Genomic DNA, 54233 nt, shown 5'->3' with positions numbered 1-54233 from the left:
CATGATCTCGGCGCCGGCGACCGCCTGTTGCCGGAAGAGCTCCGGGAAGCGCACGTCGTAGCAGATGGTGAAACCAAGCTTGCCGACGTCGAGATCGGCAATGCGTGCCGTGCCGCCGGGCTGATAGGCAGCACTTTCCCGCCAGCTTTCGCCGTTGTCGAGGTCAACATCGAACATGTGGATCTTGTCATAGTCGCAGATCTTGTGACCATCTGGTCCGAACAAGAGGCCGCGATTGGCGATCTTGCCGTCGGCAAGCGCGATCGGCGTCGAGCCGACATGGAGGTAGATCCCGAGTTCACCGGCGAGCTTCGCCGCTGCACCGGCAATGATGTCGTTCGCCTCATCTTTCAGGATCGCGCGCAGAGCCGCCCGGTCCCGCTGGAGCGCGCCGGTCATTTCCGGCGTCTGGACATAGATCGCCCCTTGAGCCGCCGCCTCGCGCACCAGCCGGACCATCGTCTCCGCGTTGTCTAGCGGATCGACGCCGGAGCACATCTGAATGGCTGCAGCCTTGAAGGTCATCGTCGTTCTACTCCTGGTGCACGCGGCCAACACAGCCTCGCGTTGGCGATGTGCGAAACGTCAGATCCGCCTCAGGCCGCCAGCAGCGCATCGAGTTTGCCGGCGCGTTCCAGCGCGTGCAGATCGTCACAGCCGCCGACATGAATGTCATTGATGAAGATCTGCGGGAAGGTCGAGCCGCCATGCGCCTTTTCGATCATCACCTGCCGCACCTTCGGATCATAGGTTGCGTCATGTTCGAGAAAGGGCACGCCCTTGGTTTCCAATAGTTTCTTGGCCGCCGAACAATAACCGCAGAACTGACGCGTATAAATGACCACTGAAGCCATGATCCTCAATCGCTCCTTCACCGGCCACCGTGCCGGATAACTGATTGTCATATAAGACCGGATATGGCTCTTGCAAAGGTCAAAACCGTGACCGGCCCGGCTCCCGCCCGCTTCAGCGCACGGGTCGCTGCAGAGACGGTTGCACCGGTCGTATATACATCGTCGACGAGAACCACGCTGTTCCCACGGAGACCCGCCTTGCCGTCTTCCGAGACCGCGAAGGCACCGCGCACATTGTCCTCACGTGCCTGCCGGGCAAGGCCCACCTGCCGGCTTGTGCGTCGGATACGCTTGAGCACATCGGGTTGATAAGGCCTGCCGGAGAGCCGCGCGATGGCCCGTGCCAGTTCCGCCGATTGGTTGAACCGACGCCTCCAGAGCCGAAAGGCGTGCAATGGCACCGGGATGATCGCATCGGCCGAGGCAACCGCACCGTCACTCGCCCGGATCATCCATTCCGCCATCATCGGCGCAAGATCGGTGCGATCGCGATATTTCAGCCCGTGCACCAGATCACGGGCAATGCCCTCATGGATTGCCACCGACCGCAGACGGTCGAAGGCCGGCGGATTGGCAATGGCTTCGGGCGAAACCGAGCCCGGCCCATGGTCGACCGAAAAGGGCGTCCCGAGAATATCGCAAAAAGGGCGCTCGATCAGCGGCAACGTCGACCAGCAAGGAGCGCAAACCGCGCGATGGCTGCCTACCATCCGGCCGCAACCGCAGCAGACCGGCGGATAGACGAGATCGACCGCCCCGGAGACGAGCCCCCGCAGCACCCACCCCCACCCTTCCTCCGGAAACAGCGGTCTCTCCCATGCCATGCTGTTGACTTTGAACCTCCGAAGGTCTTTTTGCTGGCCAGCTTGCGGAGACAGTATCGTGGAAAAAATCTTTGACCAGAGCCTCGTCGAGGCACATCGGGCAAGGGCGCTCAGAAACGCCGATCCGAAGGCCGGTTTCCTTCTCGATATCGTCGCCCAGGAACTCGCCGAACGCGTCAGCGTGGTCGAACGTCACTTCGATCGCGCGCTGGAGTTGCACGGCTACACCGGGCAAACGGCCCACCATCTCATGGCAACGGGCAAGGTCGGTGCCGTCGAGCGCGTGGAAACGGATGCGCGATTTGGTTCTGCGCAAGCACCGGTAACGATCGCCTCGCTTGAAGAGGTTCCGGGCGAACCGGAAAGCTTTAACCTGGTGGTTTCGCCACTCTCCCTACACCTGACCAACGACACGCCGGGCGCCTTCATCCAGGTTCGTCGGGCGCTGAAGCCCGACGGGCTTTTTCTCGCCGCCATCCCGGGCAGCGGTACGCTGCAGGAACTGCGCGAAGCGCTCCTAGCCGCCGAGGCGGAATTGACGGGCGGAGCCAGTCCGCGGGTCATCCCCTTCGCCGATGTCCGCGATGTGGGCGCGCTGCTGCAACGCGCCGGCTTCGCGCTGCCGGTCACGGACACCGAAACCTATACGGTGCGTTACGATTCACTGTTTGCGCTGATGCGCGACTTGCGCGCCATGGGCATGGCCAGCCCGCTCACTGCCCGAAGCCGCCTGCCCGTTTCGCGTCGCTTCTTCCTGCGGGCCGCGGAAATCTATGCCGAACGCTTCTCCGATCCGGACGGCCGCGTCCGCGCGACATTCTCGGTGATCTATCTGTCCGGATGGGCGCCGCATGAAAGCCAGCAGAAGCCGTTGAAACCGGGCTCCGCGAAGCAGCGGCTGTCGACAGCGCTCGGCACCAAGGAACAACCGCTTTAACAAGGGCGGTCGTGTTTGCCCCGAACTCAGGCCCCCTGAAAAGCCGTCGCGACGGAGTTGTAGACGGCTGAGAGGACGTTGCCGATCTGTTCGGCCCCGAGGATCACGCTCAGGGAGACGATGGCGGCGATGAGCGCGTACTCGATTGCGATACCAGCGCTTCTATCGCGAAACAGGCGTTTCAGCTTTTCCATGCTCCCCAGTCCGGTTCGTGTTCAGTCCGAAACGTGCGGCAGCAGCCGAAAACCGGAGGCGTTCGGGTCAGCACCCGCTCTTGCGACCGTCCGCATCGATGATGCAGACCGCACCGGGCATCTCCTGCAGCACGCTACGCCGTACCGTATAGCGCTTGGTGGTCCCGCTCGAGGGGATGGAGCCGGTGGAAATATTGTCGTAGTCGACGGGCGTATTGGCCATGATGCGCCTGTCGTTCTTCGAAGACAGCATCGGCGTCAGGATCAGCGTCAGCGCGATCACTGCCGTTCCAAACAGCAGGGACAGATTGAGCACACCCGTCCGGCGGGACTGATTAGTCACCAGATCCTTTTCCTGAACCGTGCTCCAGAAATCGTCGTCCACCATCCCAGCCTCACAAACGCACAAAGCACGGCGAACGCAAGCGCCCTTCCCAAGCTTGGTTCCACCGCACTGCCTGAAATCAGTACGCCGTTCACCAACAATGCGTACCGAAAATGAATTGAGCTATCTTTGCGCGAGGGAGATAAACGATCGATTAATAATCAATCAGATTTCGGGTAGGTTCAGAGCAAATCCATAAGAAATGGTATCAACGGCTCGTCAGCCGGCGGCATCGGGTAGTCGCGCAGGGCCTTTGGCCTGACCCATTTGATCGCTTGGCCCTCGCGTCCGGTCGCCACCCCTTCGTAGCGCCGGCAGACATAGAGCGGCATCAGCAGATGGAAGTCCTCATAGGTGTGGCTGGCGAAGGTCAGTGGCGCGAGGCACGCGACCTTGGTGCGGATGCCGAGTTCCTCGTCCAACTCACGGATCAGGGTTTCCTCGGGCGTCTCGCCGGCTTCGACCTTGCCGCCCGGAAACTCCCAAAGACCCGCAAGCGACTTTCCTTCCGGCCGTTGCGCCAGCAGAATGCGGCCGTCGCTGTCGACCAGGGCGCAGGCGGCGACGAGGACGATCTTCTTTCCGCTGACGTTCATGGCCTCAAGCCCCCGGCGTTCTGTAGATGTAGCTGTAGACCTCGGAGAAACCGGCACCGCGATAAAGCGCCAGCGCCGCGCTGTTTTCCGCCTCGACCTGCAGCCAGGCCTTTTTTGCTCCCCGCAGCCGCGCCCAGCGCAGGCAGACATCGAGCATCGCCTTGCCGACACCCTTCCCGCGAACCCGCTCGTCCACGGCAAACTGCATGATGCCGGCGAGGTCGTTGTCCTGCACGACGAGTGCCACGGCGGTCGGCCCGGTCTCGGCATCTTCAAACAGGAAGAGGCCGCTTTCCGGCTTGATCGCATTGATGATCTCGGTAAGCGCCGCCTTCCTCTTCGGATCGCCCTTGGCGATGCCGATACAGGCATCGACGAAGCGACCGACGTCCTTGATCGGCAGGTGATCGATGCCGTCGCCGAATTCACGCTCGGCAAGATCGGCCGTCATCACCAGGCTGCGGCTGAATGCCGTCCAGCCTTCGGCATCCATATGGGCAACGAGTTGCGGCGGCGTCAGCGGCGTCTGGCGCACGGTCAGGGGCCGGCCATAGTCCGCAAAGCGCCTGGCCGCCTTTTCAAGGCGCACTGGAATATCGCGATAGTCGGATGGATCGAGCGGGTTGACGGAGTTGAGACGCTTGGAATCATGGCCCGCGTTGAGCCGGATCAGCCAGCTGCCGTCATAGTGCACCGATGCTGCCGGCCAGGCCCGGAAGCCCACGGCCTCGAGACGGCGCACGCTCGGAAGATCCACCATTACCACTTCCCCACCTTCGGCCGCGACGTTGCCCGCCGGCCGAGCATCACTCGATGTCATTTTGCTACCTCTCGCCAGTCCGGGATACCAGACTGCTTACGATCGCTCGACCGGAGCCTCAGCTGCGGTAATCGCCGTTGATCTCGACATATTCCTTCGTAAGGTCGCAGGTATAGACCGTGGCGCGACCGGAGCCGAGGCCGATATCGACGCGGATGGTGATGTCCTCGGCCTTCATGACGGCAGTGGCAGCCGCTTCCGAATAGGTCGGATCGCGCTCGCCTTCGACGGCCACCCGCACATCGCCGAACCAGATCGCCAACCGATCGCGTTCCGCCATCTCGCCTGATTTGCCGACGGCCATGACCACGCGGCCCCAATTGGCGTCTTCGCCAGCAACCGCCGTCTTCACCAGCGGCGAATTGGCGATCGAGAGCGCGATGCGCTTGGCGGCTGCGTCGTTTTCAGCACCTTCCACGGTGACTTCGACCATCTTGCGCGCGCCTTCACCATCGCGCACCACCTGGAGCGCCAGATCGCGCAGCAGGTCGTTGAGCGCGACGCGGAAGGCGTCGAGGCGCGCATCGGCCGCGTCGGAGATTGCCGGCTGCCCGTCGGCTGCCGCCGCACCCGTTGCAAAAAGCATCAGCGTGTCGGAGGTCGACGTGTCGCTGTCGACCGTGACCGAATTGAAGGTCGGGCCGACGCCCGCGGAAAGCAGAGCCTGCAGTGCGGCCGGCGCGATGTCTGCATCGGTGACCACGAAGGAGAGCATCGTTGCCATGTCGGGCGCGATCATGCCGGCGCCCTTGGCAATACCGTTGATCGTGACCTTGACGCCACCGATTTCGGCCATGCGGGTCGCAACCTTCGGATAGGTATCCGTCGTCATGATCGCCTTGGCGGCTTCGAACCAGAAATCTTCCTTGCCGGCAACGGCCAGATCGTCGAGCACGCCCGCAAACTTGGTCGCATCCAGCGGTTCGCCGATGACGCCGGTCGAAGCGAGGAACACTTCGCTCTCCGCACAGCCGACTGCCTTCGCCGCAGACTTTGCAGTCAATTCCGTGGCTTCGCGTCCCTTCTTGCCGGTGAAGGCATTGGCGTTGCCGGAGTTGACGACGACAGCGCGCGCGATGCCGCCGGCAAGGTTCTGGCGGCAGAAATCAACAGGAGCAGACGGGCACTTGGAGCGGGTGAAAACACCGGCTGCAGCGGCCGGCTTGTCGAACACCATCATCAGCACGTCGGTACGGTTCTTGTACTTGATGCCGGCGGCAGCGGTCGCCATGCGGACACCGCGGACGGAAGGCATTTCGGCGAAGGTTTTCGGAGCAAGCGGAGAAACGGAGCCGGACATGGGAAACCTGCTGTGACGTGTTGGGGCCAAAGCATTTCCAGGAAAAGTGCGTAGCGGTTTTCCGTCAGGAAATGCGTAAGAACAAAGACCTGGAGCGGTTTACAACCGAAGCTGCTCCAGATCTATCTTGCGACAAATGCCCGAACGGTTTTCACCGCCGGGCATCGACAAAAAGCGGTGATGGCAGGTCCCGCGAGCGGCAGGGCCTGCCAATCGAAATTACTTGGCTTCCTGCGCCTTGTTGGCCTCGTCATAGGCCTTCTTCAAAGCGGGATCGGAAATCTCGACGCCTGCGTCCTTTTTGGCGGCAGCAAGCAGCTCAACGTATTTGTCACGCATGACAAGCTGACGAACCTGCGGCTCGACCTGCTCCAGCGGCGGCGGGGCCTGCGGGCGCTTGTCTTCGACCAGGATCACGTGGAAGCCGAACTGGGTCTTGACCGGAGTCTTGGTGTAGGCACCCTTGTCGAGTGCGAAGACAGCTGTATCGAATTCCGGCACCATGCGGCCCTTGGTGAAGTAGCCGAGGTCGCCGCCGTCGTCCTTGTTCGGATCGGTCGACTTCGCCTTGGCGAGATCGACGAAGCTCTTGCCGGCGTCGAGTTCCTTGATGATTTCCTTGGCCTCATCCTCGGTCTTGACCAGGATGTGGCGTGCCTTCACCTCTTCCTGCACCGGGATCGCGGCGATCTCCTTGTCGTAGCGCGCCTTCACCTCTTCCTTGGTGATGGCGTCGACGACATGCTTCTTGAAGTAGGCATTGTGCAGTTCGCGCTCGGTCAGGTAGGCGACGCGCTGCTTGAAGGCCGCATCATCCTGCAGGCCTTCCTTTTCGGCAGTGTTCGAAAGGAGCTTGACGTCGATGATCGCCGAGAGGGCGGCGGCGCGCTTCTGCTCCTCCGGCATCTGCTGCAGCTGCGGGTCGAGACCGCCCAGCGCCAGCGTGAGCTCGGACTGGCGCACTTCCTCGCCGCCAACCTTGGCGATCACCGGATCGGCGTCTTCCGCGCGCGCGCCACCATGAACGGCCATCGCCGCAACCAGTGCCGCGGCGGCCAGGGTTTTCAACTTGGACATGCTCACTAACCTTTCACATTAGCCTTCGGCGCAATTACCTGCGACTTGTAGCGGCTGCACACCACCAGAATGTGGCGGTTCTGTAGCCGTCCGGCAGTGCAAGTGCGTTGACATAATTCGACCCCCCTCTTATCTGTCACGCAACCTCGCGTCCAGAACAGTTTCCGGGCGTTTCACGGCATTGCGCGGTTTTCGCGGCGCGGCCATGAGACCTAAGGCAACAAAAAAGAAAGGACCATTCGTATGGTCAGTCTCGGCGGCCTAGCCCGCAAGTTGTTTGGTTCCGCCAATGAACGTCGCGTGCGCGGCTACAAGGCTCGGGTGGACGCCATCAACGCACTTGAAGCCGAAACGAAGGCTTTGTCGGATGAGGCACTCGCCGCCAAGACCGTGGAATTCCGCCAGCAATTCGCCGACGGCAAGACGCTCGATGACCTGCTGGTACCGGCTTTTGCTGTTGCTCGCGAAGCCGCCCGCCGCGTGCTCGGCCTGCGTCCCTTCGACGTTCAGCTCATCGGCGGCATGATCCTGCACGAGCGCGCGATCGCCGAAATGAAAACCGGTGAAGGCAAAACCCTCGTCGCGACGCTTCCGGTCTATCTGAATGCACTCGCCAGCAAAGGCGTACATGTCGTTACCGTCAACGACTACCTCGCCCAGCGCGACGCCGGCACCATGGGCCGCGTCTACAGCTTCCTCGGCATGACGACGGGCGTCATCGTCCACGGTCTCACCGACGAGCAGCGCCGCGACGCCTACGCCTGCGACATCACCTACGCGACCAACAACGAACTCGGCTTCGACTACCTGCGCGACAACATGAAGTACGAGCGCGGCCAGATGGTCCAGCGCGGCCACTTCTTCGCGATCGTCGACGAAGTGGACTCGATCCTCGTCGACGAAGCGCGCACGCCGCTGATCATCTCCGGCCCGCTCGACGACCGCTCGGATCTCTACAACACGATCAACGAGTTCATTCCGCTGCTTTCGGCCGAGGATTACGAAATCGACGAGAAGCAGCGCTCGGCCAACTTTTCGGAAGACGGCACGGAGAAGCTCGAAAACCTTCTGCGCGAGGCGGGTCTTCTCAAGGGTGAATCGCTCTACGACATCGAAAACGTCGCGATCGTCCACCACGTCAACAACGCGCTCAAGGCCCACAAGCTGTTCCAGCGCGACAAGGACTATATCGTTCGCAACGGCGAGATCGTCATCATCGACGAGTTCACCGGCCGCATGATGCCGGGACGGCGCTATTCCGAAGGCCAGCACCAGGCGCTCGAAGCCAAGGAAAAGGTGCAGATCCAGCCTGAGAACCAGACGCTCGCCTCGATCACCTTCCAGAACTACTTCCGCATGTATTCCAAGCTTGGCGGCATGACCGGTACGGCCTCCACCGAAGCGGAAGAGTTCGGCAACATCTACGGCCTCGAAGTGATCGAAGTGCCGACCAACCTGCCGATCAAGCGTATCGACGAGGACGACGAGGTCTATCGTACGCAAGGCGAAAAGCTGAAGGCGATCATCGACGAGATCAAGTCGGCGCACGAGCGTGGCCAGCCGATGCTGGTCGGAACGACCTCGATCGAAAAGTCCGAACAGCTTGCCGACCTCCTGAAGAAGTCCGGCTTTGCGAACTTCCAGGTGCTGAACGCGCGCTACCACGAGCAGGAAGCCTTCATCGTCGCCCAGGCCGGCGTGCCGGGCGCGGTCACGATCGCCACCAACATGGCCGGCCGCGGTACCGACATCCAGCTCGGCGGCAACATCGACATGCGCATCCAGCAGGAACTCTCGGAAATCGAGCCCGGCCCGGAGCGCGACCAGCGCATCGAGGCGATCCGCGCCGAAGTGCAGAAGCTGAAAGAGCAGGCGCTCGCTGCCGGAGGCCTCTACGTTCTCGCGACCGAACGTCACGAAAGCCGCCGCATCGACAACCAGCTTCGCGGCCGTTCCGGCCGTCAGGGCGACCCGGGCCGCTCCAAGTTCTACCTGTCGCTTCAGGACGACCTGATGCGCATCTTCGGCTCTGACCGCATGGACAGCATGCTGCAGAAGCTGGGTCTCAAGGAAGGCGAAGCGATCGTCCATCCCTGGATCAACAAGGCGCTCGAGCGCGCACAGAAGAAGGTCGAAGCGCGCAACTTTGACATCCGTAAGAACCTCCTGAAATACGACGACGTGCTCAACGACCAGCGCAAGGTGATCTTCGAGCAGCGTATCGAGCTGATGGATGCCGAAAGCGTCACCGAAACCGTGACCGACATGCGCACCGAGGTCATCGAGGACATGGTCGGCAAGCGCATTCCAGCGAAGGCCTATGCCGAGCAGTGGGACGTCGAGGGCCTCAGGGCCGACGTGCAGCAATACCTCAATCTCGATCTGCCGGTCGTCGAATGGGCGGCCGAAGAAGGCATCGACGAGGCCGATATCCTCGAACGCGTCACCACCGCCGCCGAGAAGGAAGCCGCAGATCGCGCGGAACGTTTCGGTCCGGAGATCATGCAGTATGTCGAGCGCTCCGTCGTGCTGCAGACGCTCGACCATCTCTGGCGCGAGCATATCGTCAACCTCGATCACCTGCGCTCGGTCATCGGCTTCCGCGGCTACGCACAGCGTGACCCGCTGCAGGAATACAAGTCCGAGGCTTTCGAACTGTTCCAGGCCCTGCTCGGCAACCTGCGCCAGGCGGTAACCGCACAACTCATGCGCGTCGAACTGGTGCGCGAAGCAGCCGAAGCGCCGCAGCCGGCACCGCCGGTCATGCACGGCCACCATATCGACCCGTTGACGGGCGAAGACGACTTTGGTGGCGACGGTGGAACGCTTCTGGCCACGGCCCCCGTGCAGCGCGATGCGAGCGATCCGTCGAGCTGGGGCAAGGTCTCGCGCAACGAACTCTGCCCCTGCGGCTCCGGCAAGAAGTACAAGCACTGCCACGGCATCTACGAGGCATAAGAGACGCAGGATAAAAGTGCGGGTTTCTCCGCTCCCGGGTTCCTTACAGGAAATGCCGCCTTCGGGCGGCATTTTCGTTTCCGGTAGCGCGCTTCCTGGAGCGCGCGGGATGCTCTAGCGATCGAACGACTTGGCGTAGGTGATCAGGTTTTCGAGCGCGCGAATGCCCGTGTTGTTGATGTGGCGGCGGCCGAGCGTGGTGTCGATGCGGAAGGCGATGTCTTCCGCATTCGCCGCCTTCAGATCAGCGAGCCGTTCAATGCCGGTCTCCTCGAGACAGCCGACCATGCGCCAGCCGATGGATTTCGCCCGCATCATCCGTTCTCGCTCACTGTCGCTTTTCGGCATTGCCTCGTCCCGCCAATACAACCGCGCTGAACCGTTTGTTAACGCTGTTCTGGCAGTACTGAAGCCCTGTATTGCGTAATCTCAGGGTGTTCTCGTGTTCATGGCGGTATGTCAAACGGCCGGACGAATGCTGCCGTCGGCGCTGAGACACCGCCTGTCCGCGCTGATCGGCGCAGTTGCCGCTATTCTGACCGGCACCGACATGAAGAACACGGCCCGCCGGATGGCGCTCGTCGCCTTCGCGGTTCGCATTTTCAGCGCCGCCATCGCCTTTCTGTCGCAGATCATCCTCGCCCGGATGATGGGCGAGTTCGAATACGGCATCTTCGTCTTCGTCTGGGTGCTGGTGATCCTCTTCGGCAGCCTCTCCTGCGTCGGTTTCCATTCCGTCGTGATCCGTTTCCTGCCGGAGTATCAGGCGACTGCGGCGCTCGACGAGATTCGTGGCGTAACGACGACAGTGCGCGTTTTCGCCCTCACCTCCGCCACCACGGTCGCCGTCGTCGGTCTGCTCGGCCTCTGGCTCTTTTCGGCGCACATCGACGCCTATTACCTCGTGCCGCTCTATCTCGGCCTCTTCACCCTGCCGATGATCGCCCTTGGCGACGTGATGGACGGAACCTCGCGGGCCCATGGCTGGGCGCTCTCCGCCCTGAGCCCCACTTTCATCATCCGCCCCCTGCTGGTGCTGGCATTCATGGTGCTGGCAGTCACGGCAGGCGCGCCCCACACGGCGCAAACGGCCATGGTCGCGGCCATGGCGGCCGCCTATGTCACAACCGTCTCGCAGTTCCTCGTGCTGACCTATCGTCTCCGCTCGCGCTATGTGGAAGGGCCGCGGCGGATCGAGCTTGGCCGCTGGCTCCGGGTTTCGATCCCCATCTTCCTGGTCGATGGCTTCGGCTTCCTGCTGACCAATTCCGACGTCGTGATCGTCGGCCTCTATCTCGATCCCGAGGACGTCGCGATCTACTTCGCAGCCGCCAAGACCATGGCGCTGGTGCACTTCGTCATGTTCGCCGTCAAGGCGGCAACGGGCCCACGCGTTTCGAACGCCATGGCCCGTGACCGCAGGCAGCTCGCGGGCATCGCGATCGAAAGCGCGCGTTGGGCCTTCTGGCCGTCGCTCCTGGTTGGCGCGCTGGTGCTGCTGGCGGGCCCCTTCCTGCTTTCGCTCTTCGGGCCGGCCTTCGTCACCGGCATGCCCTTGATGATGATCCTCTTTGGCGGCATTCTCGCCAAGGCCTTCGTCGGCCCGGCGGAAACGCTTCTGACGATGGCGGGCCAGCAGACGCTCTGCGTGATCCTCTACGCCGGCGCGCTGGTGGCCAACATCGCACTCAACCTGAGCCTCATCCCTCTCCTCGGACTGACCGGCGCTGCTCTTGCAACCGCAGGTGCAATGTTCTTCGAGGCGATGTTGCTGCATATCGCCGTCCGGCGTACCTTCGGCTTCGCGCTCTTCGCCTTCGCGAGCGTGCGGGCCGGCAATGATAACAACGGGGCTGTCCATCCATGATCGGCAATACCAATCTTCCGAGCGATGCAAACAGTCGGGCCGCCCGGGTCCTTGGCGGGCTGGCACAGCCTGGCGATGCGGGCCCGACCGCGGAGCATTTGATCGAGGTCGGCCGCCCTGGACGCCATCTCGCCATCTACCCGGCCAAGGCCGGCTACGAGTTGCAGCGCGAGCTCGACTTCCTGTCGAACCGGGCACTGGAGCCGAACGTCTTCTTCACCGGCCGCTTCCTTGCACCGGCGATGCCCCGCCTCGAAGAACGGGTGATCCGGCTCGCCATCATGCGCGACAACGACGAGCGTCGCAGCCGCTTGCGGTTCCTGATGCCGTTCTCGATCGAAAAGCCCGGCTTCTCAATCGGTGCGCCGATCATCCGCGCCTGGTCGAACCCCTTCGGTCCGCTCGGCGTCCCGCTTCTTGACGCTGAAGACGCGGCAGAAACCATCGACAACCTGTTCGAAGCCTTTACCGCGCCCTCGACCGGCCTGCCCTCAGTGCTCGTCCTTCCCGACATGCGCCTCAACGGCAAGGTGGCCCGCCTCACCCGCGCCGTCGCCATCGGCCGCAACCTGCCACTGACGGTGACCGACACCTTCAGCCGCCCCATGCTCGAAAGCCTGCTCGACGGTCCGACCTATCTGCGCAACGCCATCAGCCCAGCGCATTTCCGCGAGCTGCGGCGGCAGTGGAACAACCTCGCAAAAGAAGGCGCGCTCACCTATTCGGTCGCCCGCCAACCCGCCGAAGTCCGCTTGCGCATGGAGGAATTCCTGGCGCTCGAAGCATCGGGATGGAAGGGAAAGGGCCGCAGCGCCATGGTGCTCGATCGCTTCCGTGCGGCCTTTGCCCGCGAGGCGATCACCAATCTTGCCGACGGCGACAGTGTGCGCATCCACACGCTCGACCTCGACGGAAGGGCGATCGCATCCATGGTGGTGTTCCTGATGTCGGGCGAGGCCTACACCTGGAAGACCGCGTACGACGAGCGCTATGCCAAGTTCTCCCCGGGCAAGCTGCTGCTGGCGGAACTGACGGAATGGCACCTCGACGATGCCAACATCGCCCGCTCCGATTCCTGCGCCGTGCCGGATCACCCGGTCATGAGCCGGTTCTGGCAGGAGCGCGAGGAAATGGGCACGCTGGTGATCGGCCTGCAGCAAACCCGCGACCGCGAAGTGCGCCAGGTCGCAGCCCAGCTCCACCTCTACCGCAACACCCGCAACATGGCGCGGATCCTGCGTGACAAGATCAAGGCGCTGGCCGGGCGCTAGAGAGGTCCGCTTGGGCACCGCGGGACGTTCGCGACATCACTTGCCGCGCGCCTCCGCTATTGCCTGTTCGCGCAGGAACCGTCTGATAACCTTGCCCGAAGTCGTCAGCGGCAGGCTATCGACGAAGGCGATCTCGCGCGGATATTCGTGCATCGACAGCCGCGTCTTCACCCACTCGCGAACGGACGTGGCGACACGCTCGTCACCAACCACGCCGGGCCGCAGGACGACATAGGCCTTGACGATCTCGGTGCGGACGGGATCCGGCTTGCCGACGGCAGCGGCGAGTTGCACATCCGGATGACCGGCAAGGCAATCCTCGATCTCGCCGGGGCCGATGCGGTAACCCGACGAGGTGATGACGTCATCGTCCCGGCCGAAGAAGGTGAAATAGCCCTCCTCGTCCATCACGCCCTGGTCGCCCGTCGTCATCCAGTCACCGATGAACTTCTTCTCCGTCGCCGCCTCGTTGCCCCAATAGCCGAGGAACATCACCGGATCCGGGCGCTTGACCGCCACCTGGCCGACGCTTCCGGCCGGCAGTTCATGACCTTCGGCGTCGATGATCGCCACCCGGTGGCCCGGTGCCGCCTTGCCCATCGATCCAGGCTTGACGACGCCGAGATCGGCGGCCGAGGAGATGACGATGTTGCACTCGGTCTGGCCGTAGAACTCACTCACTTCGAGGCCGAGCGCCGCCTTTGCCCATTCATAGGTCTCGCGACCGAGAGATTCCCCGGCAGAACCGATGGTCCGGAGGTTGAGGCGATAGCGCTCGCGCGGCTTCTCAACCGCCTTCATCAGCCGGAGCGCCGTTGGCGGAATGAAGGCGTTGCGAACGTCCATCTCCTCCAGGATGCGAAAGGCGGTATGCGGATCGAACTTCTGCGCCGGCGATGACACGACAGGCACACCGTTAAGCAGCGACGGCAAGAGCGCGTTGAGCAGCCCTCCCGCCCAGGCCCAGTCCGCCGGCGTCCACATGCGGTCGCCGGGTTGCGGCAGGAAATGATGATGAAACTCGAAGCCCGGCAGATGGCCGAGCAGCACCCGGTGCCCGTGCAGCGCCCCCTTCGGCGGCCCCGTGGTGCCCGAGGTGTAGATCATCAGCGCCGGATCGTCCGGGCCCGTATCCACCGGCACAAAGCCTTCGGGGTCGCCGGATGCGAGTGATGAAAAGGCGATCGTCCCCGGCTGCGGCTGATCTTCCGCCAGCACGACGAGGCGCAGTTCCGGCAGCCGGTCCCGAATCGCGGCGATGCGCTCGAAGCCGAAACCGTTGGTAACAACCGCCGCGACGCCGGCGTCACGCAGCCGGTACTCGAGCGCTTCGACGCCGAAGAGCAATGCAAGCGGCAAGGCGATCGCGCCGTGCTTGTAGATCGCCGCATGGGCAATCGCCGTTTCGAAGCCCTGCGGCAGGAGAATTGCGACACGTTCGCCCGGCGCAATGCCCTCGCCCACGAGCCCTTGCGCGAAGGCAGAGGATTGTCGGGCAAATTCGCCATAGGTCAGCGCCCGATGCGCGCCATCGGAATCGAAGTGCTGGAGACAGACGCGCTCCGGCTCACGCGCCGCCCAGGCGTCGCTGACGGCAACGCCAATGTTGAACCTCTCCGGGATCTGCCATTGGAAGGCGCGGTAGAGTTCGTCGTAAGTCTCGATTCTCGGTAACATGACACTGCCATGACAGATTTCTGCTGCAGCGCACCTAACACCTTCGCAAGCGACAGTTCAATGACCGGCGCGGCAAGCACTGGCCAAGGCGCGTCCAAGCCGGAAACATCGGTCGGGGATGATGTCTGTGAATTCGGGTGGTGTGGTGGTGCCCCATGCCGGGGTCGAACCAGCACTCCTTTCGGAACTCGATTTTGAGTCGAGCGCGTCTACCAATTCCGCCAATGGGGCTCAGGGAAGTGCGATATCAGCGGCTCGGATTTACACGAAGGTTTTCACTGCGGTCAACCATCATTTTCAGCATGCCCCGATGACAATCACGAAAGCGTGCGGACCTGTCGCGGCTACCGCGATTTACAGGGCGCGCGATCCTGCCTAAGAAGGCGCCATCCAGTTTGCACTGCGGCATGTGTCGGTTCCGAGCTGCCGCCCGCGAGGTATAGATGATCGACGCCGCCACCCAATCCCGCCAGCACCTGCTGATCGCCATTGTCGTGACACTTGGCATGGCGGCAACTGTCGGCGGGGCGCTCGGCTTCGAGCATATCGGTGGCTACATCCCCTGCGCGCTCTGCCTTTTGCAGCGCGATCCCTACTACTGGGGCATTCCGGTCGGCATTCTCGCCATCATCACCAGTGCGCTGAAGCTGCCGGTGTGGCTGACACGCACGCTGCTCGCCATCGTCGGAATTCTGATGCTCGTCGGCGCCGGCATGGGCGTCTATCACTCGGGCGCCGAATGGCACTTCTGGGAAGGCCCCTCCACCTGCGCGACGACGGCACAGGGCGTGTCGTCGAATGTCGGCGATCTGCTCGGCGATCTCGATTCGAAGCACGCTCCGTCCTGCACGGAGGCCGCATTGCGGGTGCTCGGCCTTTCCTTCGCCGGGTGGAACGTGATCGCCAGCCTCATCCTCGCAGCGATCGCCCTGCGCGGCGCTGCAAAGGCGCGCTGATCTCCCTGGGCGGACTCAGGAATGCGGACACTTTCGCGCCGTAACCACCCGACACGGGTTGGCGAAGGCACGCACCTGTCCTGATCCCGCTCTGGGGCTTGATCCGGCAAGAAGGCACGAACAGCGTCAGGGCTGCAGTTCGACGTCCCAGTAGAGATAGTCCATCCAGCTTTCATGCAGATGGTTCGGCGGAAAGAGCCGGCCGTTGTTGTGCAGGTCCTGTACCGTCGGCTGGAAGGGCCTCTGGTGCGGGAACATGCCGGCCTGCTTCGGCAGCTTGCTGCCCTTGCGCAGATTGCAGGGGGAGCAGGCTGCGACGACGTTGTCCCAGGTCGTCTGGCCGCCGTGAGCGCGGGGCACCACGTGATCGAAGGTGAGATCGTCGGGCGAACCGCAATACTGGCATTCGAATTTATCGCGCAGGAACACGTTGAACCGGGTGAAGGCCGGGTGGCGCGAGGGCTGCACGTAGCTCTTGAGGCAAACGACGCTCGGCAGTCGCATCGAGAAACTCGGAGACGACACCGAATGTTCGTACTCGGCAAGGATGTTTACACGGTCAAGGAAGACGGCCTTGATCGCGTCCTGCCAGGACCAAAGCGACAAGGGGTAGTAACTAAGCGGCCGATAGTCAGCGTTCAAGACGAGCGCTGGTAAGGCCTGAGGTGAGACTGCAATCGTCAAGCGTATTCTCCTGATCGATTCGGCATCTGCACCTTCTATATTAGGCCCGTTGCAACAGGATTGTGAAGCCGGAAACAAAAATGCATGCGCTGGATTCGCTTTTTCCTTCAAGGTGTCACAGGAACAGCATCTCGGCGCATTTCCTGTGCATAATAGGCCCAGAAGAGCCGCGCAGCGACACTGCGCCAGGGCGACCAGGAGGCGGCAAGCGAATCAATTTCGCGTGCGGTCGGGCGCAATTCGAGGCCCAGCCCGTGGCCGATCGCGTTCTGCAAGGCGACGTCGCCAGAGGGGAAGACATCCGGGTGGCCGGCGCAAAACAGCAGATAGACCTCCGCCGTCCAGCGTCCCACGCCCTTGACCGCCGTCAGGTCCCGGATCGCCTCGGTCGCTTCGGCGTCGCAGATCGCATCGAGATCGATCTCGCCGCCCACCACCACATCGGCGACGCGACGCAACGCATCCGCCTTGGCGCGGGAGAGGCCGATGACGCGGCAGTCCTCATCGCTGAGCGAAATCACCCCTGATGCCGTCACCTCGCCGAGCCTCTCTTCCATCCGCCGCCAGATCGCCGCAGCGCTTGCCTTCGAGACCATCTGCGAGACGATGATGCTGGCGAGGCCTCGGTAACCGGGATTGGTTCGGCGGAGCGGCACGGGCCCGGCCCTGGCGACCACGTACTCCAGACGCGCATCGAGCATCACCAGACCGGAAAGCCCGGCTTCGATATCCTCATGTGTCCGGATGATCCGCATGACGCCTCCACAAAGCGGATGATTTTTATACGCCTTCCATGGCAAAGGGAAAGGATGCCAGACACGCCACCCGTTTTCCGCTTTGCCCCCAGCCCGAACGGCCTGCTTCACCTCGGCCATGCGCTTTCCGCGGTGCTGAACCACGACATGGCGAAGGCCGCGAACGGCCGTTTCCTGCTGCGCATCGAGGATATCGACCAGACCCGTTGCCGCCCGGAATTCGAGGCAGCGATCTCCAGGGATCTCGCCTGGCTCGGCTTGGACTGGGAGCGCCCCGTGCGCCGCCAGTCGGACCATTTCGGCGCCTATGCGTCGGCGCTTGAACGGTTGAATGAACTCGGCGTGGTCTACCCCTCGATCATGACCCGCGGCGAGATCAAGGCCGCCGTCGCAGAAGCCGAAGCCGGCGGCCGGACCTGGCCGCGCGATCCGGATGGCAGTCCGCTCTATCCCGGACGCGAGCGCACCTATTCGACCGGTGAGCGAACGGCCATGCTTGAGAGTGGCAGAGCCTATGCCTTGCGGCTCGACATGCAGAAAGCGATCAGCCTCTTCGGCAACGCCCGCCTCACCTGGAGCGAGAGCGGTGCCGGGCCGGCGGGCGAAGCCGGCATCATTGCTGCCAACCCCGCCGCCTGGGGCGACGTCATCCTGTCGCGTTCCGATGCACCGTCAAGCTACCATCTGTCCGTCGTGACAGATGATGCGCTGCAGGGCATTACCCACGTGGTGCGCGGCCGCGATCTCTATCACGCAACCTCCGTGCACCGGCTGCTGCAGCGGCTTCTCGACCTGCCGGAGCCGCTCTATCATCACCACCGGCTAATCCTTGGGCCGGATGGCCGCAAGCTCTCCAAGAGCAACCAGGATACCGGCATTGCGGCATTCCGTGCCGCCGGCCGCACCCCGGAAGAGGTCCGGGCCCTAGTCGTTTAGGTCCTCGTATTCGCGGCCCGCATCGGTGCCGCTGCGGAACTGGAAGCTGCGCCGCACCATGCGTTTGACCCGGTATTTCAGGATTGCCGCGTTGATCTCGGCGCCGATGATGAAGATCGCCGCGATCATGTAGAGGAACACGAGCACGATCATGATCGACGCCAGGCCCGCATAGGTCGAGACATAGGTGGCGAAGGTCGCGAGATAGGAGGCGAAGGCATAGGCGCCGATCGTCCAGCAGACGAGCGTCAGCACGATGCCGGGGAGCACGTCGACCACCTTGCGGTGACCGTCCGGCAGCCAGAGATGCGACACGAGCAGCCCACCGGTCAACATGATCAGGGCGAGCGGCAGGCTCCAGTTGTCGACTGTCGCCAGCACACCGCCGAGCCACGGCCACCATTCCCCGGTGTAACGCACCGCCAGCGGCACCGCGACCAGCAGGATGCTGAGCGCCGCAAGGATCAGCACGCCGGCGAGCACGAAGCCGAGGCTCGCTAACCGGGTCATGTACCAGTAACGGCTCTCGCTGACGCGATAGGCGCGGTTCAGCGAGACGCGCAGCGCTTCCACGCCGTTGGAGGCAAAATAGGCCGCGGCAAGAACGGAAATGGTCAAAAGCCCGCCGCGCGGGATCGTCAGCACCCGCACGATCTCGTCGGCGACAGGCTTGGCGATCGATTCGGGCCAGGCGTCGAAGATCAGGTGTACGGCCGTTTCGGCAAATTGATCAGCGCCGAGAAAGCTGCCGAGTGCTGTGCCGAAGATTAGAAAGGGAAAGACGGCAAGCAGCGACGACAGAGCCACATGGCTCGCCATCGCCCAACCGTCATCGAGGCTGAAATGCCAGAGCGCATCGAATACGACTTTCCAGGTGATGCGTATGAATGCTGGCATTCCATTCCAATCCTACAGGGCTCCACGACCGCGTACTCCCGCGCTGTCGTCCCGGTGCCGTTTCCTTGGCTTCACACGATCCCAACGGCGACAACGCTGGCGGGTTCCGGCTTGCGCAATTCAATTGTATCCCGCCGATGAATATGGGAAACGGAGGCAGGATTTCTACAGGAATCGATCGGATGACTGATCGCCCCACAATCATTGTCACCGGATGTTCGTCCGGGATCGGCGCCTACTGTGCGCGCGCGCTCCATGCCGACGGCTGGCGTGTCTTTGCCACCGTGCGCCGGGAAGAAGACCGCCAGTCCCTTGAAGCTGAGGGCATCGAGACCTTCCTGATGGACTATACCAAGCCGGAAACCATCGCCGCCCTGGCAGACACGGTGCTGGCGCTTTCCAGCGGACGCATCGACGCGCTGTTCAACAACGGCGCCTATGGCCAGGCAGGTGCCGTCGAAGACCTGCCGACCGAAGCGCTTAGGCTTCAGCTCGAGACCAACGTCATCGGCTGGCATGACCTGACGCGGCGGGTGATTCCGTCGATGCGGGCGCGTGGCAGCGGCCGCATCGTGCAGTGCTCCTCCATCCTCGGCATCGTTCCCTATCGCTGGCGCGGCGCCTACAACGCCTCCAAGTTTGCGATCGAGGGCCTGTCGCTCACGCTCAAGATGGAGCTTGCCGGCAGCGGCATCGAGGTGAGCCTCATTGAGCCCGGACCGATCACGTCCAAGTTCACGACCAATGCCGTTGCCTATATCGAGCGTTTCATCGATCTCAAGAATTCGGTGCACCGTGTCGAATATGAACGGCAGATGCGACGTTTGAGAGGCGAAGGCAAACCCGCGCCCGGCAAGCTCGGCCCGGATGCGGTTTATGCGGTTTTGAAGCACGCGCTGACAGCAAAGAAACCAAAACCGCACTATATTGTAACAAGGCCCGCCAGGCAGGGCGCGCTTCTGAAAAAGCTCCTGCCGGCAGCGTTGTTTTATCGCATCATCGGCCGACTTGGCTGAGTAAAAATGCAAGGAAGAATGCGATGTCTAGTTTCTTCACCGGCCTGACCCTGTTCGTCATGGGCTTGGTCGCCATAGTTTTGCTCCGCGGCCTCTTGAACATGATGAGGGGCGGCAGCGCCAGCAAATCCAACAAGCTGATGCAGGCCCGCGTGCTGCTGCAAGCGATCGCGATCGTCCTGATCATGGTAACGCTGTGGGTCACCGGCGGCGGCCGCCCGACCTAGATGACGCAATTCCGGACGCAAAGCCGTTCCACACCTTTCCTGGAATTGCCCGACCTAGATGACGCAATTCCGGACGCAAAGCCGTTCCACACCTTTCCTGGAATTGCCCGACCTAGATGACGCAATTCCGGACGGAAAGCCGTTTCACACCTTTCCTGGAATTGCTCTAGAGGACCGTGACGACAGATGGTGAAGCTCAACAAGATCTACACCCGGACGGGTGACAACGGCACCACCGGGCTTGTTACAGGTCCGCGCCGCCTCAAGAGCGACCTCCGGGTCGATGCCTATGGCGCGGTGGATGAAACCAACGCCTTCGTCGGCTTGGCGCGGCAGCACACGGCCGACATCCCGACGCTCGACGACGCGCTGATGCGGATCCAGAACGATCTCTTCGATCTTGGCGCCGATCTCGCAACGCCCGACACCGGCGAACCGCCGCAATACGAACCGCTCCGGATCGTCACAGCGCAGGTAACCTGGCTGGAAACCGAAATCGACCGGCTGAATGCCGAGCTCGAACCCTTGCGCTCCTTCGTGCTTCCAGCCGGCAGTCCTGCCTCAGCGGCGTTGCATGTCGCCCGCGCCGTCGCGCGGCGGGCCGAGCGGCAGATGGTAGCGCTCGCCAACGTCGAAGGAGAGATCGTCAGCAAAGAGGCGATCGCCTACATCAACCGCCTCTCCGATTTCCTGTTTGTCGCGGCGCGTTCGGCAAATGACAAAGGTCAATCCGACGTCCTTTGGATTCCCGGAAAAAACAGATAACGTCCGCTTCCGCATCGTTCCCAAGCCGGATTCGGGTTGAGGAACCGTGGCATGGAACGACGCTTCGGGAGAGAGCATGTTCATACCGCTTCACGATACGAACACCCTGAAGCACATCAAGGTCCAGTACGTCACGATCAGCCTGATCGTCATCAACATCGTCGTCTGGCTGATCACCGGGCCGATCGCCTCGGAAGAGTTCGCCAATGCCGCGATCCTCGGCTTCGGCTATATCCCGGCGCTCATCTTCGACTATGCCCAGCTCGATCCGTCACTGATCATCGTTCCCGATGGCTTCACCTTCGTCACCTATTCCTTCCTGCATGGCGACTTCATGCATCTGGCGATGAACATGCTGTTCCTCTGGGTGTTCGGCGACAATGTCGAAGACGCGCTCGGGCATTTCCGCTATCTCGCCTTCTATCTCCTCTGCGCCGCCGCCGGAGCCCTTGCACATGGGCTTCTCGATCCGGCCTCAGAGGCACCGCTGATCGGCGCATCCGGCGCGATCTCAGGTGTCGTCGCCGCCTATTTCCTGCTGCATCCGAAGGTGCGCGTCTGGGTTCTGGTGTTCGTCCGCATCCCGCTGCCCCTGCCCGCGGCCATTCCGCTGGCCTTCTGGATCGGCCAGCAATTCTTCATGCTGGTCGTCGATCCCGGCAGCGGCGTTTCCTGGAGTGCCCATGTCGGCGGCATCGTCGCCGGCCTCATCCTGGTGGTCATTTTGCGACGCCGCGACGTACCGCTTTTCGACCGCACCATCGTCACGCCGCGCGCCGTCCGCCACAAGGCGGAACCGGTCACGGCCAGGCAGCAGCCGGCTCCGGATGCGACAAAACCGCCGATGCCCTGGGGACGCCAGAGCTGAGCGGAGCCTGGCCTTTTCCGCCCAATCAACGCGGATCGGGCGGTTTTTCAAGGACTTGCCTGCCCCCGGCCCCGCATTGACGACCTGTAGAAGACTGGCCTCGGAACCCGCTTGCCATCCGCTTATCTTACGTGTACGTAAACGTCATTCCAATTCTCGGGATTATATCGATTTAGCGCCATGCACAGCGATTGTAATTGGAGAAAAAACGCGTATCGATGTCGCCAACCGACAATCAGGCGGCTCCGTTAAGGCGCATTTTCCTGCGAAAGCTCTTGGAGGGAAGAATCCATGAAAATACTTGTGACGGTGAAGCGGGTGGTTGACTACAACGTCAAGATCCGCGTGAAGGCAGACGGTTCGGGCGTCGAGCTTGCCAACGTGAAGATGTCGATGAACCCCTTCGACGAAATCTCGGTCGAAGAAGCGCTGCGGCTGAAGGAAGCCGGCAAGGCGGAGGAAGTCGTCGTCGTTTCCGTTGGTCCGGCCAAGGCCGAAGAGACGCTACGCACGGCCCTTGCCATGGGCGCCGACCGCGCCATCCTGGTTGAGACCGAAGACCAGGTCGAGCCGCTCACTGTGGCCAAGATCGTCAAGGGCGTCGCCGAAGCCGAACAGCCGGGCCTGATCATCGTCGGCAAGCAGGCGATCGACGACGATTCGAACCAGACCGGCCAGATGCTGTCGGCTCTGCTCGGCTGGGCCCAGGGCACCTTTGCCTCCAAGGTCGAGATCGGCGATGGCAAGGCAACCGTGACCCGCGAAGTCGACGGCGGTCTGCAGACCATCGACATCAAGCTGCCGGCAGTTGTCACCACCGACCTGCGCCTCAACGAACCGCGCTACGCCTCGCTGCCCAACATCATGAAGGCGAAGAAGAAGCCGCTCGACAAGAAGACCCCTGCGGACTTCGGCGTCGACACCGCTGCCCGCCTCAAGGTGCTGAAGACCGAGGAGCCGTCGGGCCGCAAGGCCGGCATCAAGGTCAAGTCGGTCGCCGAGCTCGTCGAAAAGCTCAAGACCGAAGCCGGCGTGCTCTGATTTAAGGAAGGGAGATATCATCATGGCCATTCTTCTTCTGGCTGACCACGACAGCAACCACCTTTCCGACCAGACCGCCAAGGCGCTGACCGCCGCCTCCAAGATCGGCGGCGATGTGCATGTGCTGGTCGCCGGTAGCGGCGCCAAGGCAGCGGCCGAACAGGCATCGAAGCTTGCCGGGGTATCCAAGGTGCTCGTCGCCGACGATGCCTCGCTTGCCAACAACCTCGCAGAGCCGCTGGCAGCCCTGATCGTTTCGCTCGCCGGCAACTACGACACCATCGTCGCAGCGGCGACCTCGGTCGGCAAGAACGTCATGCCGCGCGTCGCAGCGCTGCTCGACGTCGCCCAGGTCTCGGAAATCATCGAAGTGGTCTCTTCCGACACCTTCAAGCGCCCGATCTATGCCGGCAACGCCATCCAGACGGTGCAGACGACGGAAGCCAAGCGCGTCATCACCGTGCGCACCGCCTCCTTCGCCTCTGCCGCTGAAGGCGGTTCGGCTGCGATCGAAAGTGTCGCGGCTGCCGCCAACCCGGGTGTCTCCAGCTTCGTCGCCGACGCCCTGTCGTCGTCCGACCGTCCGGAGCTGACCTCGGCCAAGATCATCATCTCCGGTGGTCGTGCGCTCGGTTCCTCGGAGAAGTTCCAGGAAGTCATCCTGCCGGTTGCCGACAAGCTCGGTGCTGCCGTCGGCGCCTCGCGCGCCGCTGTCGATGCCGGCTACGCGCCGAACGACTGGCAGGTCGGTCAGACCGGCAAGGTGGTCGCACCTGATCTCTATATCGCCTGCGGCATCTCCGGTGCCATCCAGCACCTCGCCGGCATGAAGGACTCGAAGGTCATCGTCGCGATCAACAAGGACGAAGAGGCACCGATTTTCCAGGTCGCCGACTACGGCCTGGTTGCCGATCTCTTCGAAGCGCTGCCTGAGTTGCAGAAGGCCCTGTAACCACGGCAAGAGCCGCCCGCCGCCACCCATGAAAAGGGCTGGCAAAAGCGTGGACTTGGCATTAACAATCTACCGGGCCGGCCAAACCGGCCCGGTTTGCGTGTCTGATGGCGGCCTCACCGCCAAACCTTTGAAGATGGATGTTCGCCGCGATGATCAAGACTGTCGGAATTATTGGTGCCGGGCAAATGGGCTGTGGCATCGCGCATGTTTCGGCAATCGCCGGATACAAGGTGCAGATCTACGATCTTGCCGCTGAACGGATCGAAGCGGGCCTTGCCACCATCAACGGCAACCTCGCCCGCCAGGTATCGTCCGGCAAGATGACCGACGAGGCCCGCAAAGCCGCCTTGGCCCTGATCAAGGGCTCATCCGACATCAACGACCTGTCGCAGGCCGACCTCGTCATCGAAGCCGTCACCGAAGACGAGACGATCAAGCGCAAGATTTACGGCCAGGTTTGTCCGATCCTGAAGCCGGAAGCGATCCTGGCGACCAACACCTCTTCTCTGTCGATCACCCGTCTGGCCTCGGCCACCGATCGTCCCGAGCATTTCATGGGCATCCACTTCATGAACCCGGTTCCGGTCATGAAGCTGGTCGAGCTCGTGCGTGGCATCGCCACCGACGAGCTGACCTTCAAGACCGCCAAGGAGTTCGTTGCGACGCTCGACAAGACCGTAACGGTCGCCGAAGATTTCCCGGCCTTCATCGTCAACCGCATCCTGCTGCCGATGATCAACGAGGCGATCTACACGCTTTACGAAGGCGTCGGCAGCGTCGAGGCCATCGACACGGCGATGAAGCTTGGCGCCAACCATCCGATGGGCCCGCTGCAGCTTGCCGACTTCATCGGCCTCGACACCTGCCTGTCAATCATGCAGGTGCTCTATGACGGCCTGGCGGACTCGAAGTATCGCCCCTGCCCGCTGCTGGTGAAGTATGTCGAGGCAGGCTGGCTCGGCCGCAAATCCGGCCGCGGCTTCTACGACTACCGCGGCGAGATTCCGGTTCCGACCCGCTAACTTGTCGTCAAAGGCAAAGAAAAACCCGGCGATCCGCCGGGTTTTTGTTTTGTGCACCTACCGATCCCGCCTCAGCTACCGACTGCCGGGGCGACAGCGGCGCTGATCAGCGCCTTGGCATCATCGCTGTCCCAGGCGGCCGGGCCGTTCATCGAGCCGATGAGGCAGCCCTTGTCATCGAGCAGCAAGGTCGCCGGCAGGCCGAAGGCGAGGCCTTCCTTCTTCATGTTGTTGAACACGCCCATGGAGGCGTCGCGGTAGTAGCCAAGGTCGTGCACGGCGGTCTCGTCGAGGAACGCCTTCGGCTTCTCGTCGTCGCCGACATCGATGTTGATCGCCACCACCTCGAACTTGTCGCTGCCGAGCGACTTCTGCAGTGCGTTGAGCGCCGGCATTTCCTCGCGGCACGGCACGCACCAGGTGGCCCAGAGGTTGACCAGCAGGGTCTTGCCGGCAAAGGCCGAGACATTGGTCGGCTTGCCGTCCGGACCGTTGAAGTCGAGCGCAATCGGCCGCGGCGACGAAGCCGGCGACATGGCAGCGACATGACCCTTCATGAACGGCGTCAGCGACGCGACCTTGGCTGATGTCAGCGGGCAGCTGGTGCTGGCCGTTTCAGTCGCCTCGCCATTGCCAGACCCCGTCTCCTTCACGTATACCGCTGCCGCACCGACGATCACGCCAAACAGGGCGGCGAGCGCGAACAGTTTCACGGCCGGGGGGGATTTCTTCTGGTCGGGCATTTCATTCTCCAAGGCGGGCATTCTTCATGGCTGACGGCAATTCCGAGACGAAATCCTCCAACCAAATGTGGGGCGGTCGCTTTGCCTCGGGTCCGGACGCGATCATGGAGGAGATAAATGCCTCGATCGGCTTCGACAAGAAGCTCTATGCCCAGGACATCCGCGGCTCAATAGCGCATGCGACGATGCTGGCGCATCAAGGCATCATTTCGACTGAAGACAAAGACAAAATCGTTCACGGCCTCAACACGATCCTGTCAGAGATCGAAAGCGGCCAGTTCGAGTTCTCGCGCCGCCTCGAAGACATCCACATGAACATCGAAGCGCGGCTTGCGACGCTGATCGGTCCCTCGGCCGGACGCCTGCACACCGCCCGCTCGCGCAACGACCAGGTGGCGCTCGACTTCCGCCTCTGGGTCAAGGAAGAGCTGCAGCGCACCGAGAAGGCGCTGACGGCGCTGATCGCCGCCTTCCTCGACCGTGCCGAGGAACATGCCGATACCGTCATGCCGGGCTTCACACACCTGCAGACCGCGCAGCCGGTCACCTTCGGCCACCATTGCATGGCCTACGTGGAAATGTTCGGCCGCGACCGTTCGCGCGTGCGCCATGCCATCGAGCATATGGACGAAAGCCCGATTGGTGCTGCCGCACTCGCCGGCACCGGTTTCCCGATCGACCGGCACATGACCGCCAAGGCGCTCGGCTTCGCCGGCCCGACCCGCAACTCGATCGACACCGTGTCCGACCGCGACTTCGCGCTCGAATTCCTGTCGATGGCATCGATCACGGCCACGCACCTGTCGCGCCTCGCCGAAGAGATCGTCATCTGGTCGACGCCGCAATTCGGCTTCATCCGCCTGTCGGATGCGTTTTCGACCGGCTCCTCGATCATGCCGCAGAAGAAGAACCCGGATGCTGCCGAACTGGTGCGCGCCAAGACCGGCCGCATCAACGGTTCGCTGGTCGCACTTCTGACGGTCATGAAGGGCCTGCCGCTCGCCTATTCCAAGGACATGCAGGAAGACAAGGAACAGGTCTTCGACGCCGCCGAGAGCCTCGAGCTGGCGATTGCCGCCATGACCGGCATGGTGCGCGACATGACTGTTCGCACCGACCGCATGAAGGCGGCCGCCGGCTCCGGCTATTCGACCGCGACCGATCTTGCCGATTGGCTGGTGCGCGAGGCGGGCCTGCCCTTCCGCGACGCCCACCACGTCACCGGCCGCGCCGTAGCACTTGCCGAACAGAAGGCCTGCGATCTGGCGGATCTCTCGCTTGCCGACCTGCAATCGATCCATGCCGACATCACCGAGAAGGTCTTCGACGTTCTGACGGTCGAGGCTTCGGTTGCCAGCCGCACCTCCTTCGGTGGCACTGCGCCCAACGAGGTTCGCAAACAGATCGCCTGGTGGCGCGCCCGAAACTAAGGGATGAGCGAAGGTGTGGGCGGCCTCCGCCCGCAAATTCAGGGTGCACAAGCGCCGGAAAAATCGATAAGACATCGCACCAGCATCAGTCCCGCGAAGGAAAATAACGATGACATTCACGAAGGCGGCCCGGCTTGCGCTCCTGCTGGCGATCCCCGGGCTGGTTCTTGTCGGTTGCGGACGCAAGGGCGATCTCGACCGCCCCGGTTCGACGGCGCCGATCAACACCAAGGCGCCCGCCGGCACCGTCGAGCAGAAGGAAAAACCGGACGACCGTCCTTTCCTGCTCGATCCCCTCCTCTAGATCCGCTCATCGTTTCCAACGAACCATTGAATTGATCTAACTCTTTGAAATTACGCAATTCCGGACGAAAAACCGCTTCATACTCTCCTGGAATTGCGCAAAAGCCGAGCTGCAGCCCGTGAACCACTTCCAGTACCGCGACGGAATCCTCTACGCTGAAGACGTGCCGGTCACCGACATCGCGCGCGCCGTCGGCACGCCTTTCTATTGCTATTCGACCGCCACGCTCGAGCGCCACTACACGGTCTTTTCCAAGGCCTTCGCCGATGTGGACGCGATGGTCTGCTATGCGATGAAGGCCAACTCGAACCAGGCGGTGCTGAAGACGCTCGGTCGCCTGGGCGCCGGCGTCGACGTCGTCTCGGGCGGCGAACTGCGCCGCGCCCTTGCAGCCGGCATTCCCGCAAGCCGGATCATGTTCTCCGGCGTCGGCAAGACGCCGCAGGAAATGGACCTGGCGCTGGACGCCGGCATCTATTGCTTCAACGTCGAGTCCGAGCCGGAACTCGAAGTCTTGAACCAGCGCGCCGTGCGCGCCGGCAAGCGCGCCCATGTCTCCTTCCGCATCAACCCTGACGTCGACGCGAAGACCCACGCCAAGATCTCGACGGGCAAGAAGGAAAACAAGTTCGGCATTTCCTGGGAGCGCGCCCGCGCCGTCTATGCCCATGCCGCCACGCTGCCCGGCATCCAGGTCACCGGCATCGATATGCATATCGGCAGCCAGATCACCGAACTGCAGCCCTTCGACGACGCCTTCAAGCTGCTGCGCGAGCTGGTCGACACGCTGCGCTCCGATGGCCACTCGATCGACCACGTCGACATCGGCGGGGGCTTGGGCATTCCCTACAAGGACGACAACAACCCGCCGCCGCTGCCCGATGCCTATGCGGAAATCGTCAAGAGCCAGCTGCAGTCGCTCGGCTGCAAGATCGTCACCGAACCGGGCCGGCTGATCGTCGGCAATGCCGGCATCCTCGTGACCGAAGTGATCTACGTGAAGGATGGCGGCGACAAGACCTTCGTCATCGTCGACGGCGCGATGAACGACCTCATCCGCCCGACGCTTTATGAGGCCTATCACGAGATCCGCCCTGTTCGCATCTCCGCCGCCAACGCCCCGCGCATCCGTGCCGACGTCGTCGGGCCCGTCTGCGAAACCGGCGACTACCTGGCGCTCGATCGCGAGATGGCGATGCCGAAGCCCGGCGATCTCTTCGCCATCAGCTCGGCAGGTGCCTATGGCGCCGTCCAGGCCAGCACCTACAATTCCCGTCTGCTGATCCCTGAAGTTCTGGTCAAGGGCGACCGCTTCCACGTCGTTCGTCCGCGTCAGGATTATGATGCCCTGATCGGCCTCGATTCGGTTCCGGACTGGCTCGCCTGAGGCGATCCGCACCAACGACGACAATCTGTGGATCGGCCACCCGGGCGATCACGATTCTGTTTGCGCCCTCGTCTTCGCCACAAACGATGGTATCCTGAAGGCCAGCGGAATAAGCTAAGCTGCGCCGTCTCCGGCCGCATCTCGCTTTACGATATAGGGTCAGCCACGAGCGTTGACGGGCGACCGAAAGGAAACTTGGGCGGATGACGCAATTCCGGCAGGATGAAACGCCACAACCGAAGCCGTTTTCGAGAACCCTGGCGCTGAAGAGATGGCTGGCGCGCTGGGTGCTGGTCGCCGAACAGCTTCTGCCGCGCACCCTCCTGCCCGGTTCCATCGTTCTTCTATTTCTCGCCTGCGCTTGGCTCGGCTTCTTCCGCGTGGCACCGTTCTGGCTGCATGCCGCAGCTCTCTTTGCCTTCGCCATCGGTTTTCTCGCATCGCTGTTTCCGCTGACGCGGATCCGTTTGCCCGGAAATGTCGACGCGGACCGCATGCTGGAAGAGCGCAACGCCCTGCCCCACCAGGCGATCCGCGTCCAGGACGATCGGCCGGCAACCGACAATCCACTGGGCGACGCGCTGTGGCGCGAGCACCAGGCCCGCATGGCACGGATGATCGGCGCGCTCGAGACGGGGCTTCCGCGTCCTGATATCGCCCGGCACGATCCTTTTGCCCTGCGTGCCGTACCGGTGCTTCTCGCCTGTCTCGCCTTCGCCTACTCCTATTCCAACCGCGCCGGCCTGCTCAGCGACGCGCTGCGCCTGCCGCAGGCTGCGGTCGAAACGGCCGATATCCGCATCGATGCCTGGGTGACGCCACCCGCCTATACCGGCCGTGCCCCGATTTTCCTCACCGGAAAGCCGGAGCCCGTATCGGCTGCGGAGGACCCCGGGGCCATTACCATCCCGCAATTCAGCGACCTGACGGTCCGTGTCACCGGCGCCGGACCGGACCAGATCGTCCGCTTTGCGGAAAGTGGCGCGGTCAAGGCAATCGCCATTCCGGCGGCCGGCGAGAAAGCCGGGGAAACGAAGCCCAAGCCGAAGGTAGGCGAGGCCGGGCCCAAGGTCGCCGAAATGGTTGCGTCAGAGCCTGCCCGCAACCCGAATGCCGTGCGCAACCATGTCTACAAGGTCGTCAAGGACGGCGAGCTCGTCGTCGGGGATCGGCGCTGGGCTTTCAAGATCATTCCGGATGGTGTGCCGCAGATCTCCTTCGACGGCATTCCTCGTCCGACCGTCAATGCGGCGCTGGAAATCACCTTCGCTGCAACGGACGATTACGGCATCGCCCAGGCTTGGGCCGAGATCCAGCCACTCGACGAAGCGGCAGAGGGGGCTCGCCCGCTCTATCCGCTGCCGGAATACCGGCTCGATCTGCCGCGCCGCAACGCGCGCGAAGCCAAGGGCACGACCAGCCGAAACCTCAGCGAACACCCGCTCGCCGGCAAGCGCGTGAAGGTCACCCTCGTCGCCCGCGACGCCGCAGGCCAGGAGGGCCGCAGCCCGCCGCATGAAATGATCCTGCCCGCCCGCCAGTTCATCCAGCCGCTCGCCGGCGCAGTCGCCGAGCAACGGCAGGTCTTCGCCCTCGATGCCAACGACCTGCCGCGCGCGCTCGACCTCAACGATGCCGTTGCTTCGCTTGCCGAGGACTGGATCCCCAATCTCACGCATTTCCTGCTGCTGAAATCGGCTCGCACGCGCATGGCCCTTGCCTACAACGAAGACATGCTGCGTGACGCCGCCGGATACCTATGGGAGATCGCGCTCGGCATCGAAGATGGCGACCTGTCGCTCGCCGAGCGGCGCCTGCGCGACGCACAGCAGGCGCTCTCGGACGCGCTGGAGCGCAATGCGTCCGACCAGGAAATCGCCAAGCTGATGCAGGAGCTGCGCCAGGCCATGCAGGAATACATGCAGGCCCTCGCCCAGCAGGCGGCGAAGGACCCGCGTATGGCGGGCAAGATGAACCCGAACAACATCCTGCGCCAGCAGGACCTCGAAAGGATGATGAACCAGATCGAGAACCTGGCGCGCTCCGGCGCGCGCGATCAGGCACGCCAGCTGCTGTCGGAACTGCAGCGGATGATGAACAATCTGCAGGCCGGCCGCGGCCAGCAGCAGATGGGCCAGCAGAACGATGCCATGAGTCAGCAGATCGAGAAGCTCGGCAAATTGCTGCAGGATCAACAAAAGCTCATGGACGAGACCTTCAAGCTCGACCAGGCGCAGCGCGACCGGATGCAGCGCGGCGACCCGTTGCAGGGCGAGGATAACGAGCTCTTCGGTCAGGAGATGCCGCAGGATCCGGAACAGCGCGGCGATCCGAATGGCCAGCCCAACCCGCTCGACGAGATGACCGCCGAACAGCTGAAGGATGCGCTCAAGCAGTTGAAGCAGCAGCAAGACGCGCTTGGCAAGCAGCTCGGAGAACTCAACAAGAGCCTCGAAAACATGGGCATCAAGCCGGGCAAGGGCTTCGGCGAAGCCCAGCGGGAAATGGACGGAGCCTCCGGCGCGCTTGGCAAGGGCCAGGGCGAACAGGCGGTGGGCAATCAAGGCCGTGCGCTACAGGCGCTGCGCCAAGGCGCCCAGGACATGATGAACCAGATGCAGAGCCAGGGTCAGGGCCCCGGCATGGGCGTCCCGCAATTCGGCCAGAACGGCCGCGACCCGCTTGGCAGGCCCCAGAACAACCGCGGTCCGGAATTTGGCGACCACGTGAAGGTGCCCGAGGAATTTGACACGCAACGCGCCCGTCAGATCCTCGAAGAGATCCGCCGCCGGCTCGGGGATAACCTGTCGCCGGAGGCCGAGCGGCAATATCTCGAGCGCCTGCTCGACATGCAATGAGCCCGTAGCTGGTTCGGGCCAGCCGATCCGATATTCCGGTCCTCGCGAGGCGCAGCGTTGCGGCGCCTAGAGCAATTCCAGGAAAAGTGCGAAACGGTTTTCCGTGCGGAATTGCGTAATTTCAAAGACTTAGGTCATTTCAGTGTTTCGATGAAACAATGAAATGATCTAGCCTCAAGCCCACGACCTCGGCAGCAATCAGTTGTCGGATTGGGATTCGTCAGGCAGCCAGCGCGAGCGCAACGGCCTTGCGGATATCGGGAAGGGAAAACGGCTTGGAGATGACGTCGACGATCTTGTCGGCCAGATCGTCGGCCCGCTCGCGCTGTTCGGCATAGCCGGTCATCAGCAGGATCTTCATTGCCGGAAAGGCAGCCGACGCCTGATGCGTCAGCTCGATGCCGTCCATGACGGGCATGCGAATGTCGGAAAGCAGGAGATCGAAAGCCTCGCTCTGGAGGCAGGCAAGGCCGTCGGCACCGTCGCCCGCCTCGACCGTCTCATGGCCGTCGAGCTTCAGTGCCCGCGCGACGAAGGAACGCAACGCATCCTCGTCCTCGGTAATCAGGATTTTCGCCATCATGGCCTCCGCGTTTCCGAGGCGCGGCTTTCACGCCGACGCCCGCACCTGATCCAAAAGGTTACAGCGGGCGTCGGTCATCGACCGGACACGACGGCGCTGCAGCACCGCCAATCCGATAGGGAATCACCACGCGGTACATCCCCAACCAACCAGTTTTTCGTTTGTGTTCGGTAAACGCGCGGCGACCGGATTTCAGGGTCGGCGTGCCGTTTTGACACGCCTTACTCGGCGTCGCCGGTGACGACACCTACAAAAGGCAGCTCGCGGAAGGCATAGGCGACATCCATGCCATAGCCGACAACGAAGTGATCGGGGCATTCGAAACCGACATAATCGGCTTCGAGCTCGACCTTCCGCTTGACGCGCTTGTCGAGCAGCACGGCGATCGTCACGTTGCGCGCGCCGCGCTCGTACATCAGCTCCTTGGCGAAACGCAGTGTCCGGCCGGATTCGAGAATGTCGTCGATCAAAAGCACGTCACGCCCATGCACGTCGCTGTCGATATCCTTGATGATCTTCACGCCCTGAGAGACCGTACCGAGCCCGTAGCTCGACAGCGTGATGAACTCGACTTCCGGTGCAAGGCCGGTGTTGTGCATGGCGCGGATCAGGTCTGCAGCAAAGATGAACGATCCCTTGAGCACCGCGATCACCAGCAGATCCTTGTGCGGACCGTTGACGATCATCCCGGCCAACTCGCTGTTGCGCGCGGCAATCGTTTCGGCCGTGTAGAGAGGTTCGATATTCTTACCGCGAACAACGGGCATCAAGGCTTCTCCAGCGTTTCATCCGGAAGACCAAAGCCTTCCCATCCGCGCCGCTTAGCACAATCAGCGGGCTGAAACACCGTTTTCAGCGAAGGAAACCGTCACATCGGGCATTTTTCCACCTGCATAGGGCAGCCGCGTCCTGAAATGGCGGCTCTCGCCCGGCGCGATTGCCGCGCCTTCGGGCATCACGCGCGTGGTCGTAACCTGGCGCCCGTTGGCTGCCACCCCCACCACGACGAGCGGCAGGCGCTGTTCGACATCGGAGCGGTTGTCGATCGAGCCGTAGACGGAAAGCACCCGCATGCCGCCGGAATAGTCGAGCGAGCTCGTGACCCCTGATATCGCAAGCGGCTGGATATCGGCCTGCCCGTCGCCCGCGAAACCGACGATCACCAGAAAGGATGCGAGTGCGAAACCCGCGACCAGGCCGGCGAAGCGGCGCGCCGGCATGTCGCGCAGCCGCGCTTCGGCGAGGCTCAACAGTCGGCCGGCAAGCGACGTTTCGTCGGCCACGACCGTCAAGGTCGGCCGTTTCTGATTTCCCATCTTGGCGTTGTCGTTGAACACCGGATAGGGCGTTCGGCGCGACGAGGGAGCAATCACCTCGAACTCGGCATCGACATAGTCGACGCGTCGCGGCATCGCGGCTGCCTCACGACCGCCCCGTTCGGGCGGCAGGAAGTCCGCCGAAGCGCCGGCGGTTTTGGTCCGGAATGCATGCATGACCAGTTCCTCCTGTCCCACAGGGGCACGGTGCGGCCACTCGACCTACCGCCTCGACTGCGAAACCATCGGGCAATGCGCGAACCCTTGGCATGCAAGAATCTAGGCATTGCATCAATTCTTTCCGACACGTAAACCGGAATGGTTAATGTTTCGGAAAGACGTCGCGAAAGCGGCACCTTTTCATGAAAAATTAACCGCTGCTTAACCATGATTCCGCTGGCGGTTTTGCCTTTCGAGGCTGGTCGTCCTATGCGCGGAGGACCGGAACCGGCCGTCGGTTGCAGGGCCGTGAGAGAGACTGGGCTGCCGCTTGATTCACTTTGAGAACGTCGGACTGCGCTATGGCATGGGACCGGAAATCCTCCGGGACCTGACCTTCGATATTCCGCGCCGTTCGTTCCAGTTCCTGACCGGTCCGTCGGGCGCCGGCAAGACCACCCTTTTGAGACTGCTGTTCCTCTCGCTGCAGCCGACGCGCGGCCTGATCCGGATGTTCGACCGCAACATCTCGTCGATCCCGCGCGAGGAGTTCCCGATGCTGCGCCGGCGCGTCGGCATCGTCTTCCAGGATTTTCGCCTGCTCGATCACCTGACCACCTATGAGAACGTCGCCCTGCCGCTGCGCGTCCGCGGCAAGGAGGAATCGAGCTATCGCGCCGACGTGCTGGAACTGTTGAAATGGGTCGGCCTCGGCGAGCGCATCAATGTCCTGCCGCCGGTTCTTTCAGGCGGCGAAAAGCAGCGCGCGGCGATCGCGCGGGCGCTGATCGACCGGCCAGAGATCCTGCTTGCCGACGAACCGACCGGCAACGTCGATCCGCCGATGGCCAGGCGCCTCCTCAACCTCTTCCTCGAGCTGAACCGGCTCGGCACCGCGGTGGTGATCGCCACCCACGATCTGTCGCTGATGGATCAGGTGGAGGCGCGACGCATGATCCTTTCGCAGGGGCGGCTCGACATCTATGAGTGACAGCCGCACGAAACGCCAGAAGGATGCGCCCGAGCAGGCGTCGGAGCCGCAACAACGCCGGACGGAAATGCGCGTGCGGCCGACCGGCCCGATCGTGCCTTCGACCAATGTCTCCGGCCATGCGCTGATGTGCGTCATCGCCATCATGTCGTTCCTTGCCTGCCTGACACTCGGCGGCGTCAGCATGGTCAGGGCAACGGCCCAGAGCTGGCAGTCGCAGATCTCCCGCGAGATCACCGTCCAGATCAAGCCGGACGATAGCCTCGACATGGAGAAGGCGCTCGCCGATGCCCGCGATCTGGCGCTGACCTTCAGCGGCACGACCGATGGCAAGATCGTCGATCGCGCCGCCACCGCGCGCCTACTGGAACCCTGGCTCGGCGAGGGCCTCGATCTCGACGAATTGCCGGTGCCGCGGCTGATCATCATCACCATCGACGAAAACAATCCGCCCGATTTCGCCGCCATGCGCAAGGCGCTGACCGAGACGATCCCACAGGCCTTCCTCGACGATCACCGCACCTGGGTCGACCGGCTCGTCGCCATGGCCAATACCACGGCGATGATCGGCACCGGCGTGCTGGCCCTCGTGTTCTCCGCCATGGTGCTGACGGTGATTTTCGCCACCCGCGGCGCCCTTTCCGGCAACCGTCACATCGTCGAGGTGCTGCATTTCGTCGGTGCCGAGGCCGGTTTCGTCGCCTCCGAATTCCAGAAGCATTTTCTGAGAATCAGCCTCAAGGGTGCCGGCACCGGCGGCCTGCTTGCCGCGCTGTCCTTTGCGCTTGCCGGCTTCTGGCAGTCGCAGACATTGGCAACACCGCAGACCGATCAGGCAACCGCCCTCTTCGGAACCTTTACCATTGGCTATGGTGGCTATCTCGGTATCGCCGCCATCATCGTCGTCATCGCCATCCTGACGACCGTGACCGCTCGCCTCACGGTCATGCGCACGATCTACGAGATCGACCTCATCCGTTCGGACCCCGGCCGCACGGATCTCTACCAGAGCTGAACCGCCCGATGTTTCGCCGTGCCTCGATCTATTCCTTGCCGTAATCTGTGGCTATGTGAAGAGAATCATGATGGCGCGAGAATTACGCGGGAACGGGATGGCCGGAGGAGGCAAATGGCAGGGGAAAGCCGACGATGGCCGGCGGCCCCGCAGCCTCTTGCGCAAAATTCTCCGGCGAACGTTCTTCGTCCTCCTGTTACCGCTCGCGCTCCTGATCGGCGCCTTCCTCAATTTCGCCGACACCGTCGCATCGCTGCAGCCACCCGTGCATCCCAAGGCGGATGCGATCGTCGTCCTGACCGGTGGTTTCCAGCGCATCGACCAAGCGGTCGATCTCTTGAAGGGCGGCGCCGGAAAGCGCCTGCTCATCTCCGGCGTCCACCCGACGACCACCGGCAGCCAGATCCGCCGCAACACCCAGAGCTCCGCCGATCTCTTCAAATGCTGCGTCGATATCGGTCATGAGGCGATCGATACCATCGGCAACGCCACCGAGACGGCACAATGGATCCGTGATCGCGGCTATACGAGCGTGCTCGTCGTTACCAACAACTACCATATGCCACGCAGCCTGCTGGAGCTTCGGCGTACCCGCCCGGAGACGGAATTCATCCCCTACCCGGTGGTCAATTCGGATCTCAAGACGACGAACTGGCTGCGCAACCCGATGGTACTGAAATCGATCCTCCTGGAGTTCGGGAAGTATACGATCGCATCGGTTCGCGATCTCGCCGGCGCCCGGCCGACGAGCGGCCTGCGCACCGATTCCTCACGCGCCACGCCGGCGGAAGAATAGAGGCCATCGAGAACGTCGATGGCCTAAAGTGAGAGAGGGCAGTTTTCCTTCTGCACGGTTTCGTGTAGGCAGCGATCAATCGGCCTGACGCCGAGCCCCTTAAGAACTCGCCTACGAGAGCGTACCTGATGATCGTCTTGCGTTCGATCCTTTTCAACATGGTGTTCTACGCCAATCTGATCGTGCAGATGATCGTGCTGACGCCGATCTATTTCCTGCTGCCGCGCAAGAAGGCCTGGTTCGTTCCCAAGAACTGGGTGCGCAGCAATCACTGGCTGCTCGACAAGATGGTCGGGACGACCTTTGAGATCGAAGGCTTGGAGAACCTCCCGAAGGTCCCCTACATCTTCGCTCCCAAGCACCAGTCCTTCTGGGATGCCTATGCGCTGCTCCCCTGGCTCGACGATCCCTTCTACATTCTGAAGCGTGAGCTCACCTGGATCCCGCTGTTCGGTTGGTACATCCTCAAGCAGCGCATGGTTCCGGTAAACCGGGCCGCACGCGGCAAGGCGATGACCAGCGTCATGGATCGCACCAAGCAGGAAATGGCAACCGGCCGCGAACTCATCATCTACCCGGAAGGCACGCGCCGCCCGCCGGGCGCTCCGCCGGAGTACAAGTACGGCATCGCCCGCCTCTACCGCGACCTGAACGTGCCCGTCGTGCCGGTCGCCATGCATCCCGGCCTCTTCTGGCCGCGCCGCAAGTTCCTGCGCTTTCCCGGCCACTTCAAGGTCCGCATCCTGCCGCCGGTCGAGGCGGGCATGGATCCGGATGCATTCCTTGCCAAGCTCATGGAAGTCACGGAGAAGGCCAGTGACGAACTGCTTGTCGAAACGGTGCAGAACAATCCGCACCTGCCGCTGCCGCCAACCGCCGAGCAAAGGCTGAAGGAACTGAAGGCCGCCGGCAGGGCCTGAGCGATCAGGCCCGCGCACGCTGGCGTGTCTGCTCGAGCAGGCCCACCACCTCTTCCAGCCAGTGATCGCGGATGCCCATTTCCTTGAGATGGGCAAGCGTGTTGAACACATACTCGCTGTTCGGCCCGGATTTTCCGGTCGAAACGGCGACGATATCGGCCGCCTCACCGGTGCTGAGCGTTCCGGCATACTGGACGTGGTCGCGGTCGATGACATAGGCAAGCGCCGGCACCCGCCGTCCATCGGCAAGCAGCACCGGCATCGTGCGCTCCTTGTAGACATGCGTCACCAGTTCACGCTCGCGCAGATAATCGGTAACACTCTCCCGCTGCCCACGCTCGACACGAAAAGCCGTGCCGATGCAGGAGCCGCCTCGGTCGAGCCCAAGCACCAGTCCCGGCCGCTGTTCGGTGCCGCGGTGAACCCAGGAATGCACGCAGAGCGACCGGCGATAGCCGAATGCGCGTGCCGTCAGCTTCTCCTCGAAGGCAAAGCCGGGGTTCCACATCAGCGACCCGTAGCCAAAGACCCAAAATTCGTCCATATCCACTGTCATTCAACCCGCGCTGTCTGCTCTCGCCACCGAATCACCATCGGCTTGTAGGAATGGTCAGCCATGTCGGTTTCTACGGCACAGCATCTCGGCACGAAAGAGACAAGCTCGTCCTCGTGCACCCGAAGACAAGAATAGTTTTGCGGATCGGCGGCGCCACCCGAAAGGCAGCCGCAGTCCAGTTTAGAGTGAGGTATCCGCGCCCATGTCGGCAACCGCAGTTTCCAATCCCTCGCCGGTCAGCCGGAAGTTCCGCTGGCTGACGGCAGGCATCGTGCTTGTCGCCGGCATCTATTCGGCCGGCTGGTTCCTCGCCGCCGATCAGATCGAGAAACGCCTCACGGCCCGTCTTGCCGATGGACAGGCAGCCGGCCTCGGCGGCGAATGCACGAACATGGACGTGCGCGGCTTTCCGTTCCGAATCGGCCTCTTCTGCGACAAGGTCCACCTCGACGACACCCGCCATGGCACATCCGCCTCCTTCGGGGCGCTGCGCACAGCCGCCCAGGTCTACCAGCCCGGCCACGCCGTGATCGAGCTCGACGGCCCGGCCGAAATCCGGGCGTCGCCCGGCCTCAACGTCTTCGCCGACTGGACGCTGCTGCATGCGAGCGTGCGTGCGACCTTGTCCGGTGTCGACCGCACCTCGCTCACCTATGACAACCTCACCGGTCGGGTGCGCCTGCCGCTTGCGGGCGACGGTCTTGGCTTCGGCGCCAGCCACGGCGAACTGCACCTGCGCCAGAACGGCGCGGATCTTGATGCCGCTTTGAGCGTCGACAAGCTCGACCTTCGTCCGGAGGAAGGCCCGAGCTACGCGCCGCCGGCCACGGTGGCTGCGGACCTGACCTTCACCGACAAGGCCGGGTGGATGGCAACCACACCGACACCGGAGATGTTTCGCGGCAGCAAGGGCGAACTCCGACAGCTCACCCTCGATCTCGGCTCCGGCATGAACGCCAAGCTTTCCGGCCCCTTCTCGGTCAACGATCAGGGACTGATTTCCGGCGAGTTCTCGCTGACGATGACGAATATCGAGGCCTGGCGGGCCAATCTGGTCAAGCTGATTCCCGACGACGCCAACCTCGTCGACAACACCGCGAACATGCTGAAGGCGCTCGCCAACGGCAAGGACGAGGCGACCGTGAAGCTCAACGTGCGCGACGGCACGGCGTTTCTCGCCTTCATCCCGATCGGCGTCCTGCCGACGCTCTAGATCGTCGAACACCCGCTTCCGGACGGAAGACCGTTCCTCGGTCTTCCTCGACTTGCTCAGCTTATTTCTGATCCATGGCATGCCGGCCGAAGTCCGGCATCGCCGTATCCTGGCCCGCCTGGATGATCGAGCGGCGGATGGCGCGGGTGCGGGTGAAGAGGTCGAAGAGCTTCTCGCCGTCGCCCCAGCGGATCGCCCGCTGCAGATAGGCGAGATCCTCCGAAAACCGTGCCAGCATCTCCAGGATCGCGTCCTTGTTGTGCAGGCAGACGTCACGCCACATGGTGGGATCGGATGCCGCGAGACGGGTGAAGTCGCGGAAACCCGAGGCCGAATACTTGATGACTTCGGACTCGGTGACGGTCTCGAGATCATCGGCCGTTCCGACGATGTTGTAGGCGATGATGTGCGGCAGATGCGAAACGATCGCCAGCACCTTGTCGTGGTGCTCGGCGTCCATTTCCTCGACCATCGAGCCGAGCGTTTCCCAGAAACGCCGGAGCCGCGCGACCGCTTCCCCATCAGCGCCCTCCGGCGGCGTCAGGATGCACCAGCGGCCGCGGAAGAGGCCGACGAAGCCGGCATCCGGGCCCGAGTGCTCGGTACCGGCGATCGGATGCCCCGGCACGAAATGAACGGTCTCGGGCAGATGCGGCGCCATCTGCGCGATCACCGAGCCTTTGGTCGAGCCGACATCGGTGACGATCGCACCGGGCTTCAGATGCGCGGCAATCTCGGCCGCGACGGCACCGGACGCGCCGACCGGGACCGAGACGATCACGAGGTCGGCGTCGCGAACGGCGTCGGCCGCAGACAGTGTATAGCGATCGCCGAGCCCGAGCTCCTGCGTACGCTTCAGCGTCGCCTCGCTGCGCGTGGAGACGACGAGCGTACCGGCAAGCTGCTTCTCGCGGATATCGCGCGCGATCGACGAGCCGATGAGACCAATGCCGATGAGGGCGATCGTTTCAAACTGCTGAGCCATTATTTCCGTCCCATGAATTCGATCAGCGCCGCGATGACGCCTTCGTTGGCTTCTTCCGAGCCGATGGTCATGCGCAGCGCATTGGGGAAGCCGTAGCTGCGGACCGCCCGCAGGATATAGCCGCGGCTGGTTAGGAAATCATCGGCTTCCTCGGCCCGCTTGCCGTTTTCTTCCGGAAAGTGGATCAGCACGAAATTCGTGACCGAGGGCGTGATGCGCAGCCCGATCGCTTCGAGCGCTTCGCTGACACGCGCAAGCCAGGTGAGATTGTGATCGACTGCCGTTGCCACGAAAGCCTGATCACGGATCGCCGCAGCACCCGCCGCGATAGAGGGCGCACTGAGGTTGAAGGGCCCGCGGACACGGTCGACCGCGTCGATCACCTCCGGCGGTGCATACATCCAGCCGATGCGCAAACCCGCAAGACCGTAGATCTTCGAGAAGGTGCGGGTCATCACCACATTGCGGCTGGCCGAGACGAGCTCCAGACCGGCGGCATAGTCGTTGCGGCGCACATATTCGGCATAGGCCGCATCGAGCACCAGCAGCACACCCTCGGGCAGCCCCGCATGCAGCCGGCGGACTTCATCGACGGGGATGTAGGTGCCGGTCGGATTGGCCGGGTTCGCCAGGAAGACGACCTTGGTGCGCTCGGTGACCGCCGCGAGAATGGCATCGACATCGACGCGCGCATCCTTCTCCTTGACGGTAATGGGCGTCGCGCCCGCCGCCAGGATCTGGATCTTGTAGACGAGGAAGCCATGCTCGGTGATGATGCCTTCGTCGCCGGGCCCGAGATAGGTGTGGCAGAGAAGCCCGAGCAGCTCGTCCGACCCATTGCCGCACATGATGTTTGCCGGGTTGAGGCCGTGCACAGCACCGATCGCCTCTCGCAGCGCCCGCGCCTGGCCATCCGGATAACGTTCGAGGTTGAAGGCAGCCGACTGGAAGGCCTCGATCGCCTTCGGGCTTGCGCCAAGCGGTGTCTCGTTGGACGAGAGCTTATGCACCTTGGCGACACCCGGCGCGTGCTCCTTGCCCGGCACATAAGCGGCAATATCCAGGATGCCGGAACGCGGCTCAGGGCTCTTCGAAGCAAGGCTCATCGGGTCAGCTTTCTTTGGCCATCAAAGTGCTGCAGCGACCGATACGTGCCTTGGGAGGCGCGCGGCGCTGCAGGCAGGAAAAGAGGTCAAGCCATTAGCGGCGCAAGCGGCTTTTGTCGAGGGTCCGCCGCGGTTCCCAGGCAGGTTAGCGGGTGGGACGCGGCCTCTCGCGCGTGCTCGGCACGCCCTGCGGCGCCAGCACCGGCACGAAGACGCGGCGCGATGCGCGTGCGGCGACCGGCAGCCCCTGGTAAAGCCGCTTCTGCGCCTCGACGACGATGACGCCGGAGAAGACCGGCCAGAGCGAACGGCCGAGCCGCTCGAAGCCCCGACGCAGCCGCAGGATCGCCCTGAGTTTCGACGGCGGGAAGAAGAGCGCATCCGCCGTGGCACCTGGCGTGAAGTTGGTCTCGCGCAGCAGCGCCGTCAGCTGCCCACGCGAATAGGGTCGCCCGGAACCGAAGGGCGTGTGTTCCATGCGCGCCCAGACGCCGCGCCGGTTGGGCACGACGATGATAAGGCGACCGCCTGGCGCCAGCACCCGCCAGATCTCCTTCATGGTCTCCCGCGGGCTTTCGGCGAATTCCAGCGAATGCACCATCAGCACCCGGTCGATCGAGGCGTCGGGCAGCGGCAACTCCTCATCGAACACCAGCGCCGTCGAGGAGAGCTCGGCAACCGGCCAGTTCACCGCCCCCTGCCCCGCCGGCATGAAGGCGAAGGTGCGCTCCGTGTCCTTGCGGAACCGTTCGAGATAGGGAACGGCATAGCCGAGGCCGACCAGCCGCTCGTCCGGGAGCCGCGCCCAGACGGACGAAAGCGCCATGGTGACGGATTGCTCCGCCATCCGGCCGAGCTCGGAGTGATAGAATTCTCGCAGGTCGACGATATCGGTGTGCATTCGCAACATGTTAGCTTCGAAGCGGTAGACTTCAAGGTAAGGCTCGCTACATTCGGCAGCATTCCCTCTCTTCTGACCGGAGGACGTGCCATGGCCGCGCTCGAACTCGACCTCTTCCTCTGCCGCACCGATAATTTCGGCGTGCTGATCCACGATCCCGAAAGCGGCCTGACCGCCTCTATCGACGCGCCGGAAGAGGCGCCCATCCTGGAAGCGCTGGAGCGGCGCGGCTGGAGGCTTACCCACATCCTGACGACCCATCATCACGGCGATCACGTGGCGGCAAATGACGCCCTGAAGGAACGCTTCGGCGTCACGATCATCGGGCCTTTCGGGGAAGCCTCGAAAATTCCGGGGCTCGACAAGGCCGTGCGCCATGGTGAGCGCTTCGATTTTGCCGGTCGTTCCGTCGAGGTGATCGAGACCCCGGGCCACACGGCCGGTCACATCTGCTTCCACTTCCCGCAGGACAGGCTGCTGTTTGCCGCCGACACCCTGTTTGCGCTGGGCTGCGGTCGTCTGTTCGAGGGGACGGCAGCGACCATGTGGCAGTCTCTCAGCCGGCTGATGGCGTTGCCGGATGACACGACGGTCTATTTCGGCCACGAATACACGCTGTCCAACGCCCGCTTCGCGGTCACGGTCGACCCCGAGAATGCCGAGCTCAAGGCGCGCGCCGCCGAGATCGAGGAGACGCGCTGCGACGGCGGCTTCACCGCACCGACGACGATCGGCCTGGAGAAGCGCACGAACCCGTTCCTGCGCGCCACCGACCCGGGCATCCGCGCCCATCTTGGAATGCAGAACGCCGACGATGCCACGGTCTTTGCCGAAATCCGCAAGCGGAAAGATAATTTCTAGTGGCTGAGACGCAATCGGCGGCGGAGATCATCAAGGCACTCGGTTTGGCGCGCCATCCGGAGGGCGGCTGGTACTTCGAGACCTTCCGCGATACGGCTGGTGGCCCACGCGGGCATTCGACGGCAATCTATTATCTGTTGGAGCGCGGCGAGCGCTCGCACTGGCACCGTGTCCGCGACGCGGTCGAGATTTGGCACTATCACGCCGGTGCGCCGCTCGAACTCAGCATCGCCGAAGATGGAAAATCCGCCGAGACGCTGCGGCTCGGGTCCGACATTCTGAGCGGAGAACGACCGCAGGGCGTGGTCCCGGCCGATTGGTGGCAGTCCGCCGCCTCGCTTGGCGAATGGACGCTGGTCGGCTGCACCGTCGCGCCAGCATTTGATTTCGCCGCCTTCGAAATGGCGGCCCCCGACTGGCAGCCGCCCAAGCGATAACAAGCCCGGTTATTCCGCCGGCTGGGCCACCGTCGCACGATTGCGGAAGATCATGTCCTTTGCAGCAAGCACTGCGCCGCCGGTCACGAACAGGCAGGCGAGCGCGATGCGCCAGGACGGCTCGGCAAAACCGAACAGGATCAGGATCAGCGTCGAAAGCACCGGCGCCGCATAACTCGCGACGCCGAGAAGCTGGATATTGCCGTTCTTCACCCCAAAGTCCCAGGCATAGAACGCCGCTCCGACCGGCAGCAGCCCGAGGCCGACGACCGCCAGCCACTCGAAGGTCGTCGCCGGCCAGACGGTCGTTTCGAGCGCCAGATGGCAGACGAAAGACAGGATCGAGGTCGCAAGACAAAATCCTGTCACGACATCCGTCGAGACCGCTTCGAAGCGGCGGGTGATGAGCGAATAGCCCGACCAAGTGAAGGCGCAGAGAAAGGCGGCGCCGTAGCCAAGCAGATAGGCATCGTCGAAGGCAACGCCATTGCGCGCCACGATCAGGATCGTGCCGACGAGGCCGGCGAGTGCGCCGGCGAGATGATACCAGCGCAAGCGCTCGCCCGGCAGCAGCGCCGAGCCGACGACGATCAGCAGCGGCCAGAGATAGGCGATCAACCCGGCTTCCACTGCCGGGGCGTTGCGCAGGGCCGTGAAATAGAGAAAATGATAGCCGAACAAACCGGCGATACCCGTGATCCAGACCTTGGCGGGTTGCTTGAGCAGCGCCAGGCGCTCCGGCCTCATCCCCAGCACCACCAGGCCGGGCAGGCTGCCGATCAGGAAGCAGATCGCCGAAAGCTGGAACGGCGGCATCTTGCCGGATGCTGCCGTGAACAGCGCGAGCAGCGACCACATCAGGATGGCGGAAAAGCCGATCAGCGTTGCCTTGAATGTCATAGTCGTCCCCTCGCGCGATTTCTCTCACGGAAACCTGCGCCGATAAAATCTTCGTGCTTCGTGGTATTTAACCTTTTAGTTGCACACGACCGCGCGTCAACCACCAAATCGCGTCGCCGAGACCGTGACCGGTCCGAGCTTGGTGGGGATGCGGACATAGACGGGGGCGTAGACGTTCACGTTGGGCGCCTTGGCAAACCAGATTTCCATCGTCTGCAGACGACGCAGATACTCGACATCCTCGCGGCCCTTCTTGTAGCCGGCCTTCGGCACGAAACGGATACCGCAGACGATCACCTCCCCTTCGAAGCCCTTGGTCTTGAAAGGCTTGGTCCCCTTCGGTGAGAGCTTGATGTCGAGCCGCGACTCGCCATCAAAGATCGGCAGCGTGTTGGGGCACACGCGCGCCTCGGCGGGAATGATGAGGCCCGAGAGCGGGTCGAGCACGTTGCGCATGTCGCGTGAGGTGACGGGCACCCAGTTCTTCGGCAAGGGCGTCCGCTTCGGCGTCATGCTGGCTTGCACCACATTGCCGTTGCGATAGGTGACGTTGATCGCCCTGCTCTTCGATCCACTGCGATAGGACATCGAATAGTGCGAGGCGCGCAGGTAGTCCCTGCCGATCACACCCGAAACCTGCGTCTGGCCCGATGTGTGGCTCAGGATGTCGAGCAGACCGGCCGACTTCAGCGTTCCGGATATCGTGTAGCGATTCTTCTGAAGCTCGGTATGGAAGGAGGCGCGCGCAACCGGCAGACCGGCGAGCGAGATGCTGTAATCCGTCAGATGTTCGACATCGGCGGCCGACGATGCTGTGGAAAACGAGACCGCGGACAGCAACGCCGCCACGCGAAAGCCATTTCGCAACTTCATGCCCTTAAAAAATCCATCGCTTGAATATCGCCGCAATACCCTGAAATGCAGGCTCTTTGCGGCTTTTCTACGCCCAGTTCGCTGCAGCCGGTCGTCGGGCCGGCCCCGTGGCCGCCACACGTCCTCATGCAAGAAATAACGCATAGCAAAACCGCTTGGAATGGGTCTCGCAAGGCATTATTCTTGGGAAAACCACGCCTCATATCTGAAGAACGGTCGGGAAAAACCGCGGGTTTTCCGAGAATGCAAGAGGTTTGGCTTGACGGGCGGGCCGTCTCTGACTATAGAACCGCGACTTTCCAATAATGGCCTAGGAACGCGGCCTGGGCTCTGGGCCCGCTACCGCATTGTCCGGCGGCGATAAAGAGAATAGGTGTACCATGTCCCGTAGTTGCGAATTGACCGGCAAGGGCGTCCAGTCGGGCAACAATGTAAGCCACGCCAACAACAAGACCAAGCGCCGGTTCCTGCCGAACCTGTGCAACGTCACGCTGATTTCCGATGCTCTCGGCCAGCGCTACCGTCTGCGCGTTTCCGCTGCAGCTCTCCGCTCGGTTGAACACCGTGGCGGCCTCGACGCCTTCCTGCTGAAGTCGGACGAGAACGAGCTGAGCATGCGCGCTCGCCTGCTGCGCCGCCAGATCGTCAAGAAGGTTGCTGAAGCCGCCTAATCGGCGCCAGCGTCCTGTCTTTGACACGCGTTTAAAAGGCTTGCGGGTTCATCCAGCAAGCCTTTTTCTCGTGCGCGTGTTTCTGCCTTCATCGGCCGGATGCTCGATCCGGCTTTCATCCCTCTAGCTGGTGGCATCTCCCAGGATAAAAAAATGCTGATCAACCGCACTTTCTTCGTCTATATCGCGCTGATGACCCTCGTGGTCGTGGCTTCGAACATCCTCGTACAGTACCCGCTGCCGGGCTCGATTGCCGGCATGCAGCTCGGCGATCTTCTCACCTGGGGCGCCTTCAGCTACCCCTTCGCCTTCCTGGTGACGGATCTTACCAATCGACAGTTCGGGCCGCGCATCGCGCGCCGCGTGGTGGTCGCAGGCTTCATCGTAGCCATCCTGCTCTCCTTCGTCGCCGCCACGCCGCGGATCGCGATCGCCTCAGGTTCGGCCTTCCTGTTCGGGCAGCTTCTCGACATCTCGGTATTCAACCGACTGCGCCGTCAGAGCTGGTGGCATGCGCCGCTCGCAGGCTCGCTGATCGGCTCGGCGCTCGACACCGCAATGTTCTTCTCCTTCGCCTTTGCCCCGTTCTTCGTGTTCTTCGGACCGAACGACAGCTTCGCGCTGGAAACCGCCCCCCTTCTCGGCGTGCTCACGGCCGAAGCACCGCGCTGGATCTCCTGGGCGATCGGCGACTTGAGCGTCAAGATCCTCTGCGGCCTCGTCATGCTGCTGCCCTATGGTGCGCTGATGAGCGTCGTCAAGCCGATGCCGGCAGCGGAAGCCAAGGCATCCGCCTAAACAAGGTCTACCGAAAAGGATCGAGCCGATGATTGCGGTCAAAACGACCGCAATCATCGGCTCTGTCGTTTCAGAGCTTGGATCACTCGCCCCTTGGGCGAAACAAGCATTGCCTACTGCGTCAGCACGGTCGTGAGGCGGAACTCGAGCATCAGATTGCGCTCGAGGATGGAGTGGTTGTCGTCCGAAACGACGATCACCCGAACTTCGCCATCCGGCCGTACGACGACGTCGAGCCCTTCCATATTGTCGATCTGGTGGCGCATGTCGGCTTCGAAGATGACTTCGCCATCGACCACGGCGCCGGGCTTGATCGTGTCGCCGGCAATACGCCGGATCTGCATTCCGAGACCAGAACCGAAAGAGAAGCGCCGTTCCAGCAGCAACAGGTCGCCGTTCGGCAGGAACGCGCCGTCGGTTACCGCATAGGGATCCTTGCGCACGACGGCAAACGCGCCGCGCTGCGGCCCGTCGAGAATGCCCGCCAGCAGATTATCCGCCCTGTCGACGCTGCGCTCTGCAACGGCGATCGTCGCGCCGGCCAGGGGGCCGTCCTTTGGCGCGACTGCGATGGTCTCGATGCCGCCATTGTTGCGCAATTCCTTGATCGGGAACGGCAACGCCAGGCTCCCGATCGGCGTCGATGCAGCAAAGCCCGGGTCCGGGTAGATGTCGATGCGGTGTGCCTGCTCGTAGCTGACGACCACCTGCCCCGACCGCAGCGCCAATCCTTCCGAATCCACCTTCCACTTCGCCAGCCCGACGTCGCCGTTGCGGTCGGCCATCGGCGTGGCGGTAAGGTCCGTAAGACCGGAAAGCCGGCCGGCCGCATCACGGGTCACGGCGCCTTCGAGCCAGTGTCCGGTGTCCATGATCGCGATGAATGAAGTGCCATCCGGCCGAAAACGGATTGCCGACACGGCGCCGAACAGGGAATTCGCAGAGGTCATTTCCAGTCCGCCAACGAACTCCAGCGCGTCGAACCGGGTGGCGCTCGATCCAACCGCGAAACTGCTGATCTGACGACTGCGGATCGGCAGAATTTCGCCGTTCGAGGCGGCCCATGCCGAGCCGGTCGACGCCAAAAGCAGGAGGGCTAGAAGTCCGCGACCGAGCATGGGGAAGTACCTTCAGGGGAAGAGCATCAGGAATGAAACGGAGTACGACGACGAGAGACACCTGCCACGGCGCACTGAGATCATCGCTGCAGCTTGGTAGACTGTAAAATTTTGTCCGTAAATTGACTTCGGCTCAAGGTCGGAACGGGCTGTCGCCGATTGGCGTTCGGAAGCGGCAAACACCACCTCCGAACGAAACAAATTATCCGGCGCGACGAAGACGCGAGGAACCGCGGCGCTGGCTTTCATCCTCGAAGAGCGCGGCCAGCTGCTCGGTCATGGCACCGGCGAGTTCGTCGGCATCGACGATGGTCACGGCGCGACGGTAGTATCGCGTCACATCGTGGCCGATCCCGATTGCAAGCAACTCGACAGGCGAGCGCGTCTCGATCTGCTCGATGACAGCGCGCAGATGCCGCTCCAGATAGTTCCCGGGGTTCACCGAAAGCGTCGAGTCGTCAACCGGCGCACCGTCGGAGATCATCATCAGGATGCGGCGCTGCTCGCGCCGTGCCATCAGTCGCTCGTGCGCCCACATCAGCGCCTCGCCGTCGATGTTTTCCTTGAGCAGGCCTTCGCGCATCATCAGGCCGAGATTGCGGCGCGCCCGGCGCCAGGGCGCATCGGCGGACTTGTAGATGATGTGCCGCAGATCGTTGAGCCGGCCCGGCGCCTGCGGCTTGCCGCCGGCGAGCCACTTTTCGCGCGACTGTCCGCCCTTCCACGCCTTGGTGGTGAAGCCGAGGATCTCGACCTTGACGCCGCAGCGTTCCAGCGTGCGCGCCAGGATGTCGGCGCAAGTGGCGGCAACGGTGATCGGGCGGCCACGCATCGAGCCGGAGTTGTCGATCAGCAGCGTCACTACCGTGTCGCGGAAGTTGGTGTCCTTCTCTCGCTTGAAGGAAAGCGGCTGCATCGGGTCGATGATGATGCGCTGCAGGCGCGCCGTGTCGAGGTAGCCCTCTTCGAGATCGAATTCCCAAGAGCGGTTCTGCTGCGCCATCAGGCGGCGCTGCAGGCGGTTGGCAAGGCGACCCACAGCACCCTGGAGATGGGAAAGCTGCTTGTCGAGGAAGGCGCGCAACCGGTCGAGCTCGGCCTCGTCGCACAGCTCTTCCGAAGCGATCGTCTCGTCGAATTCGCGAGTGAAGACGGCGTAGTCGACTTTCTCGTTGAAGTCGGCGAAGGGCTGGTTCGGTCGCTTGACCTCGCCGGGTGTCTCGCTGTCCTCGTCACCCTCGTCCTGGAGATCGTCGTCGGAGATCTCCGCGCCGTCCATCTCGCCTTCTTCCATCTGCTCTTCGGCAGCCTGGTTTTCATCGGCGGGTGCGGCATCGTCGCCGGCTTCCTCGTCGCTGGCGTTTTCGTCCTGCTCCTGGCTGCGCGGCTGATCTTCGTCGGTCTCGCTTTCCTGCTCGTCCGGCTCGACGTCGTCGTCGCCATACTTCTCGGCGACCTCCATCGAGGTCAGCATGTCGCGCACGACCCGGGCAAAGGCCTGCTGGTCGTTGATCGTCGACGACAGGTTCTGGATATCGCCGGCAGCCTTGCCCTCGATGAACTCGCGCCAGAGGTCGAGCACCTTGCCGGCGGAGGCCGGTGGCTTCTCGCCGGTCAACTTCTCGCGCACCAGCAGCGCCACGGCTTCGCCGAGCGGCGCGTCGGCCTGCCGCTCGATCGTGGCAAAATTCGCCTTGGCGTATTTCTCCTCGAGCATGACGTTCAGGTTCTTGGCGACACCCGCCATGCTGAGCGCGCCGATCGCCTCGACGCGCGCCTGCTCGACCGCATCGAAGATCACGCGGGCGTCGGCCCCTTGCGGCGACATCGTCGCGTGGATGCGCGCGTCGTGACAGGCCTTGCGCAGCGCCATGCTGTCACCCAGCCCGCGGGTGACGCTGAGTTCCTGCAGCGTCGGGCGCTTGGAAAGCTCCGGCAGACGAATGCGCTCGCCGGTCATGCCCGGCCGCTCGTTGGCGAAGGCGACTTCCACCTCGGCATCGCCCGCGATCGATCGGATGCAGCCGGAAAGCGCCCGCTTGAACGGTTCGGCAGCATTCTCGCGCGTGGTTGGCTTTGCCTTCGAGTTCGAGCTCACGAGAGTTCCTTCTTCAGCCAGATGCGGTGAAATCCCGGCGGGAAATCATCGAGTTTGCCATAAACGTCATAACCCAGCTTCTGATAGAAGCCGTGCCCTGGAAACTGAATGTGTCGACATAGATGTAACGGGCACCGCGGCTTGCGGCGACCGCTTCGACACGCGCAACGAGCTCACGCCCGCTGCCCGACCCTCTCAGCGCCTCGTCTACCCAGAGCAGTTCGATGAAGCACCAGTTCCACGCCGTGTAGGCGACGATGCCGCCTACGATCTCGTCGCCGTCGTTACGCACCGAAATGGCGAAGCGCTTGTATTTGGCGCTTCCCGCCTTTTCGAGGTTGAAGGCCTTGAGGCCCTTGAAGACCGCGTTGGCGGTCTTCGTGACGCTCTTCTCCTCAACGAAGCGAAGCGCCTGTGCGCCCTCCGCCTCCGCCATGGCTCAGGCGGTGGCTTCCAACACGATGTTGGCAGCGCTTTCCTTGAGCTCGATCCCGAAGGCGCGCTGGTAGTGCTCGGCGACCAGCGCCCGCTCCAGTTCGTCGCACTTGTTGAGGAAGGTCACACGGAAGGCAAAGGCGATATCGCCGAAGATGTGGGCGTTCTCGGCCCAGGTGATGACCGTACGCGGGCTCATGACGGTCGAAAGATCGCCGTTGATGAAGGCGGCGCGCGTGAGGTCGGCAACACGCACCATCTTGGAGACGGTCTCGCGGCCCTTGTCGGCGGTGAAGCCCTTCACCTTGGCGGCGACGATGTCGACTTCCTTGTCATGCGCCAGGTAGTTCAGCGTCGTGACGATCGACCAACGGTCCATCTGCGCCTGGTTGATCTGCTGCGTGCCGTGGTAGAGGCCGGTGGTGTCGCCGAGGCCGATGGTGTTGGCGGTCGCAAACAGGCGGAAGGCCGGGTGCGGACGGATGACGCGGCTCTGGTCGAGCAGCGTCAGGCGGCCGGAGGATTCGAGAACCCGCTGGATCACGAACATGACGTCCGGACGGCCGGCATCGTATTCGTCGAAGACGAGTGCGACATTGTGCTGGTAGGCCCAGGGCAGGATGCCGTCCTTGAACTCGGTGACCTGCAGGCCGTCCTTGACGACGATCGCGTCCTTGCCGACGAGATCGATACGGCTGACATGGCTGTCGAGGTTGACGCGCACGCACGGCCAGTTGAGGCGGGCAGCGACCTGCTCGATATGGGTGGACTTACCGGTACCGTGATAGCCCGAGACCATCACGCGTCGGTTGTGGGCGAAGCCTGCGAGAATAGCGAGCGTGGTTTCGCGGTCGAAGAGGTAATCCGGGTCGAGGTCCGGCACATAGGCGTCGCCCTTCGAATAGGCAGGAACGCGCAAATCCGTATCAATGCCGAAAACCTCCCGGACCGAGATCGTCGTATCGGGGAGGTTGGAAATGTCGAGGTCAATCTTGCTCATCATGTCTCCAGAGCGGCCACCGGACGGCACCCGCGCATTCGCCTGCAAAAGTGCTTCTGTAATAATCCGCGTTGTTAGCAGAAACCAGCCTGTTTTAACAATTGGTAGGCTTGAATAACCGCGCGAAAACGCTCTTCGGATCCCCTATCTCCGCCATTGGCATCGGGGTGATGCTTCTTGACGAGATCCTTGTAGGCAGCCTTGATATCGGCAGCAGTGGCCGAGGCCCCGAGGCCGAGTGTTTCGAACGCCTTTGCCTCGAGCGTCTTCAACTTGCGCTGGCGCGGCTCCGGGCGACGGGCGCGCGCTTCGCTGACGAAGCCGAAGGGGTCGCGCATCCGGGCCTGGGCGCCGGCCGAGCCCGACCGCGTCTGCGACTGCGTCGGACCGTTCTTCGCATTCTTGTTGACGCCGACGGTCCAGGTCGGTCGGTGGCCGGTCACCGCTTCCTTCTGGTAGCGGGCGACCTCGCTATCGGAAAGGCCGGAGAAGTAGTTGTAGCCCTTGTTGTACTCCTTCACATGTTCGAAGCAGAACATGAAGTACTGGCCCTCGGCATTGCGGCCGACGGGCGCTTTATGCACGCCCTTCTGATCGCAGCCGTCCCACTGACAAACGGGCGCAGCCGGCTCCGCCCGGGGCTCAACCTTGCGCCGGGTGCGAATGCGATCGAAGTATTTTGAATCGAGTCTCATGGTGCTCATTATGGGGCTTGGCTGGGGCCACAACAAGAATTGACAAAACGGAATGTTGCTGGCTTTGTGCGGGCATTTTGCGCCGCCAAGCCAGCGATTACCGGGTACTGCAGATCCGCGAGGGGGCGTCAAGCAACCAAGGAAATGGGACGGAAGAATGTCGCTCACGGACACGATCGAAAAGAAGCTGATCGAGGCCTTCCATCCTGAGAGATTGGCGGTCATCAACGAGAGCCACATGCATGCCGGTCATCAGCCGGGTTTCGATGGCGGCGGCGAAACCCACCTGCGGGTGCGCATCGTTTCCAGCGCCTTTACCGGCATGAGCCGCGTCGCCCGTCACCGCGCCATCAATGATCTCCTGAAACCGGAACTCGATGCCGGCCTGCACGCCCTTGCCGTCGAGCCCGCGGCTCCCGGCGAAGCGACCCGCTGGTAGCAATCAAGACGTCGGAGCGGCACCGTCTTCCGCCGGGCGGATGCGCAGCTTGGTGATCCGGTTCTTCACCCTCTTCATCACAATGAAGCGCTTGCCATGGAAGGTGAAGGCCTGACGCTCCTCGGGAATGCTCTTTGACTCGTGAATGACGAGCCCCGCCACCGTCGTCGCTTCTTCGTCCGGCAGCGACCAGTCGAGCGCGCGATTGAGGTCGCGGATCGGCACCGAGCCGTCAACGACGATCGAACCATCCGCCTCCTGGCGCACACCCTGAATGTCGAGGTCGTGCTCGTCGGCAATGTCGCCGACGATCTCCTCCAGAATGTCTTCGAGCGTCACCAGCCCCTGAACCTGGCCGTATTCGTCAACGACGATCGCCAAATGCAGCTTGCGGCGCAGGAAGGCGTTGAGCTGGTCCTTGAGGTTGGTCGTGTCCGGCACGAACCAGGGCTTCTGCGCGATCTTGCCGATATCCAGGTTCTCAGGCTCGACATTGGGCTCCGCCAACGCCCGCAGGAGATCCTTGGAGTGCACGACGCCGATGATGTTGTCGGTCGAACCGCGCCAGAGCGGCAGTCGCGTGAACGGGCTTTCGAGAATGTCGCGGACGCAGGTCTCCGGCGGCTCGTCGGCATTGATCGCCCGCATGGCGGTGCGGTGGATCATGATGTCGGAGACTTCGAGTTCGCCGAGATCGAGCACGCCGCCCAGCCGGTCGCGGTCGGCCTTGATCACCGAACCCTCGCGGTGCAGCAGGTCCACCGCGCCGCGCAGTTCCTCATGCGCCGAGAGCATCGACATGTCGGCGGCAAGATTGACGCCGAAGAGATTGAGCAGGCGCCGGACGATCCCGTTGACGAGGCTGGAGACCGGGCCGACGACCGCGACGAAGGGGCGGACGAGCGGCGCAACGGCAATCGCGAAGCGATCGGGCGAAGCAATCGCCCAGCTCTTCGGCAGCACTTCCGAGAAAATAACGAGCAGCACGGTCATGGCGAGCGTCGCGATGGCGACGCCGGAATCGCCGAAGAGACCGATCAAAAGGCTCGTCGTCAGCGACGACGCGAGAATGTTGACCAGATTGTTGCCGATCAGCAGCGTGCCGATCAGCCGGTCACGGCGTTCGATCAGCCGGTTGACGATGCCGGCACGCTCCTCGCCGTTGTTTTCGAGCGTGTGCATGCGCGAGCGCGAGGCTGCCGTCAGCGCCGTCTCAGAGCCCGAGAAGAACGCCGACAGCACGAGCAGGCAGAGGACCGAGAGGATCGACAGCCAGTATTCCGCCAGAAAAGCAATAAAGGCTTCGCCTGTCATTGCGGATGTTTTTCCCTCAGGAAGCTCAGGGCCTCCGATGCCGGAACGTCATCGGCCACAAAGGATTGTCCGACGCCGTGCGTCAGAATGAAGGTGAGCTTGCCGCCCTTGACCTTCTTGTCCTGGGCGATCGCGTCCATCAGCCTCTCGGCCGGAGGCAAGGTGCCCGGAATTTCCGACATGCGGGTCGGCAGGCCCACAGTCTTCAGATGCGCCTCGACACGAGACGCATCGTCCGGGCTCGCAAGGTTCATGCGTGCCGAGAACTGATGCGCAAGCACCATGCCGATCGAAACGCCCTCGCCGTGCACCAGCCGGGCGCTGTCGTATTCGGTCGCAGCCTCCAGCGCATGGCCGAAGGTGTGGCCGAGATTGAGCAACGCCCGCAGACCGTTCTCGCGCTCGTCCGCTGCCACGACCTCGGCCTTGGCCTGGCAGCTGATCGCGAT

58 protein-coding genes and 1 tRNA gene (2 of these 59 cut by a window edge) are annotated in these 54233 nt (G+C 62.9%); 27 read left to right on the top strand and 32 right to left on the bottom strand.

Translation table 11 applies throughout. The annotated features are described in order from the left end of the window. The 3 genes from ACTJKM_RS04150 to ACTJKM_RS04140 form a co-directional block, all read right to left on the bottom strand. Window positions 1-525 carry the 5' portion of a carbon-nitrogen hydrolase family protein gene (locus ACTJKM_RS04150; protein ID WP_058325821.1) on the bottom strand. It extends 333 nt beyond the left edge of the window, so only the first 525 of its 858 coding nucleotides appear in the window; the start codon lies at window positions 523-525; its stop codon lies off the left edge, out of view. Between the two features lie 71 nt (window positions 526-596). After that, window positions 597-854 carry a glutaredoxin 3 gene (grxC, locus tag ACTJKM_RS04145; RefSeq protein WP_057254794.1) on the bottom strand — a complete coding sequence of 86 codons (258 nt, stop codon included), beginning with the start codon at window positions 852-854 and terminating at the stop codon, window positions 597-599. 47 nt (window positions 855-901) lie between these two features. After that, on the bottom strand, window positions 902-1678 hold the full coding sequence (locus tag ACTJKM_RS04140; protein ID WP_058325822.1) for a ComF family protein: 777 nt from the start codon (window positions 1676-1678) through the stop codon (window positions 902-904). 58 nt (window positions 1679-1736) lie between these two features. On the opposite strand from ACTJKM_RS04140, the gene ACTJKM_RS04135 reads away from it, so the two are divergent. Then, a complete protein-coding gene (locus ACTJKM_RS04135; protein ID WP_057254792.1) occupies window positions 1737-2615 on the top strand; it encodes a methyltransferase domain-containing protein in 879 nt (292 codons plus the stop codon). A 26-nt stretch (window positions 2616-2641) separates the two neighbouring features. On the opposite strand, the gene ACTJKM_RS04130 is transcribed toward ACTJKM_RS04135, so the two are convergent. The 6 genes from ACTJKM_RS04130 to ACTJKM_RS04105 all read right to left on the bottom strand — a co-directional run bounded on the left by ACTJKM_RS04130 (window position 2642) and on the right by ACTJKM_RS04105 (window position 6987). After that, entirely contained in the window at window positions 2642-2809 is a 168-nt protein-coding gene (locus tag ACTJKM_RS04130) for a Flp family type IVb pilin (protein WP_082616149.1), read from the bottom strand. A 67-nt stretch (window positions 2810-2876) separates the two neighbouring features. After that, window positions 2877-3197 carry a hypothetical protein gene (locus ACTJKM_RS04125; protein ID WP_057254791.1) on the bottom strand — a complete coding sequence of 107 codons (321 nt, stop codon included), beginning with the start codon at window positions 3195-3197 and terminating at the stop codon, window positions 2877-2879. Window positions 3198-3376: 179 nt separating this feature from the next. Then, on the bottom strand, window positions 3377-3790 hold the full coding sequence (gene mutT, locus ACTJKM_RS04120) for an 8-oxo-dGTP diphosphatase MutT (protein WP_057254790.1): 414 nt from the start codon (window positions 3788-3790) through the stop codon (window positions 3377-3379). Window positions 3791-3794: 4 nt separating this feature from the next. After that, complete coding sequence (locus ACTJKM_RS04115) at window positions 3795-4610, bottom strand: GNAT family N-acetyltransferase (RefSeq protein WP_057254789.1); 816 nt, start codon at window positions 4608-4610, stop codon at window positions 3795-3797. Window positions 4611-4668: 58 nt separating this feature from the next. After that, on the bottom strand, window positions 4669-5910 hold the full coding sequence (gene argJ / locus ACTJKM_RS04110) for a bifunctional glutamate N-acetyltransferase/amino-acid acetyltransferase ArgJ (RefSeq protein ID WP_058323919.1): 1242 nt from the start codon (window positions 5908-5910) through the stop codon (window positions 4669-4671). Window positions 5911-6129: 219 nt separating this feature from the next. Continuing rightward, entirely contained in the window at window positions 6130-6987 is an 858-nt protein-coding gene (locus ACTJKM_RS04105) for a peptidylprolyl isomerase (RefSeq protein ID WP_058325823.1), read from the bottom strand. 243 nt (window positions 6988-7230) lie between these two features. Between ACTJKM_RS04105 and secA the strand changes: the two genes are divergently transcribed. Further along, window positions 7231-9945, top strand: a complete 2715-nt coding sequence (gene secA, locus ACTJKM_RS04100) for a preprotein translocase subunit SecA (RefSeq protein WP_058323917.1) — start codon at window positions 7231-7233, stop codon at window positions 9943-9945. A 114-nt stretch (window positions 9946-10059) separates the two neighbouring features. On the opposite strand, the gene ACTJKM_RS04095 is transcribed toward secA, so the two are convergent. Continuing rightward, window positions 10060-10293 carry a hypothetical protein gene (locus ACTJKM_RS04095; protein WP_057254785.1) on the bottom strand — a complete coding sequence of 78 codons (234 nt, stop codon included), beginning with the start codon at window positions 10291-10293 and terminating at the stop codon, window positions 10060-10062. Window positions 10294-10420: 127 nt separating this feature from the next. On the opposite strand from ACTJKM_RS04095, the gene ACTJKM_RS04090 reads away from it, so the two are divergent. Beyond that, window positions 10421-11812, top strand: coding sequence for an oligosaccharide flippase family protein (locus ACTJKM_RS04090; protein WP_058323916.1), 1392 nt, complete (start codon window positions 10421-10423; stop codon window positions 11810-11812). After that, window positions 11809-13083 (top strand): GNAT family N-acetyltransferase, encoded by a 1275-nt coding sequence (locus ACTJKM_RS04085; protein ID WP_057254783.1) that lies wholly within the window; start codon window positions 11809-11811, stop codon window positions 13081-13083. Before ACTJKM_RS04090 ends, ACTJKM_RS04085 begins: the two co-directional genes overlap by 4 nt. A gap of 36 nt (window positions 13084-13119) precedes the next feature. On the opposite strand, the gene ACTJKM_RS04080 is transcribed toward ACTJKM_RS04085, so the two are convergent. Both ACTJKM_RS04080 and ACTJKM_RS04075 read right to left on the bottom strand, forming a co-directional pair. Next, on the bottom strand, window positions 13120-14760 hold the full coding sequence (locus tag ACTJKM_RS04080) for an AMP-binding protein (protein WP_057254782.1): 1641 nt from the start codon (window positions 14758-14760) through the stop codon (window positions 13120-13122). Window positions 14761-14906: 146 nt separating this feature from the next. Next, window positions 14907-14991, bottom strand: a tRNA-Leu gene (locus ACTJKM_RS04075). 212 nt (window positions 14992-15203) lie between these two features. Between ACTJKM_RS04075 and ACTJKM_RS04070 the strand changes: the two genes are divergently transcribed. Beyond that, window positions 15204-15716 carry a disulfide bond formation protein B gene (locus ACTJKM_RS04070; RefSeq protein ID WP_058325825.1) on the top strand — a complete coding sequence of 171 codons (513 nt, stop codon included), beginning with the start codon at window positions 15204-15206 and terminating at the stop codon, window positions 15714-15716. A 126-nt stretch (window positions 15717-15842) separates the two neighbouring features. Here the strand turns inward: ACTJKM_RS04070 and ACTJKM_RS04065 are convergent, their stop codons facing one another. Together ACTJKM_RS04065 and ACTJKM_RS04060 are read right to left on the bottom strand one after the other, a co-directional pair. Next, on the bottom strand, window positions 15843-16400 hold the full coding sequence (locus ACTJKM_RS04065) for an HNH endonuclease (RefSeq protein WP_034797858.1): 558 nt from the start codon (window positions 16398-16400) through the stop codon (window positions 15843-15845). A gap of 107 nt (window positions 16401-16507) precedes the next feature. Then, a complete protein-coding gene (locus ACTJKM_RS04060; protein ID WP_057254780.1) occupies window positions 16508-17155 on the bottom strand; it encodes a DNA-3-methyladenine glycosylase family protein in 648 nt (215 codons plus the stop codon). Window positions 17156-17209: 54 nt separating this feature from the next. On the opposite strand from ACTJKM_RS04060, the gene gluQRS reads away from it, so the two are divergent. Continuing rightward, window positions 17210-18091 (top strand): tRNA glutamyl-Q(34) synthetase GluQRS, encoded by an 882-nt coding sequence (gene gluQRS, locus ACTJKM_RS04055; RefSeq protein ID WP_057254779.1) that lies wholly within the window; start codon window positions 17210-17212, stop codon window positions 18089-18091. Here the strand turns inward: gluQRS and ACTJKM_RS04050 are convergent. Next, entirely contained in the window at window positions 18080-18988 is a 909-nt protein-coding gene (locus ACTJKM_RS04050) for a YihY/virulence factor BrkB family protein (protein ID WP_058325826.1), read from the bottom strand. The two genes, gluQRS and ACTJKM_RS04050, sit on opposite strands and share 12 nt — an antisense overlap. 182 nt (window positions 18989-19170) lie before the next feature. Between ACTJKM_RS04050 and ACTJKM_RS04045 the strand changes: the two genes are divergently transcribed. The 7 genes from ACTJKM_RS04045 (at window position 19171) to ACTJKM_RS04015 (ending at window position 24882) form a co-directional block, all read left to right on the top strand. Further along, window positions 19171-20004 carry an SDR family oxidoreductase gene (locus ACTJKM_RS04045; RefSeq protein WP_113513428.1) on the top strand — a complete coding sequence of 278 codons (834 nt, stop codon included), beginning with the start codon at window positions 19171-19173 and terminating at the stop codon, window positions 20002-20004. A gap of 23 nt (window positions 20005-20027) precedes the next feature. After that, the gene (locus ACTJKM_RS04040; protein WP_057254776.1) at window positions 20028-20231 is read left to right on the top strand and encodes a twin transmembrane helix small protein; all 204 of its coding nucleotides are present in this window, start codon (window positions 20028-20030) and stop codon (window positions 20229-20231) included. A gap of 186 nt (window positions 20232-20417) precedes the next feature. Continuing rightward, entirely contained in the window at window positions 20418-20996 is a 579-nt protein-coding gene (locus tag ACTJKM_RS04035) for a cob(I)yrinic acid a,c-diamide adenosyltransferase (protein WP_058325828.1), read from the top strand. Between the two features lie 76 nt (window positions 20997-21072). After that, window positions 21073-21864, top strand: a complete 792-nt coding sequence (locus tag ACTJKM_RS04030; RefSeq protein WP_058325829.1) for a rhomboid family intramembrane serine protease — start codon at window positions 21073-21075, stop codon at window positions 21862-21864. A 291-nt stretch (window positions 21865-22155) separates the two neighbouring features. After that, the gene (locus ACTJKM_RS04025) at window positions 22156-22905 is read left to right on the top strand and encodes an electron transfer flavoprotein subunit beta/FixA family protein (protein ID WP_057254773.1); all 750 of its coding nucleotides are present in this window, start codon (window positions 22156-22158) and stop codon (window positions 22903-22905) included. Window positions 22906-22927: 22 nt separating this feature from the next. After that, window positions 22928-23857 (top strand): electron transfer flavoprotein subunit alpha/FixB family protein, encoded by a 930-nt coding sequence (locus tag ACTJKM_RS04020; protein ID WP_057254772.1) that lies wholly within the window; start codon window positions 22928-22930, stop codon window positions 23855-23857. 152 nt (window positions 23858-24009) lie between these two features. After that, the gene (locus ACTJKM_RS04015; protein WP_057254841.1) at window positions 24010-24882 is read left to right on the top strand and encodes a 3-hydroxybutyryl-CoA dehydrogenase; all 873 of its coding nucleotides are present in this window, start codon (window positions 24010-24012) and stop codon (window positions 24880-24882) included. Between the two features lie 71 nt (window positions 24883-24953). On the opposite strand, the gene tlpA is transcribed toward ACTJKM_RS04015, so the two are convergent. Further along, window positions 24954-25625: a thiol:disulfide interchange protein TlpA gene (gene tlpA, locus ACTJKM_RS04010; RefSeq protein ID WP_058325830.1), complete on the bottom strand. Its 672-nt coding sequence runs from the start codon at window positions 25623-25625 to the stop codon at window positions 24954-24956. A gap of 26 nt (window positions 25626-25651) precedes the next feature. Here tlpA and argH point away from each other — a divergent pair, with 26 nt between their 5' ends. The 4 genes from argH (at window position 25652) to ACTJKM_RS03990 (ending at window position 31604) form a co-directional block, all read left to right on the top strand. Beyond that, the gene (gene argH / locus ACTJKM_RS04005) at window positions 25652-27055 is read left to right on the top strand and encodes an argininosuccinate lyase (RefSeq protein ID WP_057254770.1); all 1404 of its coding nucleotides are present in this window, start codon (window positions 25652-25654) and stop codon (window positions 27053-27055) included. Window positions 27056-27164: 109 nt separating this feature from the next. Then, complete coding sequence (lptM, locus tag ACTJKM_RS04000) at window positions 27165-27359, top strand: LPS translocon maturation chaperone LptM (protein ID WP_057254769.1); 195 nt, start codon at window positions 27165-27167, stop codon at window positions 27357-27359. Between the two features lie 118 nt (window positions 27360-27477). Then, a complete protein-coding gene (gene lysA, locus ACTJKM_RS03995; protein WP_057254768.1) occupies window positions 27478-28746 on the top strand; it encodes a diaminopimelate decarboxylase in 1269 nt (422 codons plus the stop codon). 203 nt (window positions 28747-28949) lie between these two features. After that, window positions 28950-31604 carry a TIGR02302 family protein gene (locus tag ACTJKM_RS03990; protein ID WP_058325831.1) on the top strand — a complete coding sequence of 885 codons (2655 nt, stop codon included), beginning with the start codon at window positions 28950-28952 and terminating at the stop codon, window positions 31602-31604. Between the two features lie 220 nt (window positions 31605-31824). Here ACTJKM_RS03990 and ACTJKM_RS03985 read toward each other — a convergent pair whose 3' ends face one another. The 3 genes from ACTJKM_RS03985 to ACTJKM_RS03975 all read right to left on the bottom strand — a co-directional run bounded on the left by ACTJKM_RS03985 (window position 31825) and on the right by ACTJKM_RS03975 (window position 33680). Further along, window positions 31825-32184: a response regulator gene (locus ACTJKM_RS03985; protein ID WP_057254840.1), complete on the bottom strand. Its 360-nt coding sequence runs from the start codon at window positions 32182-32184 to the stop codon at window positions 31825-31827. Between the two features lie 224 nt (window positions 32185-32408). Then, complete coding sequence (gene hpt, locus ACTJKM_RS03980) at window positions 32409-32954, bottom strand: hypoxanthine phosphoribosyltransferase (protein WP_057254766.1); 546 nt, start codon at window positions 32952-32954, stop codon at window positions 32409-32411. Between the two features lie 63 nt (window positions 32955-33017). Then, complete coding sequence (locus ACTJKM_RS03975) at window positions 33018-33680, bottom strand: hypothetical protein (RefSeq protein WP_057254765.1); 663 nt, start codon at window positions 33678-33680, stop codon at window positions 33018-33020. Between the two features lie 313 nt (window positions 33681-33993). Between ACTJKM_RS03975 and ftsE the strand changes: the two genes are divergently transcribed. From ftsE to ACTJKM_RS03955, 4 genes are all read left to right on the top strand, one after another. Continuing rightward, window positions 33994-34653: a cell division ATP-binding protein FtsE gene (gene ftsE, locus ACTJKM_RS03970; RefSeq protein ID WP_057254764.1), complete on the top strand. Its 660-nt coding sequence runs from the start codon at window positions 33994-33996 to the stop codon at window positions 34651-34653. After that, on the top strand, window positions 34646-35668 hold the full coding sequence (locus ACTJKM_RS03965) for a cell division protein FtsX (protein WP_058321087.1): 1023 nt from the start codon (window positions 34646-34648) through the stop codon (window positions 35666-35668). Before ftsE ends, ACTJKM_RS03965 begins: the two co-directional genes overlap by 8 nt. A 97-nt stretch (window positions 35669-35765) precedes the next feature. Next, the gene (locus tag ACTJKM_RS03960) at window positions 35766-36464 is read left to right on the top strand and encodes a YdcF family protein (protein WP_057254762.1); all 699 of its coding nucleotides are present in this window, start codon (window positions 35766-35768) and stop codon (window positions 36462-36464) included. A gap of 128 nt (window positions 36465-36592) precedes the next feature. Further along, complete coding sequence (locus ACTJKM_RS03955; RefSeq protein ID WP_057254761.1) at window positions 36593-37384, top strand: lysophospholipid acyltransferase family protein; 792 nt, start codon at window positions 36593-36595, stop codon at window positions 37382-37384. 4 nt (window positions 37385-37388) lie between these two features. Here ACTJKM_RS03955 and ACTJKM_RS03950 read toward each other — a convergent pair whose 3' ends face one another. Beyond that, a complete protein-coding gene (locus ACTJKM_RS03950) occupies window positions 37389-37940 on the bottom strand; it encodes a gamma-glutamylcyclotransferase (RefSeq protein ID WP_057254760.1) in 552 nt (183 codons plus the stop codon). A gap of 202 nt (window positions 37941-38142) precedes the next feature. Between ACTJKM_RS03950 and ACTJKM_RS03945 the strand changes: the two genes are divergently transcribed. Further along, window positions 38143-39153, top strand: a complete 1011-nt coding sequence (locus ACTJKM_RS03945; RefSeq protein WP_058321083.1) for a DUF2125 domain-containing protein — start codon at window positions 38143-38145, stop codon at window positions 39151-39153. A 61-nt stretch (window positions 39154-39214) separates the two neighbouring features. Here ACTJKM_RS03945 and ACTJKM_RS03940 read toward each other — a convergent pair whose 3' ends face one another. From ACTJKM_RS03940 to ACTJKM_RS03930, 3 genes are all read right to left on the bottom strand, one after another. Further along, window positions 39215-40138: a prephenate/arogenate dehydrogenase family protein gene (locus ACTJKM_RS03940; protein ID WP_057254758.1), complete on the bottom strand. Its 924-nt coding sequence runs from the start codon at window positions 40136-40138 to the stop codon at window positions 39215-39217. Then, on the bottom strand, window positions 40138-41244 hold the full coding sequence (gene hisC, locus ACTJKM_RS03935) for a histidinol-phosphate transaminase (RefSeq protein WP_058321082.1): 1107 nt from the start codon (window positions 41242-41244) through the stop codon (window positions 40138-40140). The genes ACTJKM_RS03940 and hisC overlap by 1 nt, the downstream gene beginning before the upstream one ends. 145 nt (window positions 41245-41389) lie before the next feature. Beyond that, window positions 41390-42154 carry a class I SAM-dependent methyltransferase gene (locus tag ACTJKM_RS03930; protein WP_093233941.1) on the bottom strand — a complete coding sequence of 255 codons (765 nt, stop codon included), beginning with the start codon at window positions 42152-42154 and terminating at the stop codon, window positions 41390-41392. 81 nt (window positions 42155-42235) lie between these two features. Here ACTJKM_RS03930 and gloB point away from each other — a divergent pair, with 81 nt between their 5' ends. Then, complete coding sequence (gloB, locus tag ACTJKM_RS03925) at window positions 42236-43006, top strand: hydroxyacylglutathione hydrolase (protein ID WP_057254755.1); 771 nt, start codon at window positions 42236-42238, stop codon at window positions 43004-43006. Then, window positions 43006-43443 carry a cupin domain-containing protein gene (locus tag ACTJKM_RS03920; RefSeq protein WP_058321081.1) on the top strand — a complete coding sequence of 146 codons (438 nt, stop codon included), beginning with the start codon at window positions 43006-43008 and terminating at the stop codon, window positions 43441-43443. The genes gloB and ACTJKM_RS03920 overlap by 1 nt, the downstream gene beginning before the upstream one ends. 9 nt (window positions 43444-43452) lie before the next feature. On the opposite strand, the gene yddG is transcribed toward ACTJKM_RS03920, so the two are convergent. Further along, window positions 43453-44343, bottom strand: a complete 891-nt coding sequence (yddG, locus tag ACTJKM_RS03915; protein WP_058325832.1) for an aromatic amino acid exporter YddG — start codon at window positions 44341-44343, stop codon at window positions 43453-43455. A gap of 96 nt (window positions 44344-44439) precedes the next feature. After that, entirely contained in the window at window positions 44440-45216 is a 777-nt protein-coding gene (locus ACTJKM_RS03910) for a DUF3108 domain-containing protein (RefSeq protein ID WP_057254753.1), read from the bottom strand. A gap of 380 nt (window positions 45217-45596) precedes the next feature. On the opposite strand from ACTJKM_RS03910, the gene rpmB reads away from it, so the two are divergent. Then, on the top strand, window positions 45597-45887 hold the full coding sequence (gene rpmB, locus ACTJKM_RS03905; RefSeq protein WP_034806568.1) for a 50S ribosomal protein L28: 291 nt from the start codon (window positions 45597-45599) through the stop codon (window positions 45885-45887). Window positions 45888-46040: 153 nt separating this feature from the next. Beyond that, window positions 46041-46685: a queuosine precursor transporter gene (locus ACTJKM_RS03900; RefSeq protein WP_057254752.1), complete on the top strand. Its 645-nt coding sequence runs from the start codon at window positions 46041-46043 to the stop codon at window positions 46683-46685. A 113-nt stretch (window positions 46686-46798) separates the two neighbouring features. Here ACTJKM_RS03900 and ACTJKM_RS03895 read toward each other — a convergent pair whose 3' ends face one another. The 5 genes from ACTJKM_RS03895 to ACTJKM_RS03875 all read right to left on the bottom strand — a co-directional run bounded on the left by ACTJKM_RS03895 (window position 46799) and on the right by ACTJKM_RS03875 (window position 52040). Then, window positions 46799-47803, bottom strand: coding sequence for an esterase-like activity of phytase family protein (locus tag ACTJKM_RS03895; protein ID WP_058325833.1), 1005 nt, complete (start codon window positions 47801-47803; stop codon window positions 46799-46801). Between the two features lie 202 nt (window positions 47804-48005). After that, a complete protein-coding gene (cobT, locus tag ACTJKM_RS03890) occupies window positions 48006-49901 on the bottom strand; it encodes a cobaltochelatase subunit CobT (protein WP_113513193.1) in 1896 nt (631 codons plus the stop codon). A gap of 13 nt (window positions 49902-49914) precedes the next feature. After that, the gene (locus ACTJKM_RS03885; protein WP_058325860.1) at window positions 49915-50337 is read right to left on the bottom strand and encodes a GNAT family N-acetyltransferase; all 423 of its coding nucleotides are present in this window, start codon (window positions 50335-50337) and stop codon (window positions 49915-49917) included. A 3-nt stretch (window positions 50338-50340) separates the two neighbouring features. Continuing rightward, on the bottom strand, window positions 50341-51336 hold the full coding sequence (gene cobS, locus ACTJKM_RS03880) for a cobaltochelatase subunit CobS (protein ID WP_058321093.1): 996 nt from the start codon (window positions 51334-51336) through the stop codon (window positions 50341-50343). Window positions 51337-51410: 74 nt separating this feature from the next. Next, on the bottom strand, window positions 51411-52040 hold the full coding sequence (locus ACTJKM_RS03875) for a J domain-containing protein (RefSeq protein WP_057254748.1): 630 nt from the start codon (window positions 52038-52040) through the stop codon (window positions 51411-51413). 148 nt (window positions 52041-52188) lie between these two features. On the opposite strand from ACTJKM_RS03875, the gene ACTJKM_RS03870 reads away from it, so the two are divergent. Continuing rightward, window positions 52189-52470 (top strand): BolA family protein, encoded by a 282-nt coding sequence (locus ACTJKM_RS03870; protein WP_057254747.1) that lies wholly within the window; start codon window positions 52189-52191, stop codon window positions 52468-52470. Window positions 52471-52473: 3 nt separating this feature from the next. Here ACTJKM_RS03870 and ACTJKM_RS03865 read toward each other — a convergent pair whose 3' ends face one another. Both ACTJKM_RS03865 and aroB read right to left on the bottom strand, forming a co-directional pair. Continuing rightward, on the bottom strand, window positions 52474-53784 hold the full coding sequence (locus tag ACTJKM_RS03865; RefSeq protein ID WP_058325861.1) for an HlyC/CorC family transporter: 1311 nt from the start codon (window positions 53782-53784) through the stop codon (window positions 52474-52476). Continuing rightward, on the bottom strand, window positions 53781-54233 hold the 3' end of the coding sequence (aroB, locus tag ACTJKM_RS03860; RefSeq protein ID WP_058325862.1) for a 3-dehydroquinate synthase. Its footprint extends 681 nt past the window's final position; only the last 453 of its 1134 coding nucleotides appear in the window; its start codon lies off the right edge, out of view; its stop codon occupies window positions 53781-53783. The genes ACTJKM_RS03865 and aroB overlap by 4 nt, the downstream gene beginning before the upstream one ends.

Origin of the sequence: Ensifer sp. 22460 (assembly GCF_052044935.1) — a bacterium.
Classification (GTDB): Bacteria; Pseudomonadota; Alphaproteobacteria; order Rhizobiales; family Rhizobiaceae; genus Ensifer.
This window is presented reverse-complemented; position numbering and strand designations above follow the sequence as displayed.

Coding starts and splice junctions, on each gene's coding strand:
- grxC (WP_057254794.1), bottom strand. CDS start 854: ATGGCTTCAGTGGTCATTTATACGCGTCAGTTCTGCGGTTATTGTTCG.
- ACTJKM_RS04140 (WP_058325822.1), bottom strand. CDS start 1,678: ATGGCATGGGAGAGACCGCTGTTTCCGGAGGAAGGGTGGGGGTGGGTG.
- ACTJKM_RS04130 (WP_082616149.1), bottom strand. CDS start 2,809: ATGGAAAAGCTGAAACGCCTGTTTCGCGATAGAAGCGCTGGTATCGCA.
- ACTJKM_RS04125 (WP_057254791.1), bottom strand. CDS start 3,197: ATGGTGGACGACGATTTCTGGAGCACGGTTCAGGAAAAGGATCTGGTG.
- mutT (WP_057254790.1), bottom strand. CDS start 3,790: ATGAACGTCAGCGGAAAGAAGATCGTCCTCGTCGCCGCCTGCGCCCTG.
- ACTJKM_RS04115 (WP_057254789.1), bottom strand. CDS start 4,610: ATGACATCGAGTGATGCTCGGCCGGCGGGCAACGTCGCGGCCGAAGGT.
- argJ (WP_058323919.1), bottom strand. CDS start 5,910: ATGTCCGGCTCCGTTTCTCCGCTTGCTCCGAAAACCTTCGCCGAAATG.
- ACTJKM_RS04105 (WP_058325823.1), bottom strand. CDS start 6,987: ATGTCCAAGTTGAAAACCCTGGCCGCCGCGGCACTGGTTGCGGCGATG.
- secA (WP_058323917.1), top strand. CDS start 7,231: ATGGTCAGTCTCGGCGGCCTAGCCCGCAAGTTGTTTGGTTCCGCCAAT.
- ACTJKM_RS04095 (WP_057254785.1), bottom strand. CDS start 10,293: ATGCCGAAAAGCGACAGTGAGCGAGAACGGATGATGCGGGCGAAATCC.
- ACTJKM_RS04090 (WP_058323916.1), top strand. CDS start 10,421: ATGCTGCCGTCGGCGCTGAGACACCGCCTGTCCGCGCTGATCGGCGCA.
- ACTJKM_RS04085 (WP_057254783.1), top strand. CDS start 11,809: ATGATCGGCAATACCAATCTTCCGAGCGATGCAAACAGTCGGGCCGCC.
- ACTJKM_RS04080 (WP_057254782.1), bottom strand. CDS start 14,760: ATGTTACCGAGAATCGAGACTTACGACGAACTCTACCGCGCCTTCCAA.
- ACTJKM_RS04070 (WP_058325825.1), top strand. CDS start 15,204: ATGATCGACGCCGCCACCCAATCCCGCCAGCACCTGCTGATCGCCATT.
- ACTJKM_RS04060 (WP_057254780.1), bottom strand. CDS start 17,155: ATGCGGATCATCCGGACACATGAGGATATCGAAGCCGGGCTTTCCGGT.
- gluQRS (WP_057254779.1), top strand. CDS start 17,210: ATGCCAGACACGCCACCCGTTTTCCGCTTTGCCCCCAGCCCGAACGGC.
- ACTJKM_RS04050 (WP_058325826.1), bottom strand. CDS start 18,988: ATGCCAGCATTCATACGCATCACCTGGAAAGTCGTATTCGATGCGCTC.
- ACTJKM_RS04045 (WP_113513428.1), top strand. CDS start 19,171: ATGACTGATCGCCCCACAATCATTGTCACCGGATGTTCGTCCGGGATC.
- ACTJKM_RS04040 (WP_057254776.1), top strand. CDS start 20,028: ATGTCTAGTTTCTTCACCGGCCTGACCCTGTTCGTCATGGGCTTGGTC.
- ACTJKM_RS04035 (WP_058325828.1), top strand. CDS start 20,418: ATGGTGAAGCTCAACAAGATCTACACCCGGACGGGTGACAACGGCACC.
- ACTJKM_RS04030 (WP_058325829.1), top strand. CDS start 21,073: ATGTTCATACCGCTTCACGATACGAACACCCTGAAGCACATCAAGGTC.
- ACTJKM_RS04025 (WP_057254773.1), top strand. CDS start 22,156: ATGAAAATACTTGTGACGGTGAAGCGGGTGGTTGACTACAACGTCAAG.
- ACTJKM_RS04020 (WP_057254772.1), top strand. CDS start 22,928: ATGGCCATTCTTCTTCTGGCTGACCACGACAGCAACCACCTTTCCGAC.
- ACTJKM_RS04015 (WP_057254841.1), top strand. CDS start 24,010: ATGATCAAGACTGTCGGAATTATTGGTGCCGGGCAAATGGGCTGTGGC.
- tlpA (WP_058325830.1), bottom strand. CDS start 25,625: ATGCCCGACCAGAAGAAATCCCCCCCGGCCGTGAAACTGTTCGCGCTC.
- argH (WP_057254770.1), top strand. CDS start 25,652: ATGGCTGACGGCAATTCCGAGACGAAATCCTCCAACCAAATGTGGGGC.
- lptM (WP_057254769.1), top strand. CDS start 27,165: ATGACATTCACGAAGGCGGCCCGGCTTGCGCTCCTGCTGGCGATCCCC.
- ACTJKM_RS03990 (WP_058325831.1), top strand. CDS start 28,950: ATGACGCAATTCCGGCAGGATGAAACGCCACAACCGAAGCCGTTTTCG.
- ACTJKM_RS03985 (WP_057254840.1), bottom strand. CDS start 32,184: ATGGCGAAAATCCTGATTACCGAGGACGAGGATGCGTTGCGTTCCTTC.
- hpt (WP_057254766.1), bottom strand. CDS start 32,954: ATGCCCGTTGTTCGCGGTAAGAATATCGAACCTCTCTACACGGCCGAA.
- ACTJKM_RS03975 (WP_057254765.1), bottom strand. CDS start 33,680: ATGCATGCATTCCGGACCAAAACCGCCGGCGCTTCGGCGGACTTCCTG.
- ACTJKM_RS03965 (WP_058321087.1), top strand. CDS start 34,646: ATGAGTGACAGCCGCACGAAACGCCAGAAGGATGCGCCCGAGCAGGCG.
- ACTJKM_RS03960 (WP_057254762.1), top strand. CDS start 35,766: ATGGCCGGAGGAGGCAAATGGCAGGGGAAAGCCGACGATGGCCGGCGG.
- ACTJKM_RS03955 (WP_057254761.1), top strand. CDS start 36,593: ATGATCGTCTTGCGTTCGATCCTTTTCAACATGGTGTTCTACGCCAAT.
- ACTJKM_RS03950 (WP_057254760.1), bottom strand. CDS start 37,940: ATGACAGTGGATATGGACGAATTTTGGGTCTTTGGCTACGGGTCGCTG.
- ACTJKM_RS03945 (WP_058321083.1), top strand. CDS start 38,143: ATGTCGGCAACCGCAGTTTCCAATCCCTCGCCGGTCAGCCGGAAGTTC.
- ACTJKM_RS03940 (WP_057254758.1), bottom strand. CDS start 40,138: ATGGCTCAGCAGTTTGAAACGATCGCCCTCATCGGCATTGGTCTCATC.
- hisC (WP_058321082.1), bottom strand. CDS start 41,244: ATGAGCCTTGCTTCGAAGAGCCCTGAGCCGCGTTCCGGCATCCTGGAT.
- ACTJKM_RS03930 (WP_093233941.1), bottom strand. CDS start 42,154: ATGTTGCGAATGCACACCGATATCGTCGACCTGCGAGAATTCTATCAC.
- gloB (WP_057254755.1), top strand. CDS start 42,236: ATGGCCGCGCTCGAACTCGACCTCTTCCTCTGCCGCACCGATAATTTC.
- yddG (WP_058325832.1), bottom strand. CDS start 44,343: ATGACATTCAAGGCAACGCTGATCGGCTTTTCCGCCATCCTGATGTGG.
- ACTJKM_RS03910 (WP_057254753.1), bottom strand. CDS start 45,216: ATGAAGTTGCGAAATGGCTTTCGCGTGGCGGCGTTGCTGTCCGCGGTC.
- rpmB (WP_034806568.1), top strand. CDS start 45,597: ATGTCCCGTAGTTGCGAATTGACCGGCAAGGGCGTCCAGTCGGGCAAC.
- ACTJKM_RS03900 (WP_057254752.1), top strand. CDS start 46,041: ATGCTGATCAACCGCACTTTCTTCGTCTATATCGCGCTGATGACCCTC.
- ACTJKM_RS03895 (WP_058325833.1), bottom strand. CDS start 47,803: ATGCTCGGTCGCGGACTTCTAGCCCTCCTGCTTTTGGCGTCGACCGGC.
- ACTJKM_RS03885 (WP_058325860.1), bottom strand. CDS start 50,337: ATGGCGGAGGCGGAGGGCGCACAGGCGCTTCGCTTCGTTGAGGAGAAG.
- cobS (WP_058321093.1), bottom strand. CDS start 51,336: ATGAGCAAGATTGACCTCGACATTTCCAACCTCCCCGATACGACGATC.
- ACTJKM_RS03875 (WP_057254748.1), bottom strand. CDS start 52,040: ATGAGCACCATGAGACTCGATTCAAAATACTTCGATCGCATTCGCACC.
- ACTJKM_RS03870 (WP_057254747.1), top strand. CDS start 52,189: ATGTCGCTCACGGACACGATCGAAAAGAAGCTGATCGAGGCCTTCCAT.
- ACTJKM_RS03865 (WP_058325861.1), bottom strand. CDS start 53,784: ATGACAGGCGAAGCCTTTATTGCTTTTCTGGCGGAATACTGGCTGTCG.